At 68.2% G+C, this 56,702-nt stretch carries 49 protein-coding genes, 1 tRNA gene and 1 pseudogene (1 of these 51 running past the window's edge); 20 read left to right on the plus strand and 31 right to left on the minus strand.

What is annotated here, in order from left to right; translation table 11 throughout:
• The 3 genes from VNO22_06630 to VNO22_06640 form a co-directional block, all read right to left on the minus strand.
• Positions 1–286 (minus strand): hypothetical protein (locus VNO22_06630; GenBank protein ID HXG61028.1); only part of this gene is annotated, 286 nt, incomplete at its 3' end.
• A complete protein-coding gene (locus tag VNO22_06635; protein HXG61029.1) occupies positions 283–825 on the minus strand; it encodes a sigma-70 family RNA polymerase sigma factor in 543 nt (180 codons plus the stop codon). The genes VNO22_06635 and VNO22_06630, both read right to left, overlap by 4 nt.
• Positions 826–896: 71 nt before the next feature.
• Positions 897–1,727 carry a class I SAM-dependent methyltransferase gene (locus VNO22_06640; GenBank protein HXG61030.1) on the minus strand — a complete coding sequence of 277 codons (831 nt, stop codon included), beginning with the start codon at positions 1,725–1,727 and terminating at the stop codon, positions 897–899.
• A gap of 53 nt (positions 1,728–1,780) precedes the next feature.
• Between VNO22_06640 and VNO22_06645 the strand changes: the two genes are divergently transcribed.
• Positions 1,781–2,704: a LysR family transcriptional regulator gene (locus tag VNO22_06645; GenBank protein HXG61031.1), complete on the plus strand. Its 924-nt coding sequence runs from the start codon at positions 1,781–1,783 to the stop codon at positions 2,702–2,704.
• 18 nt (positions 2,705–2,722) lie between these two features.
• Here the strand turns inward: VNO22_06645 and VNO22_06650 are convergent, their stop codons facing one another.
• The 4 genes from VNO22_06650 to VNO22_06665 all read right to left on the minus strand — a co-directional run bounded on the left by VNO22_06650 (position 2,723) and on the right by VNO22_06665 (position 9,214).
• On the minus strand, positions 2,723–5,287 hold the full coding sequence (locus tag VNO22_06650) for a hypothetical protein (protein ID HXG61032.1): 2,565 nt from the start codon (positions 5,285–5,287) through the stop codon (positions 2,723–2,725).
• A gap of 52 nt (positions 5,288–5,339) precedes the next feature.
• Complete coding sequence (locus VNO22_06655; protein HXG61033.1) at positions 5,340–8,294, minus strand: PAS domain S-box protein; 2,955 nt, start codon at positions 8,292–8,294, stop codon at positions 5,340–5,342.
• 47 nt (positions 8,295–8,341) lie between these two features.
• Positions 8,342–8,418 (minus strand) — tRNA-Cys (locus VNO22_06660).
• 376 nt (positions 8,419–8,794) lie between these two features.
• Positions 8,795–9,214 (minus strand): hypothetical protein, encoded by a 420-nt coding sequence (locus VNO22_06665; GenBank protein ID HXG61034.1) that lies wholly within the window; start codon positions 9,212–9,214, stop codon positions 8,795–8,797.
• A gap of 345 nt (positions 9,215–9,559) precedes the next feature.
• Here VNO22_06665 and VNO22_06670 point away from each other — a divergent pair.
• The 5 genes and pseudogenes from VNO22_06670 (at position 9,560) to VNO22_06690 (ending at position 17,488) form a co-directional block, all read left to right on the plus strand.
• Positions 9,560–9,613, plus strand: a pseudogene (locus VNO22_06670) (heavy metal-binding domain-containing protein).
• Positions 9,614–9,667: 54 nt separating this feature from the next.
• On the plus strand, positions 9,668–10,858 hold the full coding sequence (locus VNO22_06675) for an efflux RND transporter periplasmic adaptor subunit (GenBank protein ID HXG61035.1): 1,191 nt from the start codon (positions 9,668–9,670) through the stop codon (positions 10,856–10,858).
• Between the two features lie 9 nt (positions 10,859–10,867).
• Positions 10,868–14,272, plus strand: a complete 3,405-nt coding sequence (locus VNO22_06680; GenBank protein HXG61036.1) for a CusA/CzcA family heavy metal efflux RND transporter — start codon at positions 10,868–10,870, stop codon at positions 14,270–14,272.
• Positions 14,269–14,841, plus strand: a complete 573-nt coding sequence (locus VNO22_06685) for a hypothetical protein (protein ID HXG61037.1) — start codon at positions 14,269–14,271, stop codon at positions 14,839–14,841. Before VNO22_06680 ends, VNO22_06685 begins: the two co-directional genes overlap by 4 nt.
• Before the next feature lie 7 nt (positions 14,842–14,848).
• Positions 14,849–17,488 (plus strand): cation-translocating P-type ATPase, encoded by a 2,640-nt coding sequence (locus VNO22_06690; protein HXG61038.1) that lies wholly within the window; start codon positions 14,849–14,851, stop codon positions 17,486–17,488.
• A 372-nt stretch (positions 17,489–17,860) separates the two neighbouring features.
• Here the strand turns inward: VNO22_06690 and VNO22_06695 are convergent, their stop codons facing one another.
• Positions 17,861–18,031, minus strand: a complete 171-nt coding sequence (locus tag VNO22_06695; protein ID HXG61039.1) for a hypothetical protein — start codon at positions 18,029–18,031, stop codon at positions 17,861–17,863.
• 579 nt (positions 18,032–18,610) lie between these two features.
• Between VNO22_06695 and VNO22_06700 the strand changes: the two genes are divergently transcribed.
• The 7 genes from VNO22_06700 to VNO22_06730 all read left to right on the plus strand — a co-directional run bounded on the left by VNO22_06700 (position 18,611) and on the right by VNO22_06730 (position 24,857).
• A complete protein-coding gene (locus VNO22_06700) occupies positions 18,611–19,942 on the plus strand; it encodes a porin (protein ID HXG61040.1) in 1,332 nt (443 codons plus the stop codon).
• A gap of 10 nt (positions 19,943–19,952) precedes the next feature.
• Complete coding sequence (locus tag VNO22_06705) at positions 19,953–20,465, plus strand: hypothetical protein (protein HXG61041.1); 513 nt, start codon at positions 19,953–19,955, stop codon at positions 20,463–20,465.
• A 6-nt stretch (positions 20,466–20,471) separates the two neighbouring features.
• Positions 20,472–20,843: a hypothetical protein gene (locus VNO22_06710; protein ID HXG61042.1), complete on the plus strand. Its 372-nt coding sequence runs from the start codon at positions 20,472–20,474 to the stop codon at positions 20,841–20,843.
• A gap of 427 nt (positions 20,844–21,270) precedes the next feature.
• Positions 21,271–22,197 (plus strand): ABC transporter ATP-binding protein, encoded by a 927-nt coding sequence (locus tag VNO22_06715; GenBank protein HXG61043.1) that lies wholly within the window; start codon positions 21,271–21,273, stop codon positions 22,195–22,197.
• Positions 22,184–23,170 (plus strand): hypothetical protein, encoded by a 987-nt coding sequence (locus tag VNO22_06720; GenBank protein ID HXG61044.1) that lies wholly within the window; start codon positions 22,184–22,186, stop codon positions 23,168–23,170. Before VNO22_06715 ends, VNO22_06720 begins: the two co-directional genes overlap by 14 nt.
• The gene (locus VNO22_06725; protein ID HXG61045.1) at positions 23,170–24,099 is read left to right on the plus strand and encodes an ABC transporter ATP-binding protein; all 930 of its coding nucleotides are present in this window, start codon (positions 23,170–23,172) and stop codon (positions 24,097–24,099) included. The genes VNO22_06720 and VNO22_06725 overlap by 1 nt, the downstream gene beginning before the upstream one ends.
• Positions 24,099–24,857 (plus strand): ABC transporter permease subunit, encoded by a 759-nt coding sequence (locus tag VNO22_06730; GenBank protein ID HXG61046.1) that lies wholly within the window; start codon positions 24,099–24,101, stop codon positions 24,855–24,857. The genes VNO22_06725 and VNO22_06730 overlap by 1 nt, the downstream gene beginning before the upstream one ends.
• Here VNO22_06730 and VNO22_06735 read toward each other — a convergent pair.
• Positions 24,841–25,971, minus strand: a complete 1,131-nt coding sequence (locus VNO22_06735; protein ID HXG61047.1) for an AAA family ATPase — start codon at positions 25,969–25,971, stop codon at positions 24,841–24,843. The genes VNO22_06730 and VNO22_06735 overlap by 17 nt on opposite strands.
• Positions 25,972–26,132: 161 nt before the next feature.
• On the opposite strand from VNO22_06735, the gene VNO22_06740 reads away from it, so the two are divergent.
• Positions 26,133–27,203 carry a glycosyltransferase family 4 protein gene (locus VNO22_06740; protein HXG61048.1) on the plus strand — a complete coding sequence of 357 codons (1,071 nt, stop codon included), beginning with the start codon at positions 26,133–26,135 and terminating at the stop codon, positions 27,201–27,203.
• Positions 27,204–27,228: 25 nt separating this feature from the next.
• Here VNO22_06740 and mqnC read toward each other — a convergent pair whose 3' ends face one another.
• From mqnC to VNO22_06775, 7 genes are all read right to left on the minus strand, one after another.
• Positions 27,229–28,314 carry a cyclic dehypoxanthinyl futalosine synthase gene (gene mqnC, locus VNO22_06745; protein ID HXG61049.1) on the minus strand — a complete coding sequence of 362 codons (1,086 nt, stop codon included), beginning with the start codon at positions 28,312–28,314 and terminating at the stop codon, positions 27,229–27,231.
• A complete protein-coding gene (locus tag VNO22_06750) occupies positions 28,295–29,035 on the minus strand; it encodes a menaquinone biosynthesis protein (GenBank protein ID HXG61050.1) in 741 nt (246 codons plus the stop codon). The genes mqnC and VNO22_06750 overlap by 20 nt, the downstream gene beginning before the upstream one ends.
• Positions 29,032–29,721 (minus strand): tetratricopeptide repeat protein, encoded by a 690-nt coding sequence (locus VNO22_06755; GenBank protein HXG61051.1) that lies wholly within the window; start codon positions 29,719–29,721, stop codon positions 29,032–29,034. Before VNO22_06755 ends, VNO22_06750 begins: the two co-directional genes overlap by 4 nt.
• Positions 29,721–30,623, minus strand: a complete 903-nt coding sequence (locus tag VNO22_06760) for a PTS sugar transporter subunit IIA (protein HXG61052.1) — start codon at positions 30,621–30,623, stop codon at positions 29,721–29,723. The genes VNO22_06755 and VNO22_06760 overlap by 1 nt, the downstream gene beginning before the upstream one ends.
• Positions 30,624–30,698: 75 nt before the next feature.
• A complete protein-coding gene (locus tag VNO22_06765) occupies positions 30,699–31,529 on the minus strand; it encodes an ABC transporter permease (protein ID HXG61053.1) in 831 nt (276 codons plus the stop codon).
• Positions 31,530–31,536: 7 nt separating this feature from the next.
• Positions 31,537–32,436 carry an ABC transporter ATP-binding protein gene (locus VNO22_06770; protein HXG61054.1) on the minus strand — a complete coding sequence of 300 codons (900 nt, stop codon included), beginning with the start codon at positions 32,434–32,436 and terminating at the stop codon, positions 31,537–31,539.
• Between the two features lie 64 nt (positions 32,437–32,500).
• Complete coding sequence (locus VNO22_06775) at positions 32,501–32,968, minus strand: hypothetical protein (protein HXG61055.1); 468 nt, start codon at positions 32,966–32,968, stop codon at positions 32,501–32,503.
• Positions 32,969–33,196: 228 nt separating this feature from the next.
• Between VNO22_06775 and VNO22_06780 the strand changes: the two genes are divergently transcribed.
• Positions 33,197–34,627, plus strand: coding sequence for a phytase (locus VNO22_06780; GenBank protein ID HXG61056.1), 1,431 nt, complete (start codon positions 33,197–33,199; stop codon positions 34,625–34,627).
• Here VNO22_06780 and VNO22_06785 read toward each other — a convergent pair.
• From VNO22_06785 to VNO22_06810, 6 genes are read right to left on the minus strand one after another with little or no spacing between them, the layout of a single operon-like run.
• Entirely contained in the window at positions 34,618–35,709 is a 1,092-nt protein-coding gene (locus VNO22_06785; GenBank protein ID HXG61057.1) for a prenyltransferase/squalene oxidase repeat-containing protein, read from the minus strand. The two genes, VNO22_06780 and VNO22_06785, sit on opposite strands and share 10 nt — an antisense overlap.
• Positions 35,706–39,887, minus strand: coding sequence for a PQQ-binding-like beta-propeller repeat protein (locus VNO22_06790; GenBank protein ID HXG61058.1), 4,182 nt, complete (start codon positions 39,885–39,887; stop codon positions 35,706–35,708). Before VNO22_06790 ends, VNO22_06785 begins: the two co-directional genes overlap by 4 nt.
• Entirely contained in the window at positions 39,887–42,418 is a 2,532-nt protein-coding gene (locus VNO22_06795) for a hypothetical protein (protein HXG61059.1), read from the minus strand. The genes VNO22_06790 and VNO22_06795 overlap by 1 nt, the downstream gene beginning before the upstream one ends.
• Positions 42,415–44,688, minus strand: coding sequence for a BatA domain-containing protein (locus VNO22_06800; GenBank protein ID HXG61060.1), 2,274 nt, complete (start codon positions 44,686–44,688; stop codon positions 42,415–42,417). Before VNO22_06800 ends, VNO22_06795 begins: the two co-directional genes overlap by 4 nt.
• 3 nt (positions 44,689–44,691) lie before the next feature.
• Positions 44,692–45,600 carry a DUF58 domain-containing protein gene (locus VNO22_06805; GenBank protein ID HXG61061.1) on the minus strand — a complete coding sequence of 303 codons (909 nt, stop codon included), beginning with the start codon at positions 45,598–45,600 and terminating at the stop codon, positions 44,692–44,694.
• Between the two features lie 29 nt (positions 45,601–45,629).
• Positions 45,630–46,706, minus strand: a complete 1,077-nt coding sequence (locus VNO22_06810) for a MoxR family ATPase (protein HXG61062.1) — start codon at positions 46,704–46,706, stop codon at positions 45,630–45,632.
• Positions 46,707–46,827: 121 nt separating this feature from the next.
• Between VNO22_06810 and VNO22_06815 the strand changes: the two genes are divergently transcribed.
• Genes VNO22_06815 through kdsA form a run of 3 tightly spaced genes read left to right on the plus strand, consistent with a single transcriptional unit; the run spans position 46,828 to position 49,229 of the window.
• On the plus strand, positions 46,828–47,121 hold the full coding sequence (locus VNO22_06815; protein HXG61063.1) for a hypothetical protein: 294 nt from the start codon (positions 46,828–46,830) through the stop codon (positions 47,119–47,121).
• A gap of 56 nt (positions 47,122–47,177) precedes the next feature.
• Positions 47,178–48,431 carry a bifunctional 3,4-dihydroxy-2-butanone-4-phosphate synthase/GTP cyclohydrolase II gene (locus tag VNO22_06820; GenBank protein HXG61064.1) on the plus strand — a complete coding sequence of 418 codons (1,254 nt, stop codon included), beginning with the start codon at positions 47,178–47,180 and terminating at the stop codon, positions 48,429–48,431.
• Positions 48,432–48,434: 3 nt separating this feature from the next.
• Entirely contained in the window at positions 48,435–49,229 is a 795-nt protein-coding gene (kdsA, locus tag VNO22_06825) for a 3-deoxy-8-phosphooctulonate synthase (GenBank protein HXG61065.1), read from the plus strand.
• Positions 49,230–49,238: 9 nt separating this feature from the next.
• Here kdsA and VNO22_06830 read toward each other — a convergent pair whose 3' ends face one another.
• Genes VNO22_06830 through VNO22_06850 form a run of 5 tightly spaced genes read right to left on the minus strand, consistent with a single transcriptional unit; the run spans position 49,239 to position 51,713 of the window.
• Positions 49,239–49,607, minus strand: a complete 369-nt coding sequence (locus VNO22_06830; protein HXG61066.1) for a hypothetical protein — start codon at positions 49,605–49,607, stop codon at positions 49,239–49,241.
• 5 nt (positions 49,608–49,612) lie between these two features.
• On the minus strand, positions 49,613–49,759 hold the full coding sequence (locus tag VNO22_06835; GenBank protein HXG61067.1) for a hypothetical protein: 147 nt from the start codon (positions 49,757–49,759) through the stop codon (positions 49,613–49,615).
• Entirely contained in the window at positions 49,743–50,891 is a 1,149-nt protein-coding gene (locus VNO22_06840) for a hypothetical protein (protein ID HXG61068.1), read from the minus strand. The genes VNO22_06835 and VNO22_06840 overlap by 17 nt, the downstream gene beginning before the upstream one ends.
• Positions 50,884–51,363: a hypothetical protein gene (locus tag VNO22_06845; protein HXG61069.1), complete on the minus strand. Its 480-nt coding sequence runs from the start codon at positions 51,361–51,363 to the stop codon at positions 50,884–50,886. The genes VNO22_06840 and VNO22_06845 overlap by 8 nt, the downstream gene beginning before the upstream one ends.
• A complete protein-coding gene (locus VNO22_06850; GenBank protein ID HXG61070.1) occupies positions 51,351–51,713 on the minus strand; it encodes a hypothetical protein in 363 nt (120 codons plus the stop codon). The genes VNO22_06845 and VNO22_06850 overlap by 13 nt, the downstream gene beginning before the upstream one ends.
• A 118-nt stretch (positions 51,714–51,831) precedes the next feature.
• Here VNO22_06850 and VNO22_06855 point away from each other — a divergent pair, with 118 nt between their 5' ends.
• Complete coding sequence (locus VNO22_06855; GenBank protein ID HXG61071.1) at positions 51,832–52,029, plus strand: hypothetical protein; 198 nt, start codon at positions 51,832–51,834, stop codon at positions 52,027–52,029.
• 290 nt (positions 52,030–52,319) lie between these two features.
• Entirely contained in the window at positions 52,320–53,723 is a 1,404-nt protein-coding gene (locus VNO22_06860; GenBank protein HXG61072.1) for a bifunctional serine/threonine-protein kinase/formylglycine-generating enzyme family protein, read from the plus strand.
• Positions 53,724–53,747: 24 nt separating this feature from the next.
• On the opposite strand, the gene VNO22_06865 is transcribed toward VNO22_06860, so the two are convergent.
• The 4 genes in view from VNO22_06865 to VNO22_06880 are tightly spaced (at most 2 nt apart) and all read right to left on the minus strand, a layout consistent with a single transcriptional unit that may run on beyond the window.
• Positions 53,748–54,017 (minus strand): acylphosphatase, encoded by a 270-nt coding sequence (locus VNO22_06865; GenBank protein HXG61073.1) that lies wholly within the window; start codon positions 54,015–54,017, stop codon positions 53,748–53,750.
• Positions 54,018–54,019: 2 nt separating this feature from the next.
• Positions 54,020–54,601, minus strand: a complete 582-nt coding sequence (gene lexA, locus VNO22_06870; protein HXG61074.1) for a transcriptional repressor LexA — start codon at positions 54,599–54,601, stop codon at positions 54,020–54,022.
• On the minus strand, positions 54,598–55,440 hold the full coding sequence (locus tag VNO22_06875; GenBank protein ID HXG61075.1) for a hypothetical protein: 843 nt from the start codon (positions 55,438–55,440) through the stop codon (positions 54,598–54,600). The genes lexA and VNO22_06875 overlap by 4 nt, the downstream gene beginning before the upstream one ends.
• Positions 55,437–56,702: the 3' portion of an ABC transporter permease gene (locus VNO22_06880; GenBank protein HXG61076.1), read on the minus strand. The gene runs 21 nt beyond the window's last position; 1,266 of the gene's 1,287 nt are visible here — the last part of the coding sequence; its start codon lies beyond the right edge, outside the window; the stop codon is at positions 55,437–55,439. Before VNO22_06880 ends, VNO22_06875 begins: the two co-directional genes overlap by 4 nt.

Genomic DNA, 56,702 nt, shown 5'->3' on the forward strand with positions numbered 1-56,702 from the left:
CGACGATCCCCGCCAGCAGGACCGCCGCCGCGGCCGCCGCCGCCCATGGGGCCCATGGGGTCCCTGCGGCTTTCCCCGCCGCCCGCCGGCGGCCCGACCGGCCCGTTCGACCCACCGCGTGGACCCCTTCCAGGCGGCGGGAAACCTCCGCCAGGGCCGTCCATTCCTGGAGAAACTCGACGAACCGCCGCGCCGCGGCGGGATCCTCCAGAAGTTCCTTGAGCCGCACGGTCTCTTCCGGCGAGAGTTCGCGGCGCAGGTATTTTTCGAACAGTTCTTCGCTCATGGTCCGCCTTCCAGAAGCGGGAGTTGCCGGGTCATGCATTCCTGAAGCTGCTTGCGCACGCGCGACAGGGAGAGCCGGATCGCGTTGACGCTGCGCTTCTGGCGCTCGGCGATCGCCTCGCAGGATTCCGAACGCCCGTAGAATCCCGCCAGGATCTCGACCGCCCGGGCGTTGAGAAACGACATGCACCGCTCCAGCGCGCGATGCATCAGCGACTGGCGCTCGGCGGCCTCCTCGTCGAAGTGTCCGTCGAGGGTCTCGGTCACCTGGATCAGGAGGGCTTCGTCGAGAGGCGACGCCTGGCGCATCCGGGCGCGACGCGCTTCCTGAGCCTTGTGGCGCACGATTTCCCGGACCCAGCAGAAGAGGCTGGTGCCGGGCCGAAAGTCGGACCAGCGGTTCATGACCACGATGAACGCGTCCTGGACCACGTCCTCCGCCTGGGACCAGTCGCGAAGCAGCGCGAAGGCGTACCCCATCAGGGCGTCCCGATAGCGGAAGGCGGCCTTGACGACCTCGTCACGACCCAGGGTCTCCATAGACCATCCCCACCGCCGGAAGTATATGACCGGAACGAAGCCGACATGTCGGGGGAATCGACGCCGCCCGGCTACGGTCGGACGAATCGGTAGAGCCGGATCTTCTCCTGAAAGGCGACCTCCCTCTCCCATTCCGGCGCGAACTCCGTGCGGAGGCGTTCGAGAAGCGCCGGGGACGCGCGGGTGCCGAAGTACGGGGCGTACGCGCGGGCGGCGATCCGGGTGTACATGTCCCCCACGGTCAGGCGCTGGGGCCAGACGACCTCGCGCGTCTCCGCGGGCCGGAGGAAGCGGGCCAGAAGTTCGCGGAACGGCCCGATCCAGGTGCTCTTGAGGGGCGGGTCGAAGGGTTCGGCCAGAAGCTCGAAATACCGGCGGATGAGGCGGGACACGGGATCCTGGCCCGTCCCGCCCCGCTCGTTGGAGAGATAAAGAATGCCGCCGGGGCCGGCGAACTCGGTGACGAAGAGCGATCCGCCCTCGGCCACGCATCCCGCCAGGGGCGCGGCCACCGCGCGCCACTCCGCGATCCGGTGGATGACGAAAAAGAGGGTCACCAGGTCGAAGGTCCCCTGTCCCTCGAGATCGCGGCGGACGTCGAGGACCCGGACCTCCACATTCCGCAGCCCTTCGCGGGCGGCGCGCTCCCGGAGGCGGTCGAGGCAGGCCGGGACGATGTCTCCCGCCACGATTCGGTCGGCCGGATCCGCGCGCCGGGCGAAGGGGAGAACGTCGTTGACGCCGGTGGCGGTCCCCAGGAAGAGGCACCGTCGCGGAGGCGGACGCCTCACCGCGGCATGCAGGCACGCCGCCGCCGCGGAGGCCGTCTCCTCGGGCCACGCCTGATAGGCCTCGTAGGCGCCAGCCGGATCCGCGGCCGGCGCCGTCGCCTCCCGCCTCATTTCGGGCTTGATCGTACGCCCGCGGGGGGTTATTCTGTATTCGAATTATACCTATGAGCACAATAAAGATCCTCGATAGAGATCTGCCGCTGCGCCTCGAATGGCTGCGGTCCTTCCTCGTCGTGGCCGAGACGGGGGGATTCAGCCGGGCGGCCCGGGAGCTGCATCTCTCCCAGCCGGCCGTCTGGACGCACGTGCGGGAGCTCGAGGAGAACCTCGGAACCAGGCTTCTGGAGCCCGTGGGGGGACGCGCCCGCCTCACGCGCGCCGGCGAGACCGCCGCCCGGGAGGCCCGGCGGCTCCTCGAAGGAGTGCGCGCCTTCCGGGAGGCGGTGGCCGAGGCCGAGACGACCGTGCAGGGCGTCCTGGCGCTCGGCGCCAGCACCACGCCGGGCAACTACCTGCTTCCCCCCGTCATGCAGGAGTTCGAACGCCGGTACCCCAAGGCGCGTGCGACCCTTTCGATCGGAAACAGCGCCAAGATCTTCGACCGCCTGCGCTCGAACGAGGTGGACCTGGGCGTCGTGGGCATCGAGCCCGAGGGGACCGAGTTCGCGGTCGTTCCCCTGTGCGAGGACGAACTCGTGCTTTTCGCCTCCCGGCGCCATCCGCTGGCCCGGCGGCGGGAGGTCTCCGCGGAGGATTGGACGCGCGAGCGCCTCGTGGTGCGGGAGCCGGATTCGGCCACCCGGAGGCTCACGGACCGGCTGCTCGCCCGCCGGGAGGCGAGGCCGCCGCTCATGGAGCTGGGATGTCCGGAAACGGTCAAGCGCGCCGTCGCGGCGGGGCTCGGAATCGGAGTCCTCTCGCGATTCGCCATCGCCGGCGAGGTGCGTCACGGGGAACTCGTGGAACTTCGGGCCCCGGGCTTCCCCATCCGGCGCAAGATCTACGCGGCCTACCCGCGCCGCAAGCACCTCACGCGCCTGATGACGAGTTTCCTCGAGCTTCTGGAGAAAGCGGCCTCGCGCCGATAAGCTCCGCGGCCGAAACCGTCAGCGCAACTCCACTTCATACCACAGGGTTTTCCAGCGCGGACCCAGCTCGATCCAGGCGCGCCCTTCCGGCGCCCCCGTCACGGGAAGCTCCGCCTTCCGCGCCCCCCGGCCGTCCAGCGCCCACGCCCGCGCCCGCTCCGGCGGACGGGGAATCCGAAGGCGCGCCGGAATGCCCTCCACCCGCGTGGGAGCCCCGCCCCAGTTCCGTCCCACGCTGGAGCGCGCCGCGTCCTTCCACGCCATGCCCGTGTTTTCGATCCACCCCGTCGCCGTCACGAGCCACCGCGACGTCGAAACTTCCGTGGCCGTGAGCGCGCACCAGCCGTCCTGCAGCGTCGCTCCCACCTCCACCGTCCAGTCGCCCAGTTCCCAGGCGCGACCTCCGGCGAAGCCGACGACCGCCCGGCTCCGCGGGGCGGCCACGGTCACCACCCCGCGATCCGGCCGGCGCGCGTCCCAGACCACCTCGCCCGTGTCGGAGACGAACCGCGCCTCGGCCGGCGGCGTCCAGGCGCGCGCCCCCGCCGGCGGATCCCCCGGCCTGAGCGCCAGCCCCACCCGGTGAACGAGCGCCGCCTCGGGCGCCAGCCCCGCGTGATGCCCCGCGGCCACGTCCCAGGCGTGCGACCGCTCCAGGACCTCAAGCTCCCGATCCGTCCCGAAGGGCACGGCCACGCATCCCTCGGCGGGACGGACGTCCCCGCGGCGGAACATCGCCGCCGCGGGAAGAAGCGTCGCCATTTTCCCCGCGTGCCCCGCGATGTCGAAAAACCCCGAGATCCGCCCCTCGTCCCACGCGTCGTTGCGGTGCGAATACGAGTAGACGTAAATCGCATCCCAGTCCTGAAGCGCCGCATACGCCGCCAGAAGGAGAAACCCTTCCGTGCCGTAGGTATTCGGCGCCGCGTGGTTGTACTCCGTCACACTGAAGGGCTTCCCCAGGACGCGGCGCGACGCCAGGCCCGGAAGCGTGCCGCCGCGCGCGTTCACCATGCTTTCGTTCTCCACGATCCACCGGTCGGGATCCCACGGCCGTCCCGGGAACTCCGGGTGCTTCCAGTAGGCGTGGGCGTCCACGACGTCGAGCTCCGCCATGAGTCCCGGCGTGCTGCATCCGACGATCGTGCCGATGAGAAGCGCCCGGACGCCCAGATCCTCGCGGAGGAACCGAGCCATCGCCCGCCAATAGCGCGCCTCCGTCTCCCGCAGAAACCGGATCCAGTCCCGCACCGCCTCCCTCGGACGCCCCGCCGGCGGATGCTCCAGGAAGGGCCGGACCGTTCCCTCCTCCGGACGTTCCCCGGGCTCCAGGCCGACACGCCCGCCGGGACGCAGCGACACGTCCGCCAGCTCCACCATCCCGACGCGGGTTCCCAGACCCGTCACGAGAAGCCGGCCCGTCGGGCTTCCCTCGGCGGGAATCCCGCAGAATCGGAACTCCCGGGTCTCCGGACCGAGCGGGACGTCGAACTCCCACCCCAGGCCGCGCCACGGCGCGTGCGCCTGCGCCAGGGACACGCGCACCGTCCCGGCCGGCTCGGCGCGGGCCCGGAACCGGAGCGTGTAGGGACGCCCCGCTTCGATCTTGAGCCCTCCGTGCACGAGCTGGACGTGCCACCCCTGGCTCCCCGGACGCGTCACCCGGACGCGCATCCCGCCCGCGCCGAGAGGCGACGCTTCCGCCTCGGCCTTCTCGTGGCGCTCCAGCGACCACGCGCCGCCGAGCATCTCGTCGCCGAACGGCTCCTCGCGGACCCCCCACGCGCGGGCCATCGTCTCGAACGACCCGTGCCGCTCCCGGAGCCACGCGTTCCACTGCCGCCGGAGGTCCTCCTGAAGGAACGCCGGAAGGCCCGCCAGCGTCCCTTCCTTCCAGGCGTGCAGAAGCCCGTTCTCGTTATGAATCTCGACGAAGGCCACCGCCGGATCCTCGGCGTAGGTGAAGCCCCGGTGGGGATTGCGCCGCGCCAGGAGATCGCGCGCGTAGGCCTTCTGGAGCTCCAGAAGCGGCGCGTGAAAAAATCCCGCCGCGTGGCGGGCCTTCGGGGGGACCGATTCGATCTCGCGAGGAAGCCCGTCGGAAGCTCCGAACGGGCGTCCCACGAGGAGATTGAGATTGGAGTAGATGCCGCGGCGCGCCAGGCAGGCCACGAAGAAATCCAGGCGTTCCAGAGCCTCCGGCGCCAGAGCGCGCGGGGCGCCCGGTCCCGGCGCCCAGAGGCCCTGCGGCCAGCGGGAGGTATCCAGGTGGTGGAAGCGCACGACGTTGACGCCGAACCGCGCCAGCCGCGCCGCGACGCGGTCGGCGTCCTCGCGCGCGGGGAAGTTTCCGGCGAACGAGAGATTGACTCCAAGGAACCGCGTCCTGCGGCCGCCGGCCTGGAGGTGTCCGTCCGGCCCCGCCTCGACGCGCGCCAGGGGCGCCCCCGTCGCGGTCAGATCCGTAACCTCCGAGGCCCCCTCTCCCTCCGAAAGAACGAAGGGGAAAAGCCGCTCCTCGCGCGACGGATTCTCCTGCGGAAGCGCCGCGGGAACCGAAACCAGGAGCAGGAGCAATCGCATCGGCCGCCATCATACCGGGCAGGGGCGGTCGGACGCACGTTTTCCGGCCGGGTCAGGCGGCCGGAAGCTCGATCCAGAAGCGGCTTCCTTTCCCCGGCTCGCTCTCCACCCCGACACGGCCGCCCATCCGGTCGGCCGCTTTCTGGACGATCGCCAGGCCGACCCCCGTGCCGGGGTATTCCTGCGCCGTGTGCAGGCGCTCGAAGAGGCGAAAGAGCCGATCCCAATACTCGCGCGCGATGCCGATCCCGTTGTCCTCGACCCACAAGCGCACCCGCCCGTCCCGGCGCTCGGCGCGGACGCGGACCCGGGGCGGCACGCCGGGAGCGACGAACTTGATGGCGTTGGAGAGATAATTCTGAAGCGCCTGGCCGAGCAGAAGCCGGTCGCCCCGAACCGGCGGGAAGGGCTCCTCGAGCGCGACCTGAGCGCCGCAGGCGGCGATTTCCTCCTGCATGCCCGCCAGGATCTCGCGCAAAAGGGACGTCGGATCGATCGTGCGGACCTCGAGGTGCGTGCGCCCGACCCGGGCCAGGACGAGGAGGTCTCGCGTCAGGGCGTCCATGTGGCGGGCGGCCGCCGCGATGCGCCGGAGGCTGGCGCGTCCGTCCTCGTCCAGGCGCTCGGCCTTTTCGGCCAGCAGGATGTCCGCATAGCTTCCGATGGCGCGGATGGGCGCGCGGAGGTCGTGGGAGACGCTGTACGTGAAGGCCTCCATCTGAAGGAGCGCCTCCTCGAGTTCGGCCGTGCGGCGGGCCACGCGCTCCTCCAGGGTCGAGGTCAGCTCGCGCACTTCCCGATAGAGGCGGGCGTTGTCGATCGCGTAGGCGGCCAGGCGCCCCAGCTCCTGCATGAGTTCGAGCTCGGCCTGGCCGAGGCGGCGGCCCGATTCCGCCGTGGCCACCGAAAGGGCCCCGATCGTGCGGCCCCGCGCCCGCAGCGGAACGCACAGGGAGGAAACCAGGGCCAGGGACTCGATCCGGCGCCGGTGCTCCTCGCTCCGGACGGCGTCGCGGACGATCTCCGGGGTAAGCTCCGGGATGAGTTCGGGCTCCCCTGTGCGCAGGACCTTCGGATAGCCGTGGGGCAGGTCGGGATCGAGGGGATAGAGCGCCAGCATCTCTTCGACGAGCCGAACGCGGGCCGGATCGCGGTGATAGAGCCCCATGTGACGGACCGTCCCGTTTTCCTGGAGCAGATGGACGGCGCACCAGTCTCCGAAACGGGGCACGACCAGGCGCGAAACGGTCGCCAGCGTGGTCTCGACCTCGAGCGAAGAGGCCAGGGTCGCGCTCGCCTCCGTCAGGAACGCCTGCCGATCCCGCGCGCGCCGCTGATCGTCGATGTCGGTGGCGACTCCCAGCCATCGGGAGACCCGGCCTTCGCCGTCGCGCAGCGGAACGCTTCGGGCCAGGAACCAGCGATAGGCGCCGTCCGCCCGGCGCAGGCGGAATTCCGCCTCGAACGGTTCGCCGGCGGCCACGGAGCGCCTCCAGCGCTCCCGCACGGCGTCGCGGTCGTCCGGATGAAGGATCCCGATCCATCCCTCGCCCGACGCGGCTTCCGGAGCCATGCCGGTGTGGGCGAGAAAGCGTCCGTTGACGTATTCCCAGAGGCCGTCCGGCCGCGCCATGAAGAGGATTTCGGGGACCTCCTCGGAGAGGACGCGGAAGCGCTCCTGGCTTTCGCGAAGGCGCTCCTCGGCATCGCGGCGCTCGAGGAAGCGTCCGATCGCGCGGCCCAGGTCCGCCGTCATCTCGAGCATTTCGGGATCCGGCGGTTCCGGCCGGCGGCTGAAGACTTCGATCACGCCCCGAAGGCGGCCGGGCTCCCCCACAGGGAATCCGAAGCCGCCGGCCAGGCCGGCGCGCGCGGCGAACGAGGCGCGACGAAAGGCCGGGTCTTCGCGGATGCGTTCGAACCAGTGCGGGGCTTCCTGCTCCCAGATGCGGCCGGGCAGGACTTCTCCGCGGCGAAACTCCCTCCGGCGGCTGTCCTCCAGGAATTCGGCGAACGCTCCGGCCGGTTCCGGCCAGGCGTCGCCCAGGCGCAGAACGCCCGCCTCGGGATCCACGCGCCAGTAGAGGGCCACCGGCCAGCCCAGTTCCCGGCAAAGCGCCTGGAGGATCGCGCGAACCGCTTCCTCCGGCCGCGGCGAGGCCGCCAGGATCCGGGACACGACGCGGTCGAGGTCGGCGCGCGTGGCGCGGCGCTTCCGGTCCGTGATGTCCCGGACAAAAGCGCTGAAGGACCACCGGCCGCCCACCTGAACCGGGATCACCGCGAGCTCCACCGTGAACTCCTCCCCGGAGCGCCGGAGCGCCTCGATCTCGATGCGGCGGCGGAGAATCGGCCCCTGGCCCGTCGCCAGAAAGCGCGCCAGCCCCGTTCGGTGGACCTCCCGATATCGCTCGGGAACGATCAGGTCGGCCATCGGCCGCCCCAGGGCTTCCTCCCGCGACCAGCCGAAGATCCGCTCGGCCTGCGGGTTCCAGCCCGTGACGCGGCCCTCTTCGTCCATGGTCACCACGGCGTCGAGGGCCGAGTCGAGGATGAGCCGGAGGGCCTCCGCGCGTTCACGGAGCTCCGCTTGGGCACGCTCGAAATCCCGCCGGAGGTCCGCCTCCCGGACGGCGCGGCGGACGGACGCCCCGAGGGCCGTGAGGTTATCCTTGAGGATGTAGTCCGTCGCGCCCGCCCTGAGGGCCTCGACGGCCCGTTGCTCGCCCACGTGTCCCGAGACGAAGATGAAGGGAATGCCGGGGCGGCGCTCCCGGGCCAGGGTCAGCGCTTCGAGGCCGGTCAGGGAGGGAACGGAATGATCCGAGAGAATGAGGTCCGGCGGCTCCTCCTCCGCGAGCGCCCGCAGGAATTCCTCGCGTCCCTCCACCCGGCGGAAGACGAAGCGGATTCCGGAGGCGCGAAGGGCGCGCTCGACGAGGAGGGCGTCTTCGAGATCGTCCTCGAGGCTGAGGATCCGCAGAGGGGCCCGCGCGTCCCGCATCATCCTGGATGCATTCTTGCACAGCGGACGGCGGGAAACAACGGGCGTTTTGGAGGTGGCGGCCGGATTTGAACCGGCGAATAGCAGTTTTGCAAACTGCCCCCTTAGGCCACTTGGGTACGCCACCCGGTCGGGACGCGCCGCGCAAAGGGGCCCCCGCGTCGGGGAGTCTAAAGAGTCGCCCCTGGACAATCAAGTCTTTCGCGCCCCCGGGAAGCCTCGGCGCGTTCTCCTGGGTCTTCCGGCCTCGTCCGTATGGCGAAGCCCCCCGCCGGCCGAACCCCGCGAAGCGCGCCGCTTCGGCCGTCCTGACCCTCGAGGCCGCCCGTCGGAAAGATGAGGAGGGGTTCCGCAAAATCCACGGGCCTTCCGGCTGCCGGGCTTCCCTGCCGGCGGGGGAGGTGTTCAAGACGCTGGAGGAAGCCCAGGGGGGGGATTGCGACCTTGGGACGGCAGCGCAATGCAAAGCGATTCGAAGGCCTGAAAATCGGGAGCGCCCCACTTTAACGCTGCGAGCCGGCGGATTGAAGACCGCACGCGCCGGAGGCGGCATTTCGTGAAGACGCAAACGGAGGCGCGTGTCCGATCTGAAAGCCGACGCGCCGTTCGGCAGCATCCCGCTTGGACAGAGTGACCCGAGTGATCATCTCGTAAGGCACAAAGACGAAATCCATATCTTCGCAGGATTTTGCATCCCTGAAGACGGCGACCGTCATCCATCGAGCCGTCAGGATCTCGATGTGGCAAAGATCGAGCTCTTGGCCGTCCCCCAGCTGGAGGAGCACCACCGCGACATCCCCCGACCGATTCCGGCAAAGGGAGGTTATACGCTCACGGAACACCGTGGCGAAGAATTCCCGGTTGAAGGGAGCGCGGTTGTCTCCGGCGTTGGCCGTTTCGACCTTCGACCGGGCTTTGGCCATAGACCTCCTCCGAATAAGCGGCGAACGTCTCCAGAGGGGAAGACTGCAAAGGGTGGGCCAAGCGGCAATGCGGCGTCGTTCGCCGGCGAGGAAGTTTCAACCCAGGAAATTCCGCGCCGTCGAGGAATCTTCCGCATCACGTGTCCCCTGATTCGTTGATCTTCGAGAAGAGAACGGAGGGTATGGGCCTTGCTTATTTCAGTCCGCATGAGAAAGACGGCTTCCCTTTTGTTGGCGCTTTTCGCATCCGCGTCGATGGGATTCGGCGTCGCCGTCCTGTGGTTGCGAGCCTCCGCGCCCCCCTCGTCCTCGGAGGGGCAGGTCAAGCCGCTGTGGACCTGTTCGATGCACCCTCAGGTCATCCAGGATAAGCCCGGGAATTGCCCCATTTGCGGGATGAAGCTTGTCCCGCTCAGGCCGGAGCCCTCCGCCCCGCCGGACCAAGAACGGAAGGTGAAGTATTACTGGGATCCCATGATGAAGCCTCCGTACATCTCGGACAAGCCGGGCAAGAGCCCCATGGGAATGGATCTCATTCCGGTCTACGAGGATGAAGTTCGCGCGGGTCCCACCGTGACCATTGATCCGATCATGACGCAGAACATCGGGATTCGGACCGCGCCGGTCGAGGAAGGGCCCCTCTTCGTGTCGGTTCGAACGGTGGGATACTTTCGGGAGGCGGAACCGCGGCAACGCGACATCACCCTCAAAGTCGGAGGCTGGATCGATAAACTGCATGCCGACACGGAGGGGATCTTCGTCAAAAAGGGAGCTCCGCTCTTCGACCTTTACAGCCCCGAACTCCTGGTCGCGCAGGAGGAACTTCTGACGGCGGTGCGTGCGCTCGATCGGCTCTCCAAGGAGGCCGACTCGGGCCTGCGCACTGACCGTCAGCGGCTCGTCGAAAGCGCTCGCCGCAAGCTCTCTCTTTGGGATGTACCCGCCGAAACGATCGATGCGATCCTCCGCGAAGGAGCCGCCCAACTCCGCATCACGTTCGTCAGTCCGTCCGATGGATACGTCGTCGAGAAGAGGGTCGTGCAGGGATCGGCCGTCGAGGCCGGGATGAAGCTTTTCCGGATCGTGGACCAGAGCATCCTCTGGCTGGATGCCCAAATCTACGAAGCCCAACTGCCCTCTCTGGCCCTGGGACAAAAGGCCAAAGCCATCGTGAGCAGCCTTCCAGGACGCGATTTTGAAGGCGAGGTCGTCTACATCTCCCCATCCGTCCATCCCGCGACGCGGACCGCAGTGGCGCGCCTCAGCTTTCCCAATCCGAACCTCGTCCTCAAGCCCGGCATGTATGCCACGATCGATCTCCGGGTGCGGGTTGCGGGCCGAACGCTCATCGTTCCGCGCGAGGCGGTCCTCGAAACGGGAGTCCGACAGATCGCCTTCGTCGCGCGTGACGGTGGGCATTTCGATCCCCGGATTGTTCGCGTGGGGGCCGAGACGGGGGACGGTCGAGTCCAAATTCTTGAGGGGCTCGCGCCGGGGGAGAAGGTTGTGACGAGCGGGCAGTTCCTCTTGGACGCCGAAAGCCGCATGCGCGAGGCGATCCAGAAGATGACGGGGGAAAACTTGCTCCACCCCCCACCGCCGGCGAAGCCCGAGGAAAAGTCGCGGCCTTCTCACCTCCATTAGGAGGACGTGATGATCCGAAACATCATCGAGTACTCCGTCCGGAATAAGGCGCTCGTCCTTTTCCTCACGGCGATCGTCACCGTGCTCGGTGTCTGGGCCGCCCGCACCATCCGCCTTGACGCGATCCCCGATCTTTCCGACGTGCAGGTCATCATCGTCACGGAGTACCCTGGCCAAGCCCCTCAGGTCGTCGACGACCAGGTCACCTACCCCCTCGCGACCGCGATGCTCTCCGTCCCCGGCTCGACTTTCGTTCGCGGCTACAGCATGTTCGAACTCTCCTTCGTCTACGTCCTCTTCGAGGATGGGACGGACATCTACTGGGCGCGGAGCCGCGTCCTTGAATACCTGAACTTCGCCCGCGACCGCCTGCCCAAGGGAATCGAACCCAAGCTCGGGCCCGACGCCACCGGCGTGGGATGGGTCTATCAGTACGTCCTTCATCCGGGCTACTATTGCCCCGAGCATCCCCGGGGAATCTGGCATGACGCGAAAGGCGCGTGGTTTTCAAAGCCTGGAGAGGGGCTTGCGAAAGTTCGTGCCTTCGACACTCCTGGGCAGTGTCCCCTCGATGGAAGGGACCTCGTCCCCGCAAACCAGGACCTCGCGCAACTGCGGAGTCTTCAGGACTGGTATCTGCGATATCCTCTGACGGCCGTCGAGGGGGTCTCCGAAGTCGCTTCGATCGGCGGTTTCGTCCGCCAGTACCAAGTGGTCCTCGACCCTAACCGCCTCCTGGCATACAAACTGCCGCTCAAGGATGTGGTCATGGCGATCGAGCGCTCGAACCGCGATGTGGGCGGAGCCGTGATCGAAATTTCCGAAAACGAGTACATGGTTCGGAGCCGCGGGTATCTCAATGGACTGAAAGACCTCGGAAAGACGCCCGTCGGCCTGGGCGATGACGGCACTCCCGTGCTCCTGGCGAACGTGGCCGCCCTTGAAGTCGGCGGCGAGATGCGGCGCGGGGTGGGCGAATGGAACGGCCACGGCGAGGCGGTGGGCGGAGTCGTCGTCGCTCGCTTCGGAGAGAACGCCTACAAAGTGATCCGGGACGCCAAGGCGAAGCTCGCGCAGCTCGAGGACGGCCTTCCGCCCGGGGTCTCCATCAAGACGACCTACGATCGCTCGGCCTTGATCGAGCGCGCCGTCGAGACACTCAACCGCGCCGTGATCGAAGAATTGGTCGTTGTGGGCATCATCGGCTTCGTCTTCCTGGCTCACGTCCGGAGCGCGGTGGTGGCGATGATCGTTCTCCCGATCGGCCTCCTCATCTCGATTCTCGTCATGCAGATCCTGGGGATCAACGCGAACATCATGAGCCTGGGCGGCCTGGCCCTCGCGATCGGGGTCATGGTGGATTCGGGCGTCGTGATGATCGAGAACGCCCACAAGCACTTGGCGATGGAGGAGGAGAAAAAGGGGCGGGGGGAAGCCGTGCGATCCCGGACGGAAGTGATTCTCGAGGCGGCCAAGGAAGTGGGCCCGAGCCTTTTCTTTTCGCTTCTCGTCATCACGGTATCTTTCCTTCCCATCTTTGTTCTGGGGGACCAGTCCGGACGTCTGTTCAAGCCTCTGGCTTACACGAAGACCTTCGCGATCGCGGCAGGCGCGATCCTGGGAATCACGATTGTTCCCGTCCTCATGATCACCTGTATTCGAGGGAAGCTTCCCAAGGAGGAAAGGAACCCCGTCAACCGGCTCTCCGAGGCGGCTTACGCTCCCTTATTTCGCCTGGTCATGAAGTTCCCCAAAGCGACCCTTCTTGCGGTCCTCCTCATCGGCCTTTCGACCCTCTATCCTCTCTCAAGAATCGGAACCGAGTTCATGCCGCCCCTCGACGAGGGAGACCTCCTTTACATGCCGACCACGGACCCGTCGATCAGCGTGACCAAATCGAAGGAGCTCCTTCAACAGACGGACAAACTCATCAAGACCTTCCCGGAAGTGGTGAGCGTCCACGGGAAGATCGGACGGGCCGAGAGCGCCACGGACCCGGCGCCGCTCTCCATGATCGAGACCGTCGTCCAGCTGGAGCCGGATACGACGAAATGGCCGAAGCGCAAAGTGGATTATTTTTTCAGCTCCTGGCCGGGCTGGCTCAAGTGGCCCTTAACGATCACCTTTTGGCCGGAGGAGCGGAAGATCACAACCGAGGAACTGGTTCATGGCTGGACCGACCCGGACGGGACGCGCCATCCGGGCTTGAACGAGGTCGTAAGCCTCCCCGGGATCGCCAATGCCTGGCCCTATCCGATCGAGAACCGGATCAACATGCTCACGACCGGGATCAAGACGCCCGTCGGGATCAAGGTCATGGGGGACGACCTCGGGAAGCTTTCCGAGATCGCCGAGCATATTGCGGTCTCGATCCGCAAGGTGCCCGGCACGCTTTCGGCCTATCCCGAGCGGACGATGGGAGGTTACTACCTCGACATCCAGGTGAGACGCGAGGAGGCGGCGAGATACGGTCTCACCGTGGGAGATGTCCAGGATGTGGTCATGTCGGCGATCGGCGGGATGAACGTGACGACCACCGTGGAAGGGCTCCAGCGTTATCCGGTCAATGTCCGCTACGCGCGGGAGCTCAAGGACGACCTTCCTTCCCTTCGGAGGACGCTCGTTGCGGCCCCGACCGGCCTTCAGGTCCCGCTGGAGCAGCTGGCCGAAATCAGCATCAAGCCCGGTCCACCCATGATCCGGAGCGAGAACGCCCAGCGGACCGCGTGGGTCTTCGTAGACATCGCGGGCCGAGACCTGGGCGGCTACGTCAAGGAAGCCAAACGGGTCATTGGGGAAGAGGTCCCGCTTCCGGCCGGCACCGCGCTCGTCTGGTCCGGCCGGTTCGAGTATCTGGAGCAGGCGAACAAACGCCTGAGCGTGGTGATTCCGGTCACGCTGGCCCTCATCGTCCTCCTTCTCTACATCTCGAACAAGAGCTGGTTCCGGGTCTTCGTGGTGCTGGCGGCAGTTCCCTTCAGCCTGATCGGCGCCTTCTGGTTTCTTCATGCCCTGGGGTACAACATGAGTCTTGCCGTTTGGGTCGGAATCATCGCTCTGCTGGGCGTCGACGCCGAGACCGGCCAGGTCATGCTTCTCTACCTCGACACGACCTTTGAACGCTTCAAGTCCGAGGGCCGAATGCGTACCCCCAAAGATCTCTTCGACGCGGTCTACGAGGGGGCCGTGAAACGGATCCGCCCGAAAACGATGACGGTTGCGACGGACATGATCGGCCTCCTCCCGCTCATGTGGGCGACCGGGACGGGGGCGGACGTGACCCGCCGCCTCGTGGCTCCTTTAATCGGCGGGATCGCGGTGAGTTTCTTGATGGAACTCCTCGTCTATCCCGTGATCTTCTATCTCTGGAAGCGGCGCCGTCTTCGGAAGGAAGGAGTGTGGGCGGCGGCATGAGAAAGAAAGTCCGGAACTTTTCGCCTTTTCTTCCCGGCGCGCGTGCCTTCCGCCCGGCGGGGGAAGAGGCGGAGCGCGATCGTGCGACGAAAGCCTGTCCCCGCGAGACGCTGCCCCCTTTGCCCCAGGACGCCTCCCTCGATGCGATCCCGCACTCTTCCTTTCTCGCCAACGGCGATCTTGAGGCACGCTGCCGGCCATGGATCGCCGCGACGGCGCAAATCCTCCGGGATTCGAGTTCGATGACGACGGTGAAGCTCACCTGCGCTCAGATGATCGACAATCCGGTGACCGCATGGCCCCAGATCCCCTTCGGCGTCGCAAACGACTCCATGACCATCATCCCCTGGCCGCGCACGGTCGGGACGGCGGCACGGCGCGCTCTTGAGATCGCTCCCGCCGCTGGCGCCCGGTTCGAGCCGGCGCGCCTTGAACTTCGAGCCCGGACCCTCGGCGCCTGTCTTGAATACGCCTTCCTTGCCGTTCTTCCCCGAGTCGTCCGTCATGTCGTAAACGCAGAAGGTCGTCCTGTTTCGCCTGCGGACCAAGACGCGGCCCCCCCGGGCTGATTTCACCGTGAAAATCGAAACCCTTGCGCCCTCCGGGCTGGCGCCGGCCTGGCATGCTCTCCCCGTGGACGGCGTCAGGGCGCTGCTTAAGACCGATGCCCAGGAGGGGCTCTCACAAGCAGAAGCCCTTCGGAGGTCTTCCGAGTTCGGCCCCAATCGCCTTCCCTCGCCCCCCAGGCGAACGAATCTCCGGATGTTTCTCAGTCAATTTTCCAGTGTGCTCACGGGGATTCTGATGGGGGCCGCGACGCTTGCGGCCTTCCTAGGGGAGATCGCCGATTCGCTGACCATTGTGGCGATCCTCTTTCTGAACGCCCTCGTCGGTTTCCTTCAAGAGCGGCGAGCCGCCGACGCCCTCGCGGCCCTTCGAAAGATGACGGCTCCCCACGCACGGGTAAAGCGCGAGGGACAGATCGTCGTCATCCCCGCGGCGAACCTTGTGCCGGGGGACCTCGTGCTCCTTGAGGCGGGCGACCCGGTGCCCGCGGATCTGCGACTGGTCCACACTTCTGCACTTCGGACGGAAGAGGCCGCGCTCACGGGTGAATCGGAGCCCGTAGACAAGAATTCCGCGACGGTCCTTGACGGTTCCACCCCCCTGGCGGGACGGGCGAATATGGCCTACCTGGGAACACTCGTCGCCGCCGGGATGGGAACAGGATGGGTCGTAGCGACCGGGACCCGAACCGAGTTTGGAAAAATCGCGGAGCTCGTACGCGCCACAGAAGAGGACGAGACGCCCCTCCAAACACGTCTCCGGAGTTTTGGGAAGACCCTCGTGGGGGCGACCGGCGTCATAATCGTCCTGGTGTTCCTTCTCGGGCTTCTCAGGAACGTTCCCCTTCTTGAGATGGCGCTGACCTCCGTGAGCCTTGCCGTAGCCGCGGTTCCAGAGGGATTGCCCGCGGTCGTGACCATCGCGCTTGCCCTCGGCGTTCATCGCATGGCCCGCAAAGGGACCCTGATCCGAAGACTCTCTTCGGTGGAAACACTGGGCTGCACGACCGTCATCTGCTCGGACAAAACCGGAACTCTCACGGTCGGACGAATGACCGTTCGACGTGTGGAAACCCTGGAAGGAGGAATCGAGATCGACGAGGTCGCGCGCATGGAAGTGCCGGATCCCGTCTACCGTGTCCTCTGGGCCTCCGCGGCCTGTTGTACGGCACGCCTCGTGGAGCGGGACGGTTCGGTGCAGCTCGCGGGGGATCCGACGGAAGGAGCGATTCTCCTTGCGAGTCGGAAAGCAGGGATCACCGCCGAAGTCATCGATGCCCGCGAGCCCCTCATCTCCATTCGTCCCTTCGATGCCGAGCGCAAGCGGATGTCCTGCGTTCGCAAAGCAGGGGACAAGGACCGCTCTTATGTCAAAGGCGCTCCCGAGGTGATCCTCCCTCGATGCGCGTCGCTCCAGGAGGAGGGTACCCGAAATCGGGCGTTACGCCGGATGGACGAGATGGCCGGGGAAGGACTCCGGGTCTTGGCGGTGGCTGTGCGAGATGTCTCGGCCGGAGAGGATCCGGAGGACCGGCTGGTCTTTCTCGGGCTGGTGGGACTCCAGGATCCGCCGAGGCCCGAAGCGAAAAACGCCGTCGCGACGTGCCGGCGGGCGGGAATCCGGCCGGTCATGATCACGGGCGACAACCCTCGAACAGCCCTGGCCGTCGCGCGCGCCTTGGGAATCGCCGAGAAAGAGGAAGAAGTTCTGACCGGGCCGGCTCTCGGCTCCATGGATGACGATACGCTGGCCCGTCGCGTGGAGCAGATTTCGGTGTACGCCAGGGTAGACCCCGAACACAAACTGAGAATCGTCCGCGCGTGGAAAGCCCGAGGCGCCGTCGTGGCCATGACGGGAGATGGCGTCAACGACGCCCCCGCCCTCAAAGGCGCCGACATCGGGATCGCCATGGGCAAAACGGGCACCGAGGTGGCGAAAGACGCCTCCGCCATGGTGATTACCGACGACAATTTCGCATCGATCGTCTCGGCTGTGGAAGAGGGGCGCGCCATCTTCGAGAACATTCGAAAAACGCTTCTTTATCTTCTGAGCGGAAACACGGCTGAACTTTTGATCATGGGGATCGCCGTGATCGCGGGCTGGCCGCTTCCCCTCATGCCCATCCAGCTCCTCTGGGTCAATCTCGTCACGGATGGACTTCCCGCTCTGGCGCTGGTAACCGATCCTTCCGACAGAGATCTCCTTCGCCAGCGACCGCGGCCTCCAGGCCAGGAGATCGTGGATCGGAATTTTATTTCCTGGATGCTCATCGGTGGCCTCTTGATCGCCCTCTCCACGTTGGCCGGGTTCCTCTATGGACTCGAAATCGAGCATTCTCTCGAAAAGGCCCGTGCCTACGCCTTTTCGACGCTGGTGATGGGCGAGGTGCTCCGTGCGTTCGCTTCCCGAAGTCGAACTCGCATTCTTTGGGAGATCGGCCTGGGGTCCAACATGCGTTTGGTCGTCATCGCCGTGCTGACCCTCGGATTGCAGATCTACAGCCACCATTCCGGAATCCTGGAAGGATTTTTGAAGACCGGAGCGTTGACGTTCGGAGAATGCATGGGATCTCTTGCCCTGGCGGTGGTGCCCGTAACGGTACTCGAGGTGTGGAAACTCGCCCGGCGGCTCTTTATCGAGACGACGTGACGGTCGGGCACGCCCATTGAACGAAGCATTCTCCTTCGCGCTGTGGAATTATCCACCTTCTTACAGATTTTCCGGCGGGCAACGATCGCCCAGAAGGGGCTCTCCCAAGGGAATGTCCTGGAACACGTCGGAGTTTAAACGAGACGTTTCCGCTCCGATCCCGTCGGACCTGAGAACGAAAGGAAGCGCGCCGGAGCCAGCGGGGCGATCCTTCTTTTCAGGGCTATCTCATCCTTCCAACCGGATCGACGTTTTCACGCCCCCCCTTCCCACGTCGCAGGGGACTCCTTTGGGGTCCCGAGGCCTCAGGCCCGAAGGAGGACGTTTCGCCGTGCCCTCGCTTCCTCGCCGTTTCCTTCCAATGCCGTGGCGTCAGACGTTGGATCCCGGGACCTCCTGGAGCGCATCGATCTCCAAGTCCCGCGGGACCCCAAGTCGCTGGAGTCGCAGGCTTTCCTTCTCCAGCTCCCGCAGCCTCCGTCCCGTCTCCGTCTCCTTCAGGATCCGGACGATCGGCTCCTTCCCGAATCGCTCCCTCTTCATCGATCCTCCTTCCCCGATCAGAGGATCTTGAACACCGAAATTTCTCGCAGGCCCTGATTTTGGAAAGCGGGCCCGGCGTGCCCGGCTTGGTCAGAATTCCGCTGCCAGCCCCCCTCGACCGGACGTTTCGCGGGATTTCCCGGGTCTTCCCGGAAAAATACCGACTATGAACCTCCTCCCCCCCCCTCAAAAAGCCGCCCTACGACGTTGGCAACGCGCTTGCGTAATGCGTCTCGAAATGAGGCGGACACAAGAAACAACCGATTGCAGATGGACAGAAGAGTTCGGCCTTCGGAGACCCATCCGTGTCGTCGGATTTCGCCGCCGAACGACGCCGCGCCATACGATGCTTGCTGACGTACCGGATCGCTTTTCCGATCCCTGCGGTGACCTTTCGGCGTTCCGGCTCGTCGGTCTTGACGAGAAACGTTCTCTGGGGCAAGGCCCTCCTCATAACGACATCTCTGGCCCACGCGTCTTGGCCTGTGGAAAGAAGCATTTCCGTCTTCGTCGACGAGTCGATGTCAACGACGTTACCGCCGCACCGGACGAAATCCTGCAAGCGATGGAGGAAGCCGAATGAACGCGCTCATGGGGATTCTTCTCTTCCTTCAGTCGCAGGATGAATTCGAAAAGCTGAAGCGCGAGGTCGAAGAGTCCAGAAGGAAGCAGGAAGAGCTGGAAAAGCGGGTCGATTCTCTCCAGAAGGAGCAAAAAGAGTCGAAGAGCTTGCTTGACGAGATCGTCTCCCAGCGGAGGGAAAAAGAGCAGGAGGCCGAGACGATCTTCGACGAAGGTTTCTGGTTCGTGGGCAAAGACGACCGGCTCCGCATCGGCGGCTCCGGCCAACTGGACGGCCGATTCTTTTTGGAAGAAGAGGACGGTGACTCGAACTTCCTCATCCGTCGCGCGCGCCTCTTCGGAACCGGCGTCCTGGAGGAGAAGTGGGGCTACATGGTGATGGGACGATGGGACCAGCAGACTCCGAACCTGCACTTCGCGTGGCTGGAGTCGCTGCACCTTCCCTGCGCGCGGTTCCGCGTCGGACTCTTCAAGGAACCCTTCAGCATGGAAGGGCTCCACTCGGATCAGTATTGGGACTTCGCGGAACGATCTCTCGGCGTGGCGAACTTCCTTCAGCTTGAAGACATCGGGGCCATGCTCTACGGAAAGCTCTGGGAAGACCGGATCGAATACGGCGCGGGCGTCTTCAACGGTCGGGGTCGCAGCACCGAGAACAATCCCGACAAGGAATACGCCGGACGCCTTGTCTTGGCCCCCTTTCACAAAGGGATAAACCTCCTCGACAACCTGTACTTGGGGGTCTCCGCGTCAACCTCCGGTCAGGAAGAGACCCTCGGCGGTACAGGGTTCCAGACAGGAGCAGGGACGCGCTTCTGGACGTGGTCGAGCGGGCCGGCCGCGGCGGTGAACGACGACCGTGTCCGCTGGGGCGCGGATCTCGAATGGCTCTACGGCCCCGCCGCGATCCGCGCGGAATACATCCACGTCGACTGGGGGCAGGTGACCCGAGGAACCGTGAAAGAAGAGTTCACCGGCAGCGGCTGGTTCGTCGAAGGGGCCTGCGTGCTTTCGGGAGAGAATAAGCGCCGGAACCGGCCCGTCTTCCCGGCGCAGAACTTCGATCCCGCCAAGGGTACGTGGGGCGCTTGGGAAGCCGTCGCACGATATGAAGAATTCACGCTCGAAAAAGACGTCCTTCAGGCAGGCTTGGCGACGGGGACGGACAAAGCCAAGGGCTATACGATCGGGGTTAACCATTACCCCAACAAACACATGGCGGTCAAGATCCAATTGCAGCACCTGAGATTCGACGACGACATCACGGTCGGATCTCATCGGACCAACGACGAGGTCGTCCTCTTCGTGCGGTTTCAGTTTGAGTTCTAGGGAGGAAGATATGTCCATGTCGTGGCGGGAGTTCTGGACCGTCTTCCACGGGATGGTCGTGGGGGCGATCTACCTTCTGGCCTTCGCCGGCGGCTTGGCGGGACTTTGGAACCTGAAGAGGTGGCTCGTAACCGAGGCCGGCTTGGCCGAGCGCATGCGCCATCTCAAGATAGGGATGTGGGTTATGGCGATCGTCTGCTGGGCTACGGTCATCAGTGGCACCTACATCGTTTACCCATGGTACCGTGCGAATGCCCCCACGAGCCCGCGCTCGATGCTCCTGGCCCATCCGCAAAAGGCAGCCTGGCACACCTTCGCGATGGAATGGAAGGAGCACGTGGCGTGGGCCTCTCCGATCCTGGCCACCGCGGCGGCGGCCTTGGTCATGATGTACGGCATCGAGTTGGCCAATCGCCATGAGCTCCGGCGGGCGACCATGACCTTCTTCATCCTGGCCTTCGGCTCGGCCGCGGTCGCGGGCGTCTTCGGCGCGTTCATCAATAAAGTGGCCCCGATCCTTTGAGGTGACATGATGATCGAAACAGCTAAAGACGCAAAGGAAACACCCGTTGAGCCAAAGCTGAAACCGAGCGGTCCCGCGATGGCGGTCCTCCTCTCGGCGGCGATCGGCGTCTTTGTGAGCGGGCTGGCCACCGTCCTTGCGTCGGCGAGCACGGCGGTCAATGACGCGCTCAACTGGTGGAACCCGGCCGGCCCGCTCACAGGCAAAACAGGAGTGGGCGTCATCGCCTGGTTGGTCACATGGACGGCGGCTCACGCCCTGTGGCATGACAAAGAAATCGCTTTCAAGCGGGTGTGGATCGTCTCGCTCATCCTCATCTTCCTGGGGATGGTGATGATGTTTCCGCCCGTTTTCCAGACCTTCGAGGCGCACAAGTGAAAGGGGGGAGCGGTAGGTTTCTCAGGTTTCGTCGCCTTTGGACGCCGACTTAAACTACACTCGCCCCGTCGTCGAAGGGACTCCCTCGACTTCATAAGAAACCCTGCGATTCCCCTCGGTCTGGAGTGATCCCCCCTTTTCAGGCCCCCCCTCAGGCGATCCACCCCGTCCTGCGTGCGGTGGCGATCCTGGGTACCTGGCCGACGTGCCGCGCCCAATTCGGCTCGCGCGGCGGCCGGAAACCGGCGGAGGGCCGTCGCCCGGGGTTCGAGAATGTCCGCCGCGGAGGTCCCGGGGCAGAATCCCCCATCGGCTTGCCGTTCCAGGGGAGCAGCGGGTACACTTTTCCCCGTACGCTGCCGGCTCATCGACGGCACGAGGCGACCGTGAAGCGGCGGCCGGCGCCGGCGGCATGGCTGACCCACGCATGATCATCGAACTCGACGCCGTCACCAAGCACTACGGCGGGGTGCGGGCCCTGGACGGCCTGAGCGCCACGCTGTCCGAGGGCGTGATCGGACTTCTCGGCCCGAACGGCGCCGGGAAAAGCACGCTCCTCAAGGTGCTCCTGGGGCTCGTCCGCCTGAGTTCGGGCCGCGCGAGGGTCCTCGGCCTGGACGCGCGCCGCCACTCGCGCTCGATCCGCCGGCAGGTCGGCTACATGCCCGAGGACGATTGCACCATCGCCGGCCTGAGCGGCGTCCAGTCGGTCGCGTTCGCGGGGGAGCTGGCCGGCCTCCCGCCCCGCACGGCGCTCCGGCGGGCGCACGAGATGCTGGACTATGTGGGCGTCACCGAAGAGCGCTACCGCGAGGTCCAGACCTATTCCACCGGCATGAAGCAGCGCGTCAAGCTCGCCCAGGCCATCATCCATGCGCCGAGTCTCGTTTTTCTGGACGAGCCGACGAGCGGCCTCGACCCGCAGGGGCGGGAGCGGATGCTCGCGCTCATCCGGAGCCTCTTCGCCCGGAGCCGGGTGAGCGTGGTGGTTTCCACCCACATCCTCCAGGACGTGGAGGCGTGCTGCGATTCGGTGCTCATCCTCGCCAAGGGCCGCGCGCTCGTGAACGGACGCCTGGCGGACCTCCGGCAATCCGTGGATTCGAGCCTGTTCGTCCGCTTCGCCGGCGACGGATCGGCCTTCGCCAAGGCCCTTCAAGGGCTCGGCTGCGCCGCCGAACCGGCGGGACCCGAGGAGCTGCGCGTGAGCGGAGACCCTCAAGGATTGCCCGAGCGGATCTTCCGGGCGGCGCGGGAGAGCCGGGCGGTCGTTCGGCAGCTCGCGGCCGGCCGGACGTCGCTCGAAGAAATTTTTCTCAAGGCCGTGACGGGGGACCGCGATGCCCATCTATGACCTGGGCTACCGGCCCTGGACGGGGCGGCTCACCCCCGCGTGGTCCCGCTGGTGGGCGATTTCCCGCTCCGGGATCGGCCTGGCCTTCCGGAGCAAGATCCTGCGCCGGTGCCTCTTCCTGGCGATCGCGCCCCTCCTGTACTTCGGGCCTCTCTTCTTCGCGATCGGCTCGCTCACGGATCCGGACTCCGGCTGGGGAAACATGGTGCGCCGCTTCCTGGGAGGGGGGCTGACGGAGCGGCTCGTCGAAGACCCGGCTTCGGTCCGGCCGCAGGTCTGGTCGGCGATCTTCGCCTATTACTTCATGTACTTCCAGAGCTCGCTGACGTTTCTCGTCCTGGCCATCGTGGGACCCCCGCTCATTTCGCAGGACGTCCGGAGCAAAGCCTTCCTTCTCTACTTTTCCAAGCCGATCACACGGATGGAATATCTGCTCGGGAAGGGAGGAACCGCGCTCTTTTACGTGCTCCTCGTCACGCTCGTTCCGGGCCTGGTGCTTTATGTCCTGAGCGTCGCTTTCTCGCCCTCCTTGAGCGTCGTCGCGGACACGGCGGCCACGATACCCCGAATCCTCGCCGCCTCCGCGGTCCTCGCCGTGCCCGCGACGCTCGTGGTCCTGGCTCTCTCGTCGCTCACGGACAATCCCCGCTTCGCGACGTTCGGCTGGATCGCCCTGTGCCTTCTGGGACCCGTCTTCGTCTTCACCCTCGAGCACGTTCCGGAGCTCCGGGGATCCTCCTGGCTCTTTTTCCTCTCGCTCCACGAAGCCGCTTTCGTCGTCGTGGGAGCCCTGTTCGACGTCGAGGGGATCGTGCGGCTGGCGAAGGAACTCCATGCGCCGGATCTTTACGAGGTCCTCGACCTGCTCCATTCGCCCTATTCGCCCGCGACGGCGGCCGTTTATCTGGCCGGAGTCTGCGGGCTCGCGGTCGCGGTCGTCTACCGGCGCATCTCCGCGCCCCTGAGGGTCTGATGCCGAACGTCGTCGAAGCCCGGTCCCTGACCAAGCTCTATGGCACCGTCCTGGGCGTCAACGACGTGACGCTGGAGCTTCCCTCCGGCGTGCACGGTCTCCTGGGCCCGAACGGGGCCGGAAAGTCCACGCTGCTCAAGCTCGTCACCGGCCAGCTCCGGCCCACGGAAGGGGAGATCCGGGTCTTCGGCGAACGGCCGTGGGGCCATCCGGCCCTCTTCCGGAGAGTGGGGTTCTGCCCCGAGCAGGACGCCTTTTACGATTTCCTCACGGGGCTGGAGTTCGTGACCTTGCTCGCCCGGGCCTCCGGGGTGGGCGGCCCGGCGGCGCGGCGCCGCGCGGAGGAGGCCTTGGAACGCGCCGGCGCGGCCGAGTACATGAACCGGAAGATCGCCACGTACTCCAAGGGGATGCGCCAGCGGACCAAGGTGGCCCAGGCCCTGGTTCACGATCCGGAGCTCATCATTCTCGATGAGCCGCTCACGGGCACGGATCCCATCGGGCGCCACGACCTCATGGAGCTCGTGCGCCGTCTCGGAGGCGAGGGGAAGAGCATTCTCATTTCGAGCCATGTGCTCCACGAAGTCCAGGCGATGACGGAAAACTTCGTCCTCATCTACGGGGGGCGGGTCCTGGCCTCCGGAAACGTTCACGACATCCGCGGCCTCATGAACGAGTACCCGCACCGGATCACGCTTCGGTGCGAGGACGCGCGGGCGGCGGGGCATGTGCTTCTGCGCGACCTGCCCGTTCTGGGCGTGGAACTGGATCCCGGGACCGGCACGGTCTCGATCCGGACCCACGATCCGAAAGCGTTCTATGAAGGCCTGGCGGCCGTGGTGCTGGAAGGCGGGATCAAGGTGAAGGAGGTCGTGTCGCAGGACGACAACCTCGACGCGGTCTTCCATTATCTGGTGACGAGGGACTGATGGGCGCGATGGCGTGGCTTCAGTTCCGGCAGATCCTGGCGGGCCGGAAGGTCTGGCTCGTGGTCTTTTTGCTCGCGCTTCCCGTGGGGCTGACCGGCTTGATCGTCTCGGTCGGAGGATGGAGCGACCTGCCCGAGGAGGAGATCCTCCAGGCCGTGTATCTCTTCGTTCTTTATCCGCAGTCGATCTGCCTCCTTTTGGCCCTCCTTTACGGGACCTCGGTGCTCAACGAGGAACTCGAGGGGAAGACCGTGACGTACCTGTTCACCCGGCCGCTGGAGCGGTGGAGGATTCTGGTGGGAAAATACGCCGCGGTCGTCGCGTGCCTGGCGGTCCCGGCGCTGGGAAGCCTGGGGATCTCCTGGTGGCTCATGGGCTCGCCGGGGGGAGCGTCTTATATCCTGGGCTTCGCGCTGGCGGTGCTGGGGGCGCTGGCGGCCTATACGGCGATCTTCACGGCGTTCGGGGTCCTCTTCCGGACGAGAACGCTCGTCATCGGACTTCTTTACGCCATCACGATCGAGTTCGTGCTCTCGTTCGTGCCCGCGGTGGTGAGCTCGCTCTCGGCGGCTTATTACCTGCGCTCGGTCGTCGTCCGCGTCGCACGCCTCGAGCTGCCGAAGGAGCTCCTGCCCTTCGTGGGGGAGTCCTCCCTCCTGGGGGCGGCTCTCCTCCTTGGGGCGATTACCGCGGGAGGGCTCGGCCTCGCGTCGTTCGTCTGCCGCCGGCGCGAGTACGTGGTCACGGAACAGCTCTAGCGGCGGCGAAACCGCGCACCGCCGGGGATCGCGGCGCCGTTCCGATCCCTCCCTCCCCCCGCAGGAGCGCGTACAATTCGGCCACCGTCGGCCGCCCGGAAACGGCCGCGTCCTTCACCCCCCGCGCCCGCAGCCACTCCGCCGCCGCCTCCGGCGTAAAGGCCTCGAACTCCACCCGCGCCAGACACCGCCCCGGCCGCAGAAACGCCGGATCGATCCGGTCCACCTCCTCGTTGAACGTCAGAACGAAGATGTCCTGCCGCCCCTGCCCGATCAGACCGTCCGTCATGTTGAGCAGCTTCCCCACCTTGTCGAAATGCGACGCGCGACTTTCCTGAAGCACCAGATCCGCCGAGTCCTCCAGAACGAACAGGCGGCGTTCCCCTTCGCTCTCCTCCGAGGGCTCCTCGTCCCCGTCGTCCGAGCCGTCCCCGGCCAGGTGGTGGTAGTAGTCCGGCTGCGCCGCCAGGTTCTCCGGATCGGTCACGACCGTGAATCGAAAGCGGTTCCGCCAGTGCATCATGAGCGCCCGCAGCGCGAACGTCTTACCCGTCCCCGGAGGTCCGTGCCAGATGAGAAGCTTCCCCCGCGCCCAGGGTTCCTCCAGGGCGAGAACCCGGTCGAGCGCGGCCTGCACCCCCGCGGGATAATTCCCGCGGATCTCCTCCCACACGGGGCACCGCAGAAAGACCGTCCTCCGGCAGACCACGCCCTGTTCCCGATGAGAAAACTCGGCCCACACGCCCCGCGGATCCCGATTCCGCTGGCGCCACGGCTCCAGTCTCCGCCGAAGATCCTCCAGAATCTCCGGCGCCTCCAGCGACGCCGCAAAGACATGGACCGAAAGGTCCTCGCCGCGGATCCGGAACCACGCCACCTGGTCCGGCTTGCGGAAAATCGCCGAGTACCCGTACCGGCCCTCCTCCCGCCAGCAGACCTCATAGTCCGAAAGGATTGACCGGATCGTGGACCAGCCGGCCTCCGGCATCACCTCCACCCTCATCCAGGTGGACGATCGCGGGCGAAAACCCTCCAGCGCCGCCAACCTCCCCCTCCATGCGAGCTGATCGGGCTCCGAACTGACATCCAGGACGATCCTCTCCTCGGCCGCCATGAATACCCTCCCTTCGTTCCCGTCCAGCCCCTCATACGCGACGGCGGTGTCGGAATAGGTCGCCGAGAGGGAAAACGTTTTTTCCCCGGTCCCGCCGAAGACTCCGGCGCCCACTCCGGCCTTTTCCGCGCCCGAGCGGCGGATATAATCCACTCCGCTCCATGCGCGTTCTTCACCTGTTCGGCGACTGGAAATGGACCGGCCCCTCGGAGCCCACGCTCGATCTGTGCCTCGAGCTGCGCGCGCTCGGGGTGCGTGCCGACCTGGCCTGCCAGGAAGCTCCTCCCGAAGCGCGCGGGAGCCTCCCGGAGCGCGCCCGGGAGCGGGGCCTCGAGCCCCTGCACGTGGCTCCTCTGCGCCGTTCGCTCTTCGGAGCGCTTCGGGACGTAGGCCCGGTGGCGGAGGCGCTGCGCGGCTACGATCTCCTTCACGTCCATTTCTCCCACGACCATTTCGTGGGCGGCCGGGCCGCCCGCCGCGAAGGCCGCGTCCGCGTCCTGCGCACCAACCACAAGGCCGTCCCGACGCCCGTGCACCTCGGGACGCGCTACCTCTACCGCCGCCTGACGGACGGATACCTGACCTTCTCGCAGGCGGCCCTCGAGGCGGACACCGCCGCCTTCGGCGTGCGCGGCTGGCGCGTGGACCCGGGAATGCGCCTGGAGCGCTTCCAGCCCCGCGAGGTCCCCCACGAGGGGTTCGTCGTCGGCGTCGTCGCCCGCATCCAGCGCCACCGGCGGTTCGACGCGCTCCTGGCCGGCGTGGCCCGGGCGCGCGTGCCCGACCTGCGCGTCGTCGTCGTGGGCCGCGGGACCCGGATGCGGGAACTGGCCGTCGAGCCCGCGCGCCGCATGGGCCTTTCGAACGTCCTCTTCACGGGCTATCTCGGCGACCGGTATCTCGAGACGCTGGCGGGGTTCGACGCCCTTCTTTTTCTCGTGCCCGGCTCGGACGGCACCTGCCGCGCGGTGCGCGAGGCGATGGCGATGGGCAAGGCGGTCATCGGCGCCCGCCGGGGGATGATCCCGGAGCTCGTGGACGACGGCGTGACGGGTCTCGTGATCGACGACACGCCGGACGGGATCGCCCGGGCGATCGAGCGCCTGGCGGCGGACCGGGAGCTTTGCCGGGCGATGGGGCGCGCGGGGCGGGAAAAGGCGCTGCGGCTCTACGACATCCGGCGTCAGGCCCAGGCCGTGCGGGAGATTTACCGGCAGATGCTGGCGCGGTGAGCGCCCGGGAAGAGACCGGATCCCCCTACGACTCGAGGATCCGGTAGTACATGTTGCGGCGGCGGGGGACGAATCCGAGGTCCTCGATGACGCGGCGGATGGCCGCTTCCGTCATCCGGAAGGTGGCCCCCGCCTGACTGACCACGTTCTCTTCGAGCATCGTGGAACCCATGTCGTTGGCTCCGAAAAGGAGCGCCATCTGGCCGACCTTCTCGCCCTGGGTCACCCACGAAGACTGGATGTTGGGGATGTTGTCGAGGTACATCCGCGAAACGGCCAGCGTCTTGAGGTACTCGTGTCCGCCGGTCCTGGGGGCGCCAGCCATCTCGGTGTTGTCCGGCTGGAGGCTCCAGCAGATGAAGGCCGTGTAGCCCCCTCCGTTCCCCCGGGCGATCGCCCGATCCTGCTGCTCGCGGAGCTTGCGCAGGTGCTCCACGCGGTCCGCATAGGTCTCCACGTGCCCGTACATCATCGTGCAGGTGGTCTTCATCCCGAGCGCGTGCGCCTCTTCCATGACCTCGAGCCAGGCGTCGGACCGGATCTTGAGAGGGCTGATCTGTTCCCGCACGCGGTCCACGAGAATTTCGGCGCCGCCCCCCGGAATCGAATCCAGGCCCGCCGCCCGCAGCCGCACAAGCACCTCCCGCACGGGCATTTTATTGAGCGTGGCGAAATGCTGGATCTCCGGGGGCGAGAAACCGTGGACATGGATGTCGAAGGACTTCATGAAGCGCAGAAGGTCCTCGTACCAGTCGAGCTTGAGATACGGATGGTGACCGCCCTGAAGGAGAATCTGGACGCCCCCCAGCGCCTTCGTCTCGCGGATCTTCTGCGCCAGAACCTCGCGGGACAGGGTGTACTCCTCGGGGTGGCCGGGCGGACGGTAGAAAGCGCAGAACTTGCAGTACGTGATGCACGTGTTCGTGTAGTTGATGTTGCGATCCACGATGTAGGTGCAGACGGGGTCCGGGTGGAGCCTCCGGCGCACGGCGTGGGCGCCTTCGCCCAGCTCGGGGAGCGTCGCCCGCTCGAAGAGAAGGAGCGCCTCCTCGTCGGCGAGCCTTTCGCCGGCGCGGGCCTTTTCGATGACGTCACGAACACTCGTGGACATAGCGCGCAAAGAGCCGCAGCCCCGCCCGCTCCTGGGGCCCCAGGTCGTACGTGAGGCACTCCGTCAGGTAGGCGCGGCAGAACCGGGCCGACAGTCCCAGGCGTCGCGCCTCGCGACGGGCGATCGCCTCGATCCGTTCCTGTCCCCGCTCCTTGGCCGCGCGCAGCCACCGGCCGTACTCGCGGGCCCGGGGATCTCCGGGGCGATGGGCCCAGAGGGCGTAGACGAACGGACGTCCCGTGAAGGCCTTCCACTCGGTCCCGAGATCCAGGAACGGAACGCGCCGCGGGCGGAACGAAGTATCGCCGATCGTTACCGCCGCGTCAACGTCCGCGAACGACAGCCGCCCCCGCGAAGGGTCGCGCGTCACGTAGCGCGGCCGCAACCCGTAGCGGCGCTCCAGGATGATGCGGGCCAGCATGTTGGAGGTGCGGGAATTGCGGTCGAGCGCCACGCGGCGGACGTCGTGAACCTCCACGGCGTGATAGAGCCGCACGCTGTCGGTCTTCCCGGGCGAGGCGACCGCGATGCCGGGGACGTACGCCCAGCCGCGCCGGATCACCTCGACGGCCGGCACGAGGGCCACATCGAGCTCGCCCCGCGCCAGAAGATCGGCCAGCTCGGCCGGAGGCCGGAGCATGACCCCTTCGAGCCCTTCGATCAGGGGGCGGGAGTTGAGGTAGACCACGCACCCCACGCGGAAGGGAGGCCGTCCGATCATGCCCCCTCCCGTGCGCCCGGGGGCGGCTCCATGAGGCGGGTCTTGGCGTTCTCGTCGTCGGCCGGCCGCGGGGGCGACGCTCCGGGGGAGGCCTCCTGGGACATCCGCCGCCGGAGCATGGCGATCCGGGCGCGCGTCTCGGCGGCCCGTTCGTGGCCCGGGTTGGCGGCCAGGAACTTCTCCAGTCCCTCCGCCGCCGCCTCGAACTTCTTCATCGTGAAGCGCGCCTGCGCCAGTTCGGTGGCGTACTCGAAGTCCTTGGGATCGAGCTCCGCCGCGCGGGCCAACGCCTCCTCCGCCTGGGGGTACATGCCGATCTCGAAATAGGTGATCCCGAGATTGTAGAAGTAGTGGGCCTGGGTGGGGTCGATTTCCCCGGCCATCTTGAAGACCATGGCGGCGTAATCGAGGAGCCCCTTGCGGCGGTAAAGCTCGCCGACGTTGTTGAACGCCTTGTGGTACGTGGGGGCCAGGTCGATGCACTTGCGGTAGGCCTCGATGGCCGGATCGAGCTGCCCCTGCTCCGCGTAGGCCATCCCGAGGTAGGCCCAGGCGCGGTAGAACTTGGGATCGGCCTCGGTGGCGCGCTTGAAGCACTCAACTGCCTGGGCCAGCTCGCCCTTGCGGAAGTGCTCCGCGCCGGCGTTATAGAACCGGACGGAGGGCGATTCCTTGGCCTCCCCCATCAGCGGCCCCCCGCGATCCGCTTGAGGATCTCGCCGGTGCTCACGTGGCCCACGAGCCGGCGGCCGCGCAGCACGTACGCCCCGCGGGCCCCGGCGTGGCAGAGTTTCACGGCCATCTCCACAAGCGGCTCGTCCTCCTGGACCGTCCGAAAGCCGTTGGAGGCGATCACCCCCAGGCTCTCGATCGGCTGATCGGCGTGGGAGCGCAGCACCGCGTCGATCGGCTCGGCGGGGCGCAGGGACGCCGTCTGCGACAGCCGCAGGAGGTGTTCCCGGACCCCGAGACCCAGGAGCGACGACGCCGTCAGCTCCCCCAGCAGGTTTCCCTCGGCGTCCACCACGGGAACCGCGTCCAGGCGGTTGGCCGCCAGGATTTCGAGCGCCTTGGCGAGCGACGTCTGCGGCGTCACCGCGGGGATCGGATGAGCGCCCGGGGGGGACGCCGGACGGCCCGAAAGCTGGTCCACCAGACCCACGAACTCCTCGCCCGTGCGCGCCTGAACGGCCTTCTGGAGGTTCTCCTCCACGCTGAAGAGGTTGAGGAACTGGGCCAGGGTGTGCAGGTACAGGTTCGAGTGCTTCCGCGGGATGGCGAAAAGGACGATCAGGCGAATAGGGTTGCCGTCGGGGGCCTTAAAGTCGATGCCCTGGGGAGCGGTTCCCACCGCGATGCGGAAATCGGTCACCTTTTCGGTCCGAGCGTGGGGAAAGGCGCTCCCCTTGGCCATCGAGAAGGGCCCCAGCTTCTCGCGGTCGGCCAGGGCCGTCCGAAGCTCCGCGGCGCTCACCCCGGGGGTGGCCTGGGCCATGACCTCGATGACTTCGTTGAGCGCTTCCTCCTTTGTCCGGGCGGCCAGGCCGCATTTGACCAGACGGGGATTCAGCAGCGATGCAAGCTTCATGTGCGTGGGAGTGGATTATAGGAGTTCCGGGGACCCCCTTCAAGGGCGCCCCCCGGCGCGCCGGCGGGAACCGGCTTAGGCATGAATATTCCTCGACCGGAAGATCCCGAACGCCAACGGGATGAACCCCGCCATGTAGGCGGCCGGCACGGTCACGTAGAGAAGGCCCCGATCCACGTCGGGATTCCAGCTTGTCCGGGACCCTTCCGCGTAGAGGCGCAATTTTTCGAGCGCGTAGGGGGCGTAGTAGAGGAAAACCTTCCGCTGGGTGCGCTCGCTCATCATGCCGGTCACCACGTCCCCGAAGAGATAAAGAACCAGCGCGATGGCCACCGCGTAGCCGGACGACTCCGTCCAGGTGGACACCCAAAGCCCCAGGAATCCCGCCGCCAGAAAGGGAAGGAAGCTCACGAGCACCGCTTTGCGCGCGTGGGCGAGAATCTCGGCCGCGTCCCGGTGCACGATGTACTGGCTGTCGTCCCAGACGGGACCGAGATTCCCGCGGATCAGGGCATAGAAGGCGCTCACGTAGAAAACGAAGAGGTAGAGCATCGCCCCGAGGAGGACCACGACCAGGCACTTGGCGGCGAAGAAATCGGTCCGCGTGACGGGGCGCGTGAGGAGGTTCTTGATGGTTCCCCGGTCGAACTCTCCGGCGAACATCATGCTCGAGAAGATCAGAAGCACGAAGGTTGCGATCTTGAGCCCGAACGTGAAGCCGTAGGCGAAAAGCTGCACCGCGTGAAAGGATCTCCAGAGGGTTTCCCGCTGGCCCAGGAAGACCGGCTGGAAGATCTCGGCCAGGACCGTGGCCGCTCCCAGGACTCCGAGCGAAAGATAGAGAAACGGCTGGGCGAAGAGCTTCATGAACTCCGCCGCCGCCAGTCGCCCGATCCGCTCCATCATGGCGGGCCTAGTGCGAAAGAAAAAACTCCTCGAGGGTCTGCCGCACGGGGCTGAGCTCCCGAACGGCCGCTCCCGCCCGCACGAGAAGGGCGTTGACCTCCGCGAAGCGGGACGGGTCGCACTTGATCCTCAGTCCGCCGGCCTCGTCCGGACGGATTTCCTCGATCCAGGGCTCGCGCCGGAGCGCCTCCAGGGCGCGGTCCGCCGGCTCCGCCTCCACCCGCACGCCGCTGACCGTGCGGGCCAGGATCCGCGACACCGTGTCCTCGAGGATGAGCCGGCCCTCCTTGAGGATGCCCACCCGGTTGCAGGTGATCTCGACTTCGTGGAGCAGGTGGCTGGAGATGAGGAAGGTCACCCCTTCCCGCCGGTTCATCTCCCGGATCACGTGGCGGATGTGGTTGATGCCGTGAGGGTCCAGGCCGTTGGTGGGCTCATCGAGGAGGACCAGGCGGGGCCGTCCCAGAAGCGCCATGGCGATGCCGAGGCGCTGCCGCATGCCCTGGGAGTAGGTGCGGACCTTGTCGTGCATCCGGTCCCGAAGGCCCACGATCTCGAGCACCTCCTCGATCCGGGAGCGGGGGATCCCGCCGGCCACTTTCCGGAGGATCTCGAGATTGGCGGCCGCCGAAAGATAGGGATAGGCGGCCGGAAGCTCGATGAGCGCGCCCACCTGGCGCATGATCTCGATGAAATGTTCGCGGACGTCCATCCCGAAGAAGCTCACCCGTCCGGCCGTCGGGCGGACGAGGCGGAGCATCATTCTCAGGGTCGTGGTCTTTCCGGCCCCGTTGAGGCCCAGGAATCCGTAGATGTCCCCCTCGTGGACCTCGAGGGTGAGGTCCTGGACGGCCCGGAAGCGGCCGAAATGCTTGGTCAGACCCTCGGTCTTGAGGATCGCCGCCATAGGCGCGAACGAGTGTATCAAGGAGAGCGCGGCGGAGGGGAGAGAAAAGGATGCCGCGGAGAGCCTACTCGCCCTCCCCGGCGATCAGGCGGACGTAGTGGTCGCGCTTCTTCTCCCAGACGAAGAGGAGCTGGTAGAGGCGCCATTCGCGCCACTGACCCGCGTAGCTCGTGGCCCACCGCCGGGCGATCTCCTCGCGGCGCTCGGGAGGAACCGGGCCCCGACAGCGCTCCCCCTCGTACCAGACTTCCTTTTCGATTTCGTGGCGCTGCTCTTCGATGTCCCGGCGGGGGTTGCAGGAGCCCCGGCGCCGGAGGGTGGAGCGGACGCAGAAATCGATGAGCTCGCGGTCGGTGAGCTCCCCCCTCATATAGCGCCGCCGCGCAACCTCCAGGCCTGCGGCGCGGCCCTCCCGGACGACCTTGCGGATCTCCGGAAGGTTGTCGCGGATGAAGCGGTCGAGATCCCCCTCCAGCTCCTTGAGCTTTCCCTTGTTCCAGAGCTCTTCCAGGGACTCGAGCACAGTACCCATAGAATATCGACTTCCTCTATTATATAAGACGCCCGAGACTCGTAAAGGTTCGGCCGTTCCGGCCTCACCGGGTATAGCGGAACCCCCTTCCGCTGTATCGGCCTTCCGAGCCGACCCCCTTGAGGGGGTGGACGATGCTTTCCTTTCCCCGTTTTCCCGACAGGATCGCTCCCCTCGGATTCATTATTTAACGGACTTCCGGGGGGAGCCGCCTTTTCGGAGGGCGCCATGCCGCGTTCGAACGCCGTCCTTCCCGCGGTCTGCCTCTTCGTTCTCCTGGCCGCGCCCGCGGCCGCCGCCCAGACGGTCAGCGTCCGGCCGACCCGGGAGACGAGCCCCGCGCGCCATGCGGGGGACACCGCCGACGACACCTGCATCTGGATCCACCCGACGCAGCCCGAACTCAGTCTCATCATCGGCGACGACAAGGACGGCGGCGTGCTCGTCTGGAATCTCGACGGCACCGAGCGCCAGTACCTCGACGGCACCCAGGCGATGAACAACATCGACCTGCGGTACCACGTCCCCCTGACCGGCCGGTTCAGCGACGGAACGCCGCACGACCGGGTCGCCCTGGTCGGGGTCGGCAACGAAACCGATTCCTCGATCGTCTTCTACAAGGTGAACCCCTCGACCCGCAAACTCGAGCCGGCGGGCGGGATTCGCGGCCTGGGGCTCGTTCCCTACGGATCCTGCATGTACCGCAGCCCCCTCAGCGGAAAGTACTACTACTTCGTCAACGCCAAAAGCGGCGTCACGCAGCAGTGGGAGCTGAAGGATGACGGTTCCGGAGGGATCACCGGCGCCAAGGTCCGCCAGTTCGACGTGGGCGGCCAGACGGAAGGCTGCGTGGCCGACGACGTCCTGGCGAAATTCTACATCGGGGAAGAGGCGGTCGGAGTCTGGAAATACGGGGCGGAACCGGGAGACGGATCCTCGCGCACCCAGGTCGACCGGACGGGCTCCGGAGGAAACCTCGTGGCGGACGTCGAGGGGATGTCCATCTACTATACCTCGTCGGAAGCCGGCTACCTCCTCGTCTCCAGTCAGGGCAACAGCACGATCGTCGTCTACACGCGGGAAGGCAACAACGCCTTCGTGGGCCGGTTCACCGTGGGCGCCAACGGCACCATCGACGCGGTGACCGGAACGGACGGGCTGGACGTGACGAATCTCCCGCTCGGACCGGACTTTCCCAAGGGCCTCTTCGTGGTCCACGACACTTCGAATTCCGGCGCCACCGCGTCCAACCACAAGCTCGTCCCCTGGGAGTCGATCGCGAACGCCTTCGATCCCCCGCTCCGGATCGACACCGCCTGGGACCCCCGGCGGGTCGGCGCACCGTCCTCCGGGGATTCGGACGGCGACGGCCTGCCGGACTCCTGGGAGGAACGCTATTTCGGGGATCTGGACGAGAACGGCGCGGGCGATCCGGACGGGGACGGCTTCACCAACCTCGAGGAGTACGCGGCCGGATCCGATCCGACCGACGCGGCCTCGAGGCCGGGGACGCCCGCGGCCGGCGGCGGAGACGACTCCTCTTCGGGCGGCTGCGGGCTGACGGGCGGGGAAGCCCTTCTGGCCGCCGCCGGAATGGTGTGGGCGGGACGCCGCCGCGCCCGGAGAACCCTCGAATATCCGCGGCGCGCCTACTTCTGAAAAATCGGAAGGTACTCGCAGGGCATCTGCAGGATGATGAGGGCCATGGCGGTGGCGTAGGTCCTTCCCACGTCGTCCTCCCAATGGCCGTCCTCGAGCTGACTCCGCAGGATTTCCGCCTTCACCGACGGGTAATACGCCGCCCACCGGTCGCCGCCCGCCATGTACATGGCCTGCGCCGCGTAATAGTGGCCGTAGTAATAGTGCAGCTTTCCCGGCAGCAGCCCGTGCCGCCACCGCGGAAGCATCGCCAGCGCGGTCCGCACCTCCTGCGTGTCGTACAGCCCCGCCGAGAAGAGCGACACGATCCCGCACGCCGTCAGCGCGAACGACACCCGCGTGTCGTTGAAGCCCTGATCGTTGATCGCCTGGTAGGTGAATCCCCGCGGCGTGGCGCACCGGACCACGTACCGGAGCGCCCGGTGAATCGTCGAAAGCGGCACCGCGATTCCCACGTTGCGCGCCGCCCGCAGCGCCTGGAGCGTCGACACCGTCACCGACAGGTCCGCGTCCACCGGGATCGGCTGGTACCGCCAGCCCCCTTCCCGGTTCTGCGAGTTCACGATGAGCGCCACCGCCCGCTTGAGCTTGGGCTTGATCTCGGGATGGCCCGTCATCCCGTAGATCTCCGCCAGGAAAAGCGTCGCGAAGGCGTGGCTGTACATCCGCGAACCGGCGTGCGTGATGTACCCGTCCTCCTCGCGCACTTTCGAAAGCAGCCAGTTCACCCCCCGCTCGACGTTGCGCCCGTAGCGCCCGCGGCCCGGCACGTGGCCCGCCGACACGAACGCCATGCACGCCAGCGCCGTCACGTCGACCGACTCGTTCTCCTCGCCGAAATAGTCGTCGTACAGCTTGTACCCCACCCGGTTCGTCCACGAACCGTTGGGATTCTGCCGCGACGCCAGCCAGGCCAGCCCCCGGTCCACCGCCGCCTGCGCGTCCGGCCCGAACTCGGCCGTGGAGGCCCGGCGGACCGTCTCCGCGGAGGGGCCGCTTTGAACCGCCGGCGCCGCGACGGGCCGGGCCGCCCAGCCGATCGCGCCGCACAGGACCGTTCCCAGCGCCGCCAGCCGCATCATCGGTAAAACTCGATCCGCGCGTCCGCCGTAAACACCAGCCCCCCCGCCGCCGCGCCGCAGGCCGGCGGACGGTCGAAGACGAACGCGCTCTGAATATTCTGCACCGCCCGCCCGCTCCGATCAAGGAGCGTCGCGGCGTAGCCGTACTTCCCGCCCGCATCCGACGAAAAGGTCGCCACGACCAGGTGGTCCCGCGTCCGCATCGGCGGAAGAAGCGTCGCCTCCCGCCCCCCCAGCCGGGCCGTCCAGGACGTCGAAAGATCCTCCCGCCGCAGCGCCCGCACCGAAATCTCCCGATCCTCCTCGCGCGACACCACCCACACTTCTTCCGGCCCCGGCACCAGGAGACGCACGTCCCCCGCCGCCAGCCCCTCCCGGAGCTTCAGGAGCTTTCCCGTCCGGGGATCGACCAGCGCCACGAACGAGCCGCCTTCCCGCGAAGGCCCCGCCAGGACCAGAATCCCCTCCCCCGCCTCCACCGCCTGCGCGGGCAGATCCGTCGCCAGATTCACCTTCCACCGGAGCCGCGCGGAGGGCACGTCGTACCCCTCGAGCGCCCGCCGCTCCGCGTGCAGGACGAACAGCCCCTCCGAGGCGTACAGGACATCGGCCGCCAGGCGCGGCACCACGGGCGCCCCGACCGCCCACCGGCGCCCGGTCTCCGCCTCGAACACGTGAATCCCCGCGGGCGACACGGCCGTAAAGGCCACCGCCTCTCCCGCCGGCCAGACGGCCGACGCCGGAAGCCCGTTGAAGCTCTGCGTCCAGGCCGGACTCCCCCGCTCCAGATCCAGCGCCCCCACCCGCGAAATCGAGCCGTCCTCGGGATCCGTCGTATGGAAGAAAAGCAGCGTCCCCCCTAGGCCGAACCCCCGCATCCGCGCCGGCGCCCGATAGGTCCATTCCACCGCTCCCGTCGCGGCCGCCACCCGCGTGACCGAGGTCTCCGTGGCCAGAATCAGCGACTCGTCCACGAAAGCCGCCATCCGGAGCCCTTCGTCGAGCGCCGCCTGCCAGACCGGACCGCCCCGGTCCGGATCGAACGCCTTGATCCCGAGGCCGTAGTTGGCGAAGACCAGACCCGCCGCCGTCGCCGGCGGAGACCCGAGCGCCCTCAGAGGCTCCGCTTCCCGCCCGCCTTCGTCCGCGTGCGCGAAGACCTTCCGAAGCGGCGGCGCCAGCGCGGGAAGGGCGCCCCGGCCTTCCGCCCGCGCGTACCCCGGCGCCCGGCGGCGTCGCTCCACGAACTCCGCGACCGTCAAGGTCGTTCCCCCGTCGGACACCCGCGCCTCCGGGAACTCCCGCGCCATGCGTCGCAGAATCCCCGCCGCCGCGGCGAACCGGCCGCGCCCCTCGAAGGCGCGCACCAGACGCGCGCACGCCTCCGGCGCAAGCGCCGAAGACGGATACTCCCGCAGGAACCGCCGCAGCGCCGCGATCTCCTCTTCCGGCCGCCCCAGCCGCGCCTGCGCCTCCGCGGCCGTCAGGAGCGCCTCCTCGGCCGCCCGGCTGTTGGGATAACGCCGGAAGACCCGGTCGAACGCCTCCGCCGTCCCCTCCTTCCGCGCCGCCTCCAGCAGTTTCCGCGCCGCCTCCTCGCACGGCGCGTAGATCTCCCGCCCCGCCGCGGCCAGCAGATTCTCCACCGCCCCGCGCACCGCCTCGAAAACCGGCGTGCCGTCCATCACGGTCTCCCCGTGGCGCGCCAGGAGATCCTGATACTCCTCCAGCGCCCGCTCGGGCCGCCCCGCCGCCTTCCACGCGCCCGCCAGGAGGATCCCCGCCTGGGCTTCCGAAGCCGGATCGGGCGCCGCGGCTCGCGCCCGCCGGAAATGCTCCGCCGCCCGCTCGGCCCGCCCCGGCGTCCCCAGATCCCCCAGCCCCGCCTGCAGCGACACGGCGAACAGCCTCCGCCGCGCGGCCCGCCCCAGACGCTCTTCCTCCGGCCCCGCCGGACGGGCCGTCCGCTCCACCGCGCGCTCCAGAAGCTCGATCGCCTCCGACGCCCGCCCCGCCTGGAGGAACCGGATCGCCCCCCGGTAAAGAACCGCGGGATCCTGCGCATCGCCCTCCGTCGCCTCCCGGAGAAGCCGCTCGTGATCCCGCGGATCGTGATACACCCGAAGGACATCCTGCCCCGCCAGGATCACCGTCCCGTCGGCCAGGATCAGGTTCCCGCCCGAGAAGTCCTCGCCGGCCCCGACCGGCCAGACGAAAGACCGCTCCTCGTCGCAGGAGCCGTCCCACCGGACCCGGCGGAGCTTGTCCTCCGCGGGAACCCAGATGGCGTTCTCCGCCAGAATCCCCCGGCCCGTGCCCCGGAGATCCTCGCCCGCCACGGGCGGCGCCACGGGCTCCCCCGTTCGCACGTCCAGAAGCTCCAGACCCCGGCCGCCCACGACGAGAACGCCTTCGCGGGCCCCCCAGATCGACCGGAGCTCCCGATCCCGCGGCCGCTCCCACCGCAGCTCCCCCGTGCGCGCGTCCAGCGCGTAGAGGTACGGCGAGTCCGTCGGCGCCGCCGCCACGATCCCGCGGTGAGCCACCGGCGGGCCGTTCACCCAGCCGAGTTCGTTCTTGCGCACATAGACGCTCCGCGTGGGCCGCACCGGAAGCTGCCGGTACCGGTAGGCCCAGCGGAGACTCCCGTCCGCCTTGTCGAGCGCCGCCAGGACGCCGTGGTTGGTGGAGTAGAAAACGGAATCCTCCGTGACGCACACGGGGGAGCCCAGCGACTCGCGCGTCGAATTGCCGAAAAGGTTGATCTCCGTCCCCCCCGAGGCGATGAACGTGGACCACACGATCCGGCCCGTGGCGGCGTCCAGACACAGAACGTAGTGCTCGAAGGGATCCGTCGAATGCACCTGCCGGATCGCCCCCACGTAGAGCCGGTCCCCGTCCGGCACGGGAGGGACGGAAAACGTGGCGATCTCCTCGAGCGCCTCGCCCCGGGGCTTGCCCCCGAGCCTCCAGACCGGACGGCCCGTCGCGGCGTCCAGCGCGAAGAGCGCCCGGCGCGGGAACGGGAACTTCACCGTCACGTAGCCGAGCTGCACCTCCGCCCCGCCCGCCCACGTCACGAGGTTGGCGAAAACCCGCCCGTCGTGGACCGTGGCGGCGTAGATCACGCGGTTGTCGAACATGACTTCGCCGCCGGGAGGCGGAACCCGATACTGCCAGAGAATTTCCGGCCGGCGCGCGAAGAGGTTGTACGCGACGACGGCGGATCCGTTGTGGAGGAAAAGCACGCCGTCGGAGACGGCCGGGAAGAACGGCCGGAAGTCGGGGGTGAGGGCGAGTCCGGCCCCGCGGTGGAACTCCTCCGCCTGAACGCGGGGCAGGGACAGGGGCTCGGCCCAGGCCGGGCGGGGCAGGTCGGTCAGAGGCTCCGCCAGGCGCGTCCCGGACGGAGCGCCGCCGAGCATTTCCCATCCCGCTGGCTCCCGGGCGGTTCCGCGGGGGCCGGGCCGTTCGGAAGCCTGCGCGGCCAGTCCCGCCAGGAACTCCGCCAGCCGCACGGGACGGCCGCCCACGCGAACTTCGGCCCCCGGAGCCTCGCGGGCGACGCGCCCGGCCAGCTCTTCGAGAGCCGCCCGGTTCCCCGCCTGCGCCCAGGCCAGCCCCAGGCGCGCCCACGCCGGGGCGGCGGCCGCCTCCCCGGACGGCAGCCGCGCCAGGAGCGCCGCGGCGCGCTCGGCCCGCCCGGCGTCGAAGTGCAGGTTCGCCGCCAGCACGAGCGCCGGGCCGGCGAAGGAGCTGAAGGGATACCGCGCGGCCAGACGCTCCAGCGCCTCGACGTCGCCGGACCGCTTGGCGACCTCGAAGAGATGCTCGGCCGCGGGGTCGGCCCGTTTGCGATAGGCGGCCCGGCCCTCCTCGGGCCATTCGGCGATGCGGGCGCGGACGTACTCTCGGACCCCCCAGGCGCGCGCGCGGTCGAGCGGGACGACGGCGCCGGCGCCCTTTTCGGCGGCGTCCTCGTAGATCGCCAGGGCCTCCGCGTAGCGGCCCGCGGCGGCCAGCGCCGAGGCGCGCGAGACGAGCTGTTCGAGTTCCGGGTACGCGCGCAGGTGGGCCGTATTCTCCTGAAGCTCCTCCTGAGCCGCGCCGAACGCCGCCAGCGCGGCGGCCACCGCCGCTCCCAGGAGCGGTTTCCGACCCGTGCGCGTACCGTTCATCAGAGCATTCGGAACATCTTCCGCAGGATCCACTCGGTCGTGATGAGCAGCGCGAACAGGAGATACGCCAGGGGCGAATCCCAGAGGTCGTCCTCCTTCGTCTCGCGCAGCTGCTGCTCGCTGCGGCGGATCGTCTCGTTGAGCTCCCCCACCTGATCGATCGGGAAGTACCGCCCTCCGTAGGATTCGGCCGCCAGCGCCCGGAGGGTCCCCACGTCGAGCGTCGGATCGTCGTCCTCCCGGTCCGGGATGTAGACCGTGAAGCGCGCCGAAGCGCGGGAGCGCTCGTCGTCGCCGCCGGCCCAGACCGTGTAGGCCCCGATGTCGCCCGCCGGGAACCGGCCCTCGTAGTAGCCGTCGCGGGTCTTGTCCTTGTGCAGGGTGACCGGGACGCGCTCGGTCCGCGTGGGGTGGTCCACGAAGACCTCGATCGTGGGATCCTGGCGCGGCTCGAACTTCTCGTCGTAGGCGTAGGCGTAGATCTGGACGGTTTCGCCGCGGACGTAGCGGTCCTTGTCCACGCTCACGCGGTAGCGGCGGGCGCCGAGGAGCTTCCCTTCGCGGACCCAGTACATGACCTGCTGCCAGAAGGGGTAAAACCAAGGATAGTCCCCCGCCAGGCGCCGCCAGAGCCAGGTCTCGTCCGTGGCGCTCCAGAAGACGCGCCCGAGCCCCGCCCGCTGGGTGACGAAGAGGGGCGGACGCGAGGTCTCGCCGGGAACTCCGGCCAGCTCGACGAGCGGAGCGGCGCCGACCTTGAGCTTGCGCACCCTCTGGTACCAGCGCACGCCGGGCAGGCCGTCGCCGCGGCCGTCCCGATCCTCCCAGTGCTCCTGGTTGCGGTCGAGGTCCCCCTTGAACTCCTTGAAGAGCGTGACCGGATGCCGCCGCCCCTCGGGCGTCAGGACGTACGAGAGGGGCTGATCGTAGACCTTCTCGTGCTCGTAAAGGTCGCGGGACTCCTCGGGAATCACGGGCAGGAGGTTGGCCAGCGGGGTCCCCAGGAGCGCGCGCGGGTTGGCGGTGGTGCCCGAGATGAAGATGATCCCGCCGCCGAACTCGGTGACGAACGCCTCCAGGTGCTTGGCCGCGTCCGGCCCCAGCCGCGACGGATCCACGTCCCCGAAAATCACGACGTCGAACTCGAGAAGCGTCTTGAGATCCTTGGGGAACTCCTGCAGCGGCTGGCGGAAGAGGGGGTCGTCGGAAATCGTATGATCCTGGGCGAACCCCGGGTCGGCCGACGTCTGGAACGTCTGCGCCAGGATCTTCGGATCGCGGATGAGCGCGTTGCGGAGGAACCGGAACTCGTAGCGGGGGAGGTGATCGACGAAAAGGACCTTGATCTTGTCGTCGGCCACCCGCAGGCGGTGCACGAGGTAGTTGTTGTGGGCGGTGTTCTCGTCCGGCCGGGGCGCCAGGCGAAGCAGGAGGAGGTACTCGCCGGGTTCGCGGGGGCTGTAGACGAGGGTGACGGGCTGCTTCTGTCCGTGCCCCGAGAGCGTCACCGGGTGATCCAGCTCCTTGCGCGCCTCTCCCAGGAGGCGCTCCAGCGCCTGAGGATCGGGCGCCGGCTCGGGCTCCTTGTCTTTGATCGGCAGGACCCAGAGGCCGATCTCCGCGGGCTCGTTTTCGTAGCCGAAGCTCGTCACCTTGAGGTTGATGCGCAGCTGGTCGTTGGCCAGGACGGCGTCGCGCGCTTCCAGTTCCACGAGCGCCGCGTCCCGCGAGGCGTGGGGAACGCCCGCCGCCACGGTGTACAGCGGCAGGTACCGCTGCCGGAGCTGGGCGGCGATCTCCTGGGTGGCCATCCCGGCGTTGTTGCGGCCGTCGGAGAAAAGGACGACGCCGGCGATGTACTGCCCCTTGAGGGAGTTGAGGGCCCCCTTGATCGCGTCGCCGATGGCGGTCTCGGTGCCGATGCAGGCCTCGCGGGTGTAGCCTTCGAGGAGCTTGGCCCGCGACTCCTTGGCCGCCGCGGCGCTCGAGAAGGTGAAGTAAGCCACGTTCAGCTTCTTCTCCAGCTCGTCCAGGATCCGCAGCTCCGGATTCTCGAGCACCTTGCGGACGATGTCCGCGCGGCTGAGGCGGGCGAGCTCCGGCGGCGAAGAGACGCCCGTGACGCGGCGGATCGCTTCGCGCTCGGCGTCGGTCCGGAGCGGATCCGCCTTCTGCATGGAGCGCGATTCGTCCAGGAGGACCACGAGGAACGCGCGGCGCTCCTTGATCGTCTCGACGGTGAGCACCGGCCCCATGAGCAGCGCGAGGATGAGAAGCAGGATCGCTCCGCGCAGCCCGGCCAGAACGAGCTTGGGCGCCGCGCCCACGTCCGGCCGCTCCCGCCGGTAGAAGGCCCACGCCAGAAGGAACACGCCCGGGACGATCACGAGGAAGAAGAGCCACGCGGGCGGGGCGTTCTGCAGAGCCACGCCCACCTCGCCCGAGGACAGATCCACCCGGTCGATCCCCAGGAGGCGCGACCAGAAGTCGCTCCCCGCGGAGGCGTCCTGCGGCGGCCGGAAGGGGATCATTGCTTGCCCCTCCCGAAAAGCCACGCCAGCGTCGATTCGAGCAGAAGGAAGCCCAGAACGAAGTAGAGCAGATGTTTCCAGAGCCCCGACGCGGGCGGCGGGGCCACGTCGATCTCCTGTTCCCCTTCCTTCTTTTCGCCGCGGAATTCCACCTTGAAGTCGGGGAACCGCCGCTGCAGCTCCTCGCGCGAAATGCGCTCGAGGTTGCCCTCGGCCGCGTGGATCTCCTCGGGGGTCGGATTCCGCGGCGGAACGTTCACGGCGAAGTAGGCCAGGAGCCGTTCCTCTTCCTTGGGGGCCTGCCGGGTGAGCCGGTATCGCCCGGCGTGACGCACCCCCTCGTTGCGCAGGACGCGCGGGTCCTCCGTCCGGGCCCGCACCGGATAAAAGAGCCGGACGAATTTCTGGTCGCGCTCCGGGGCGCCCGCCGGAAGCGTCATCAGTCCCTCGTGGGGCGTATCCAGAATGAACGGCGGCTGGTAGAGCTCCACGGGCAGGTCGAACTGGAGAAGGTCGCCCACGAAGAGATTCCGGCGCGAGCCGGGGCGGGACGCCAGATACTGGCACACGTCCCAGACGAGGGGGAGGTAGGGCGGGTGCCCGGGGATGCCGAAGTTCCACTCGTCGTCGATCGACGAGGTGAAAAGCAGGACCTTCCCCTCCCCGAAAGGCTTCTCCAGAAGAAGGGGAGAACCGAAATTGTCGTCGAACGCGGCCAGAACGCGGTCGGCGTCGAAGTCGCGCACCTTGTAGCAGCGGTAGAAGACCAGTTCGTAGAGCGCGGCCCGGGCGCGCTTCTGGAAGGTGCGGAAGGCCGGGTGGGCGTCGGCGAAGCGGGCGATGCGCCGCTCCGTGCCGCGTTCCAGGCCCGGGCCGGGCAGCTCCCCGATCACCTCGTCGAGCGCCGCCGGCGAGAGCCCCCGCCCGCCGTTCCAGAACGCCTCGTTGAAGGACACCTTGTCCACGCGGTCGCCCAGGGTGATCAGAAGCCCGCCGCCGCGCTCGACGTACTTCTCCAGCCGCTCGACCTTCTCGGACGTGAGGCTCTGGACGTTGGCCAGGACGACGAAATCGTACGCGTCCAGCCCCTCGGCGTTGAAAAGCTCCGCCGTCTTGACGTCCGCGGAGAAAAAGAGTCCCTGGCCGGTGGGGTCGAGCGCCAGGACAAGCGTATAGGTCTCGCTCTGGCGGGGCGAGTCGCCGGGCTCGCCGTCCACGACGAGGCCCCGAAGCGCGCTCTTGACGTCCACAGCGAGATAGCGGTGGTCGTCCACGTCCAGGAAGTCCGGGTCCAGCGAGACGCGCACGAGATGCGACCCGGGCTCGACGAAGCCGTCGTATTCGAAGGTCACCGGGACCGTGGCCTGGGCCGGCAGCGAGATCGACTGGGTCTTCACGAACCGGTCGTCCACGTAGAGGGTGGCCTTGACGTCGGGCTGGGGGGTGGAGGAGAAGTTGTGGATCTCCGCCGTGAAGCGCGCGCCGCGGCGCAGCGTCAGGACCCGCTCCGAGGCGCGCAGGTCGACGACCGCCCGGTTGAAGGCGTCCGGCGTCCCGGCGTCGTAGAGGAAGAACCGCGTGTACTCGCGGCGGGAGAGCTCCTTGAGAAGGCCGGCGAAGCGGCGGGCCTCCTCCTCCTCGCGGAACTCCCAGCCGTTGCGCTGAAGGTCGGTGAACAGATAGACGCGCCGGTCGCGGTTGCGGACCTCGGGGGAATCGAGGAGCTGTTTGAGCGCCTGGAGGGTGGCGTGGACGCCGCTGGCGTAGTCGGACGGACGAAGCTCGTTGAGCGCGGCCTGGAGGCGCTCCTTCCGGTTGGCGCCGACGAGGACCGGCTCCGGATAGGCGTTCATGGGCAGGAGCGTGAACCGGTCCTGCTCGCTCGGGCGGATGTCCTCGAGCACCTTGAGGGCGGCCCGGCGGGCCACGTCGAGGGACGTGTTCTGCGCGCGCTTGTAGGCCATGCTGTAGGACGTATCGACGACGAAGAAGTGGTGGATGTCGGTGTCGGCCAGGGCCTCGACGGGGGCTTCGCGGAAGAAGGGCCGGGCCACGGCGAGCGCGAGGAGCACCATCACGAGGATGCGGACCAGAAGCAGCAGGAGGTTTTCCAGGCGCAGCCGGCGCTGATTCTTGCGCAGGGCCGCCAGGAGGAACTCCATGGCCGCCCACCGCACGCGGCGGAACTTCTGGCGATGCAGGAGATGAATGAGGATCGGGATCGCGCCTCCCAGCGCGAACCAGAGCAGTCCCGGGTTGAAGAATCCCATGGCTTACGGCAGGCGCCTCCGGATCGAGAGGCGGCCGGCCAGGTACTTCGTCAGTTCCACGTCCAGCTCCTGGTCCGTGGAAATCCGCACGTAGTCGATCATGAGTTTGACGCATCCGCGGCGGATCGTCTCGCAGAAACGGTTCACCTCCTCGAGATAGGCCTTCCGGAGCGCCCGCGGGTCGACCAGAAGCTTCGGGTGCTCCTCGAGCCCCTCGAAGAGCGTCATGCGCTCGAACGGAAAGGTCAGTTCGTGCTCGTCGAGGACGTGAAAGACGATGACGTCGTGGCGCTTGTGGCTGAAGTGCTGCAGGCCCTTGAGGATGGAGTCGGGCTTGTCGAAGAGGTCGGAGATCAGGATCACCAGCCCGCGGTGGCGGAGGCGCTCGGCCATCGCGTGAAGGACCCCGCCCAGGTCGGTCCGGTCCCGCGGGGCGGCGTGGGCAAGCGTCCCGAGCAGCGAGCGCATATGGCCGAGGGAGCTCGAGGAGGGAACGAACTGGCGCACCTCCTTGTCGAAGCAGACCATGCCCACGGAGTCCTGCTGGCGCAGGATGAGGTAGGCCATGGAGGCCGCGATGTAGCAGGCCAGCTCCAGCTTGGAGTGCTTCCCCCCGCGGTACTCCATGGACTCCGAGGTATCCAGCAGGATGTGCGCCCGAAGGTTCGTTTCGAGCTCGTACTCCTTGACGTAGAGGCGGTCCGACCGGCCGAAGACCTTCCAGTCCAGATGCTTGAGGTCGTCCCCCGGCGCGTATTCGCGATGCTTGGCGAACTCCACGGAAAATCCGTGGTAGGGGCTCTTGTGCATGCCGGCCACGAAGCCCTCGACGATGTGCCGCGCCTTGAGGTCCAGACGCGTGATCTTGTTGAGGACCTCGGGATCGAGGAATTTCGGCGTCGGCTCCGCCATGATTCACCCCGGGGCGGGGAGGCCGCCCGTCAGGCGCCGGTCACCTTGGGCAGCGCCGCGTCCTTTTCGATCTCCGCCTCGCGCGCAGGGATTACCTCGAGCAGCTTGTCCACGATCTTGTCCGCGGTGACTCCCTCCGCCTCGGCGGTGAAGTTGGTGACGATGCGGTGCCGCAGGACGGGCCGGGCGATGGCGCGGACGTCCTCGATCGTGGCGTACGCCCGTCCCTGGAGGACGGCGCGCGCCTTGGCGCCGATGACGAGGTACTGGCTCGCGCGCGGACCCGCCCCCCAGTGAACCCATTCCTTGACGAAATCGGGCACCCCGCCCTCGCTCACCCGCGTGGCCCGCGCCAGGGCCATCGCGTACCGCACCACGTGGTCGGCCGCCGGGACGCGGCGCACGAGCTCCTGAAGCCGCAGAATTTCCTCGCCCGAAAGCACCGTCGTCAGCTTGTGCTCGAAGACGGAGGTGGTGAGTTTCACGATCTCCAGCTCCTCCTCCTCCGTCGGGTAGCCCACGTGGACCATGAACATGAAGCGGTCGAGCTGGGCCTCGGGGAGCGGATAGGTGCCTTCCTGCTCGATCGGATTCTGGGTGGCCAGGACGAAGAAGGGCTGCGGCAGCGGGTGGCGCTTGCCGCCGACCGTCACCTGAAGCTCCTGCATCGCCTCGAGAAGCGCCGCCTGCGTCTTGGGCGGCGTCCGGTTGATCTCGTCGGCCAGGATGATGTTGGCGAAAATCGGACCCGGGATGAACCGCAGGGTCCGCTCGCCCGTGGACCGGTCCACGTCGATGACCTCCGTGCCGGTGATGTCGCTCGGCATCAGGTCGGGCGTGAACTGGATGCGGCTGAAGGAAAGCGAGAGCGTCTGGGCCAGAGTACGGACGATGAGCGTCTTGGCCAGGCCGGGGACGCCCACCAGGAGCGCGTGGCCGCGCGAGAAGATGCACGTCAGAAGCTCATCCAGAACCCGCTCCTGCCCCACGATCACGCGGTGAAGTTCGTTCTTCAGCGAATCGTAGGCGGCCTTGAGCTTGCGGATCGTCTCGACGTCCGAGGAAGAGGAGGCGTTCTGGGAAAAGGCGGCGGCCAGCGGATCCATGCGTTCCTCCGGCAAATGCGGCAAAGTCAACCTACCAGAAGATTGTACGGCCCACAACCGAAAACCGTGAACGCCCGCGCCGGCTATAATTGTGGAAGGAGGGACGGGAACGGGGTGGGACATGACGGGTCGGATCGGCCTTCCGGCGCTGCTTCTGCTGGCGATGGCCGCCTGCTCCGCCCCGGCCACGGCCGGCGCCCGCGCGGGAGCGGACCAGGAGGTCGCCCGCTCCATCAACTGGGAGCTCCGCAAGGATCCCCGATTTGCCGAGGTCGTGGCCTACTGCGTGGACGGCGTCGTGCGGCTTCAGGGACGGGTCGCCGACACGGCCGCGGCCCAGGACGCGCTGCGGCTGGCCCGCGCGCGCGCCCGCGGCGGCCAGGTCCAGCTTCAGCTCGACGTCCGCCCCCGGTAGTCCGGCGGGGACCGCCGATTGACTCCCCCCGGGGGTTCGGTTAGGATCACGTTTCCATGGCCGATTTCGCCTCCATCCCCGAGGTCCTCGAGGACATCCGCGCCGGCCGCATGGTCATCCTCGTGGACGACGAATCCCGCGAAAACGAGGGCGACCTCGTCATGGCCGCCGAGAAGGTCACCCCGGAGGCCGTCAATTTCATGGCCCGCCATGGACGCGGCCTCATCTGCCTGACCCTGACCCCGGAAAAGTGCGCCGCCCTGGACCTTCCCCCCATGGCGCCGCAGAATTCCTCCAAGTTCGGCACCGCCTTCACCGTCACGATCGACGCCGCGCAGGGGATCACCACCGGAATCTCCGCCCACGACCGCGCCCGCACCATTCTCACCGCCGTCGACGACCGCTGCGCGCCCGCCGACCTCGTGCGGCCCGGCCATGTCTACCCCATCCGCGCCCGAGAAGGGGGCGTCCTCGTGCGCGCCGGCCACACCGAGGGGTCCGTGGATCTGGCGCGCCTGGCCGGGCTCAAGCCCGCCGGCGTCATCTGCGAAATCATGAACGACGACGGCACCATGGCCCGCCTCCCCGACCTCCTCGCGTTCGCCCGCCGTCACGGGCTCAAGGTCGCCACCATCGCGCAGCTCATCGAGTACCGCCGCCGCAAGGAACGCCTCATCGAGCGCATCGTCGCCGTCCGCATGCCCACCCGGTTCGGCGACTTCCGCCTGCACCTCTACAAGTCCCGCGTGGACGATTACCTCCACGTCGCCCTCTGCAAGGGGGACGTCGGGGAGGAAAAGGACGGCGAAACCGTCGTCCAGACGGAACCCGTCCTCGTCCGGGTTCACTCCGAGTGCCTCACTGGCGATGTGTTCCATTCGCTCCGCTGCGAATGCGGCGAACAGCTCGAAGCCGCCCTCGGCATGATCGAGCGCGCCGGACGGGGCGTCCTCCTCTACATCCGCCAGGAGGGGCGCGGCATCGGGCTCATCAACAAGCTGCGCGCCTACCACCTCCAGGACGAAGGCCACGACACCGTCGAGGCCAACGCCCGGCTCGGCCTGCCGGCGGATCTGCGCGAGTACGGCACCGGGGCCCAGATCCTCTACGACCTCGGCGTCCGCAAGATGCGCCTGCTCACCAACAATCCCAAGAAGGTCCACTCGATCGCCGGCTACGGGCTCGAGATCGTCGAACAGCTCCCCATCGAAATCCCCCCCAACGAACACAACCGCCGATACCTGCGGGCCAAACGCGACAAGCTCGGCCACACGTTCCGCCAGATCAACGACCTCATCGAGGGTACCTGACCCGTGACCCCTCCTCCGCGCGGCTTCCTCTTCGTGGGCGGCCCCTGCGTCATCGAGTCCGAAGAGCACGCCCTCCGGCATGCTTCCGCGATCGCCGACATCTGCCGCGACCTCGGCGTGGACTGCGTCTACAAGAGCTCCTACGACAAGGCCAACCGCACCTCGGGGAAAACCTACCGCGGCCCCGGCCTCCCGGAAGGTCTCCGGATCCTCGAACGCGTCAAGGAGAAGCTCGGGCTGCGCGTGCTCACCGACGTCCACTCCCCCGAGGAGGCCCGCGAGGCCGCCCGCGTCGTGGACATCCTCCAGATTCCCGCGTTCCTGTGCCGGCAGACGGATCTCGTCCTGGCCGCCGCCGGGACCGGCCGCGCCGTCAACATCAAAAAGGGCCAGTTCATGGATCCCTGGTCCATGCGCAACATCCTCGAGAAGGCCCTGTCCACCGGAAATTCCGACATCTATCTCACCGAGCGCGGCACCACGTTCGGCTACGGCCACCTGGTCGTAGACATGCGGGCCATCCCCATCATGAAATCCTTCGGCCGCCCCGTCCTCATGGACGCCGGCCACGCCGTTCAGCAGCCCGGCGGCCGCGGCAACGCCTCCGGAGGCATGCGGGAAATGATCCCCGTCCTCGCCCGCGCGGGAGTGGCCGCCGGCGCCGACGGGCTCTTCCTCGAAGTCCACGAGGACCCCGACCGCGCCCCAAGCGACGGCCCCAACATGCTGCGGCTGGCCGATCTGCCGGACCTGCTCCGCCAAGTCCTGGCCATCCACCGAACCCTGAACGGCGCCTGACGGAACCGGTTACTCCAGAAGCTGTACCGCGATCCCTCCGGGCCCCGCCTCGTCGGACGTGAAGCGGACGCGCACGGGCCGCTCCCCCTCCAGCACGAACCGGCTCGACCCCAGGAGACGCACCCCCGGCCGGCTGGGACGCACCTCGACGGTCCGCCGCCCCTCGAGCCCCACCGCCCGAATCTCGGCCTCCACCTCTTCCCCCACGGACGCCGCCGCGCGCAGAATCCGGATCTCGAGCAGGGGCCGCTCCGGCACGTCCGGCTCGAGAAACAGCCGCCGCCCCGACGGACCCTCCTCGTCCACCAGCCGCCACGCCGCCGGCGGCTCCGGAACGGCCGCACGAGGCGCGCACGAACCCGCGCCTCCGACGAGCACGACCGTCAATCCTCGAAGGGCTCGAACCGCGCGCCGGCACACCGCGGACAGGGACATCGCAGAAGCTCGTCGATCTCCTCGATCCGATAATCCTCCGGCGAAGCCTCCAGGTCCGGGCGATCGCCGGCCTCCTGCTCACCGGGCCCGCCCACCGGCCCCCTCGCGCTTGACGTCGCATCCCCAGGGGCGCGTCTCCCGCTCGGCGGCGCGGCGGATCTCCTCCGCCCGCCGCGCCGCCAGGCGCTCCGCCGCGCGGCCGGCCGTCTCCGCGTCCGCCGCCGCCAGCGCCTCCGCCACCGCCTGGTGGAACCGCCGTTCCGCTTCGAACGTCTCCAGCAGACGCCCGATCTCATGACGCAGCTGCGCCCGTCGGCGCTCCAGCTCCGCCCGCAGCTCCGGCGCCGCCAGAAGCTCCGCCCCCTCGAGCGCCCGCTCCGCCTCGTGCGCTTCCCGCACCAGATCCGCCAGCGCCGCCGCGGACGCCAGGCTCCGCAGCACCGCCTGCCGCACGCCCGGATCGAGCGCCGCCACGCGCTCCACCTCCGCGCGCGACACCGGCCCCAGACCATCCAGCGGAGCCCTCCCGGGATCCCGCACGGCCCGTTCCCAAAGCTCCAGCCGCTCCCGGCGGCGCGCTTCGAACGCCTCGACCACCGCCGTGGCCCGCGATTCCGCCCGCATCGTCCCCGCGCCGATCGAAAAGGGGGGCACCAGCCGGTCCGGAAGCCCCAGCTCCTTGAGAAGATCGATTTCCTCCACCGGCCGCCCGTCCAGCCCCCGCACCCGCGCCGGCCGCCGGCATTCCTCCCGCGCGCGGTCGAGCGGCACCCCCTGCGCCGCCTTCTCCTCGAGGCATTCCTTGATGGCGCGGGCCCGCGAGCGCCGCTCCACTTCCTCCAGCGACTGCTCCAGCGCCCGGCAGGCGTCCAGCTCCGACCCCAGCATCGTCTGCGCCGTCACCCGGTAGTGCTTGATCGCGTCGCACACCGTGGGCGAGGCGTAGCAGGCCAGCACCAGCGCCGAGCCCGCCAGCTCCGCCTGAAGCGCCTTCAGGGTCCCCCCCAGGAACTCCTCCCGGACGTTGCGGTCGAAGAGACTCCGAAAGCTCGCCTTCACGTCGAACCGGTCGCAGGCGAAGTCCGGACCCACGGAGACCTCGACCGCCGCGCGCCGGGGCTTCACGTCCGAGTACTCCACGTCCGGCCCCAGCCGGCGCCGCCACGTCTTTTCGCGCTCGAGGAGATCCTGCGGCCAGAGAACCCCGAGCGCCAGCAGACTAATCACGTTCCAGCTCCCGGACGAGCGCCTCCCGCGGCGTAAGCCCCCGGAAGATCCGCCCGCCGACCACCATCGTGGGCGTCACCGAAACGGCGTACTCCTCCCAGAGCGGCGACCCTTCAGGCACCCGCTCCACCAACAGCCCCGCAAGCTCCCGCTCCTGGAGCGCGCAGAACCGGCAGCCGGGCCGCGCGAAGTAGAGGATCGCCGCCCGCTCGCGCAGCGCTTCGACCGCGGCCACCGCCCGCCGCAGCCGCTCCAGGCGCCGGCGCTGCCAGTCCACGTAGGCACGGGCGTTCTCGGGGCTGGGATCCTCGAGGAGCCGCCGCACGGGGGCGGGCGCGGCGGAATCCGTCCAGAGATCCTCGACGGCGCCCGCGGCCGGCCGCGCCTTCGTTCCCCAGAAATCGACCTCCCGGCCCTCGAAAAAGCGCCCCGCCCCGGGCCCGAGCGCCAGGAACGCGATCACCGCCCGCACCGCAGAAGCTCCCCGACCGGCGCCGCGGTCCCGCAGGCCACGTGGATCCGCCCGCCGCGCCGCACCGCCACCGCCGGAAGCTCGCGCAGCCCCAGGCGCTCGGCCTGCCGGAGTCCTTCGGGATCCACCACGCGCACCTCGCCCGCCGCGGCCGCCGTGGAAAGAAACCCGGCCGAAGGTTCGCGCGCGCCGAAGTAGCGTTCCGCGAGCAGGACCGGCCGCGCGCGCCGGCCCCCGAGATCCCGGAAGAGCGCCGCCCCGTCCGGCGAATCGGGCGAAAAGAAAATCCAGACCTCGGGCTCCTCGGAGGGCCCGCCCAGGAGAAGCGCCGCCAGGAGCGTCCACCGCATGGAACCGAACCTCCTTTCCCATCCGAAGTGCGGCGCCCGGACGAAGACTCGACGCTTTCGTTTTCTCGGTCGAGTTCTCGCGGCATCCGGCCACGCCCAAGCGGAGGACGAGAGCGCGATGTGGAGCGTCAAATCCGGAAAGCTCTACTGCGGCCCCGAGCCGGTGCCGGTCCGCCGGGTGGTCGTGGAGATCGTCGCCGGCCGGACGGAAGGGCCGATCGACGAGGCCCGGGCCCGGCACATGCTGCGCCTGGAGCGGGCGCTTTCGATCCGGGATCTGGCGGGCGGCCTGACCCGGCCCCCGCGGGGGCGGTAGCCCTCCCGTTCTTTTCCGTTTTCGACGCCGGCGTTCCCTCGCGGAGCGCCGGCACCGCCGCCAGGGCGGCTCCGCTCCTCGGGGGGCGGTGCCGGGGCGGAAGCCCGGCATCGCTTCCTGGAAGGCGATGCCTTTCCGAGGAGGAGGACCTCCATGAAGAAGGCCGTCAAGCGCCTCTTCGAGGTCACGGTGGACTGCGTCATTTTCGCCCTCCCGAAGCTGGTGGGCTGGGCGATCGGACGCCTTCACCGCTAGGTTCCGGGGCCGCCCGGCGGCCCCTTTTCGGCGTCATGAAGCGCGAATTCGGTCGCTACGAACTTCTGGAGGAGATCGGCCGGGGCGGCGCCGGGGCGGTGTACCGGGCGCTCGACCGCGAACTGGGCCGCGTGGTGGCGCTCAAGACGCTGCGCGATCCCGAACCGGGCCCGGCGGCACGGGAGCGTTTTTTGCGCGAAGCCCGCCTGGCCGCGCGCCTGGAGCATCCCCACATCGTGCGGATCTTCGAGGCCGGCGAGCACGAGGGACGCCCCTACTACACGATGCCGCTTCTCGAAGGAGCGCCGCTCCGGAGCCCTCTGGCTCCCGAGCGCGCCGCCGCGCTTCTGGCCCCGGTGGCCCGCGCGGTGGCGCATGCCCACGCCGCCGGGGTGGTGCACCGCGACCTCAAGCCGGAGAACATTCTTCTCTGTGCCGGAGGCCCCGTCGTCACCGATTTCGGAACCGCGCGGGCGGAAGACGACGTGCGCCTGACCGAGACGGGCGAGCTTCTGGGCACGCCCGCGTACATGGCTCCGGAGCAGATCGCCGGCCGCGCGCACGAAGCGGGCCCGAAGGCGGACGTTTACGCCCTCGGGGCGATTCTCTTCGAGCTGGTGACGGGGCGGCTTCCCTACGAGGCGGAATCGTTCCTGGAGCTTTCCGCGCGGGTGCTCCACGATCCGGCTCCGGAGGCGCCGGGACTCGACCCGGGACTCGGGGAGCTGATCCGTCGCTGTCTGGAGAAGGATCCGGAGGCGCGCCCGTCGGCCCTGGAGGCGGCGGACGCTCTGGAGCGGCGGGCGGCTTTCTCCCGGGAGACGGCCGGACGGCGGCCCCGGGCGGCGGCGCTTCTGGCCGGCGCGGCGGCCCTGGCGGGCGCGGCCCTCTGGGCGGCCTCGCCGGCGCCGGAAGACGCGCCCGGCGACATGATCCGGATCCCCGCGGGGGTGTACATGATGGGAGATCCCAGGCTCGGCCGGCGCCCCGTGGCGCTGGAGGAGTTCTGGATCGATCGTTTCGAAGCGCCGGCCCGCGCGCAAGGGTATTCGTATCTCGACGCGGCGGCCTGGTGTCTCAAGCAGGGCAAGCGTCTTCCCACGGAGGAGGAATGGGAGGCGGCGGCGGGCGGGCGACTTTTCCCCTGGGGCGAGGCGGCGGACCCTTCGCGGGCTTCCTGCGGGGGCGCGCGCGGGCCCAATCCGCGCGACCGGAGCCCCTTCGGCTGCCAGGACATGGCGGGGCATCTGGCGGAATGGACGGCCACGCCCGGCGAGGTCGTTCCGGAGTCCCGCGTGGTTCGGGGCGGGGACTGGCAGTCCGGCCTGGAGGGATGCACCACGTGGACGCGGCGGGAGCTTCCGCTCGCGCGACGGCTCCCGACGCTCGGCGTGCGATGCGCGCGGTCCGCCTCTCCACCCGCGAAGGCGAGTCCCTGAGCGCCCGCCGCCGCCGGACGAACGCTAGACGATCCGGAACCCCTCGAGGCCGGGCTCCGGATCCTCCCAGGAAAGCTCGATCTTCGACACCTGCGCCCGCGGCGGGCCCTGGGCGCACCAGCGGATCATCCCGTCCACCGCCTCGCGCGGGCCCTGAAACACCGCCTCCACCCGACCGTCCGGGAGATTGCGCACCCAGCCCGACAGCCCCCGCGCCTGCGCCTCCTCGCGGCACGTGGCCCGGTAGAAAACGCCCTGCACCCGCCCCGAAACGAAAAGATGCGCGCGAACCATCCTCACATCCTGCGGAGCACCCCGACCACGACCCCTTGGATCTTCAGGCGTTCGGGACGATCGACGAAAAGCGGATCCACCGAAGGATTCGAAGGCTGAAGCCGCACGCCCCGCCCCTCCCGGTAGTAACGCTTGAGCGTGGCCTCCCGGCCGTCCAGAAGCGCCACCACCATTTCGCCGTCGCGCACGTCCGACCGGCGCTCGACGATCACGAAGTCGCCGTCGCAGATGTGATCCCCGATCATCGAGTCCCCGCGCACCTGGAGGGCGAAATACTCACGGCCCCGGCGCAGAAGACCCGCCAGGTCGAGCTCCTCCGGCTGGGCGATCGCCTCCACGGGGCGTCCGGCCGCGATCCGCCCGACGACCGGCAGCCGCCGCGAAGGAATGAGCACCTCGATCCCCCGGCGGCGGTAATACCCGCGGCGGATGTGCCGGGATTTCTCCAGACGCCGCAGATGTCCCAGCACCGTGACCTTGCTCAGCCGGAGATGGTCGGCCATCTCCTGAAGGGTGGGCGAACAGCCCTTCCGGGCCGCGTAGTCCTCGATGAACCGGAGCACCTCGAACTGCCGGGGGGTCACGGCGAATCCTTCTTCTCCGGCGGGCGCTCCGCCTCGTCTTCCTTGAAGCTGCGCTGAAAGCGGGCGGGCTTCGGCGGCCGGCGCTCGGCGGCCGGTTCGAACCCCCGCAGGGGCACCTTCTTCAATCCGGGGGGAACGTCGAACTCCTCAGGGGCGACCGGGCCGCTCCGCGCCGACGATACCTCGAACTGCTCGACGACCCGCTCGAGGAAAAGAACGTACCGCACCGTGGCCCGGGAGGGAAACCCTCCCAGCTCCCGAAGCCGCGGAAGCGCTTCCGGAGGAAACGCCCCCGCCGCGGCGAGCGCCTCCCAGTACCCCTGGGCGTCCCGGACGGCGGGTTCGCCTTCGACCGAAACGCGCACGCGGTCGCCGTTGAGGATCACTTCCCGCCGCCCGTCCCGCGCGCGCACCTCCACGCGCGGCGGCTCGGCGTAACGGTCGAACCCCTCCAAAAGCGCCGCCAGCTCGCGCTCCTCCGCCGTGCCCGGTACCCGGTCCCGGCACGCCTGGATCCCGTCGAGGGCGGCCTTCCGGACGGCTTCGACCTCGTCGAAGGTGTACTCCGAGTACTCGCCCGCGGCCAGGTCGATCTTCACGATCGTCCGCCGGTCGGGACGGATGATCAGACGCTGGGCGAACGTGCGATCCTCGATCGCAAGGTCGTTTCCCCGCAGGCGCACGGTCTCGACCCGCCGGTACTCCCGCCGCCGGCCCAGAAGATCGATGTGAACGGCGTGCACGGTCCGCTCGACGATGAGCCCCGGCGCGGAACCGTTGCCGGAAGCGGCTTCCTGCGCCGCCCCGGCCAGGAGCACGCAAAGACCCAGCGTTCTCATTCGTACCTCAGGGCGGCCACGGGTTCGAGGCGCGCCGCCCGCCGCGCCGGAACGAACCCCGCCGCCACGCTGACGAACACGGAAAACATCAGGGCCCCCGCGGCCAGACCGGGCGAAAGATAAAAGAGATCCGTCTCCGTCGGCAGGTCGAAGACGCGGCGGGCGATCGCGTTGAAAATCCGCCCCGCCAGCGCCCCCGCGGCGATCCCGAGAAGACCTCCGAGAAGACCGATTCCGCCCGCCTCCAGGAGGAAAAGCCGGCCGATGTCGCGGTCCCGGGCGCCCAACGCCTTCATGATACCAATCTCGCGGGTCCGCTCAAGGACGGCCATGGCCATGGTGTTGGCGATCCCGAAGAGCGAAACGATGAGCCCGACGGCGCCGACCGCCGCCATGAATCCTTCCACGACGAGAAAAACGACGCCGACCATGCGGATCATGTCGGCGGCGCTGAAGACCTCGTAGCCCGCGTGGCGCAGCCGGCGGGCCACCTCCTCGGCCTGGCGCGGATCCTTCGCGCGGACGACCGCGGCGGCGTGCGTTCCCTTCTTGTACGGGACCCAGGAGAGAAGCCCTCCCCGCGTGGCCTCCCGCAGCGCCGCGGCCGCCGCGGCCGGAAGCACGATCCGCCGGCCTCTCAGGCCGATCGCCGACGGATCGAAAACGCCGGCGCAGGAAAACTCCAGCGGAGCCTCCCCCTCGCCCTCGCCGCCGGGCCTGCGGAACGTGACGCGCGCCCCGACCGCGGCCGCCGGTTCCAGCCCCAGCTCTCCCTCCACCAGCGGCGCGGGCAAAAGACAGGCCCGCGCGGACGGCTCCGTCCAGAGCGCCCCCGCCACCAGCGCCTCGCGGTAGGCGGCTTCCTCCTCCGGAAAAACGCCTCCCACCGGCGCCAGAGGCAGCGACCGCGACCGCCCCTCCGCCTCGATCGCGCATCCGAGGAAGAAGTCGAGATCCGGCGCGGCCGAGGCCACTCCCGGCAGGGCCGCCATCTCCCGGATCTCCTCTTCCGTGATCGGCAGGAGCTGCGCCCCCATGGCGAAGGGCATGCGGACCCTCGGACGGCCCCCCCGTTCGGCCGACGCGCGCGTCACGTGAAGCGTCCGCAGCTGCTCCTCGCTCTCGAAAAGGCGCCGCACCTCGCGTTCCAGCCCGAGCCCGAGCGACACCATGAGGACGAGCGCCGCCACGCCCACGACCACTCCGGCGGACGTGAGCGCCGTCCGGCCCCGCCGGCGCCGCAGGTTCGTCCAGGACATCCC

This window comes from Planctomycetota bacterium, assembly GCA_035574235.1.
Classification (GTDB): Bacteria; Planctomycetota; MHYJ01; order MHYJ01; family JACPRB01; genus DATLZA01.

Excerpts from the sequence above, each read along its gene's own strand:
- VNO22_06635 (HXG61029.1), bottom strand. The coding sequence starts at position 825 with ATGGAGACCCTGGGTCGTGACGAGGTCGTCAAGGCCGCCTTCCGCTAT.
- VNO22_06640 (HXG61030.1), bottom strand. The coding sequence starts at position 1,727 with ATGAGGCGGGAGGCGACGGCGCCGGCCGCGGATCCGGCTGGCGCCTAC.
- VNO22_06645 (HXG61031.1), top strand. The coding sequence starts at position 1,781 with ATGAGCACAATAAAGATCCTCGATAGAGATCTGCCGCTGCGCCTCGAA.
- VNO22_06650 (HXG61032.1), bottom strand. The coding sequence starts at position 5,287 with ATGCGATTGCTCCTGCTCCTGGTTTCGGTTCCCGCGGCGCTTCCGCAG.
- VNO22_06655 (HXG61033.1), bottom strand. The coding sequence starts at position 8,294 with ATGATGCGGGACGCGCGGGCCCCTCTGCGGATCCTCAGCCTCGAGGAC.
- VNO22_06665 (HXG61034.1), bottom strand. The coding sequence starts at position 9,214 with ATGGCCAAAGCCCGGTCGAAGGTCGAAACGGCCAACGCCGGAGACAAC.
- VNO22_06680 (HXG61036.1), top strand. The coding sequence starts at position 10,868 with ATGATCCGAAACATCATCGAGTACTCCGTCCGGAATAAGGCGCTCGTC.
- VNO22_06685 (HXG61037.1), top strand. The coding sequence starts at position 14,269 with ATGAGAAAGAAAGTCCGGAACTTTTCGCCTTTTCTTCCCGGCGCGCGT.
- VNO22_06695 (HXG61039.1), bottom strand. The coding sequence starts at position 18,031 with ATGAAGAGGGAGCGATTCGGGAAGGAGCCGATCGTCCGGATCCTGAAG.
- VNO22_06700 (HXG61040.1), top strand. The coding sequence starts at position 18,611 with ATGAACGCGCTCATGGGGATTCTTCTCTTCCTTCAGTCGCAGGATGAA.
- VNO22_06705 (HXG61041.1), top strand. The coding sequence starts at position 19,953 with ATGTCCATGTCGTGGCGGGAGTTCTGGACCGTCTTCCACGGGATGGTC.
- VNO22_06710 (HXG61042.1), top strand. The coding sequence starts at position 20,472 with ATGATGATCGAAACAGCTAAAGACGCAAAGGAAACACCCGTTGAGCCA.
- VNO22_06715 (HXG61043.1), top strand. The coding sequence starts at position 21,271 with ATGATCATCGAACTCGACGCCGTCACCAAGCACTACGGCGGGGTGCGG.
- VNO22_06720 (HXG61044.1), top strand. The coding sequence starts at position 22,184 with ATGCCCATCTATGACCTGGGCTACCGGCCCTGGACGGGGCGGCTCACC.
- VNO22_06725 (HXG61045.1), top strand. The coding sequence starts at position 23,170 with ATGCCGAACGTCGTCGAAGCCCGGTCCCTGACCAAGCTCTATGGCACC.
- VNO22_06730 (HXG61046.1), top strand. The coding sequence starts at position 24,099 with ATGGGCGCGATGGCGTGGCTTCAGTTCCGGCAGATCCTGGCGGGCCGG.
- VNO22_06735 (HXG61047.1), bottom strand. The coding sequence starts at position 25,971 with ATGGCGGCCGAGGAGAGGATCGTCCTGGATGTCAGTTCGGAGCCCGAT.
- VNO22_06740 (HXG61048.1), top strand. The coding sequence starts at position 26,133 with ATGCGCGTTCTTCACCTGTTCGGCGACTGGAAATGGACCGGCCCCTCG.
- mqnC (HXG61049.1), bottom strand. The coding sequence starts at position 28,314 with ATGTCCACGAGTGTTCGTGACGTCATCGAAAAGGCCCGCGCCGGCGAA.
- VNO22_06750 (HXG61050.1), bottom strand. The coding sequence starts at position 29,035 with ATGATCGGACGGCCTCCCTTCCGCGTGGGGTGCGTGGTCTACCTCAAC.
- VNO22_06755 (HXG61051.1), bottom strand. The coding sequence starts at position 29,721 with ATGGGGGAGGCCAAGGAATCGCCCTCCGTCCGGTTCTATAACGCCGGC.
- VNO22_06760 (HXG61052.1), bottom strand. The coding sequence starts at position 30,623 with ATGAAGCTTGCATCGCTGCTGAATCCCCGTCTGGTCAAATGCGGCCTG.
- VNO22_06765 (HXG61053.1), bottom strand. The coding sequence starts at position 31,529 with ATGATGGAGCGGATCGGGCGACTGGCGGCGGCGGAGTTCATGAAGCTC.
- VNO22_06770 (HXG61054.1), bottom strand. The coding sequence starts at position 32,436 with ATGGCGGCGATCCTCAAGACCGAGGGTCTGACCAAGCATTTCGGCCGC.
- VNO22_06775 (HXG61055.1), bottom strand. The coding sequence starts at position 32,968 with ATGGGTACTGTGCTCGAGTCCCTGGAAGAGCTCTGGAACAAGGGAAAG.
- VNO22_06780 (HXG61056.1), top strand. The coding sequence starts at position 33,197 with ATGCCGCGTTCGAACGCCGTCCTTCCCGCGGTCTGCCTCTTCGTTCTC.
- VNO22_06785 (HXG61057.1), bottom strand. The coding sequence starts at position 35,709 with ATGATGCGGCTGGCGGCGCTGGGAACGGTCCTGTGCGGCGCGATCGGC.
- VNO22_06790 (HXG61058.1), bottom strand. The coding sequence starts at position 39,887 with ATGAACGGTACGCGCACGGGTCGGAAACCGCTCCTGGGAGCGGCGGTG.
- VNO22_06795 (HXG61059.1), bottom strand. The coding sequence starts at position 42,418 with ATGATCCCCTTCCGGCCGCCGCAGGACGCCTCCGCGGGGAGCGACTTC.
- VNO22_06800 (HXG61060.1), bottom strand. The coding sequence starts at position 44,688 with ATGGGATTCTTCAACCCGGGACTGCTCTGGTTCGCGCTGGGAGGCGCG.
- VNO22_06805 (HXG61061.1), bottom strand. The coding sequence starts at position 45,600 with ATGGCGGAGCCGACGCCGAAATTCCTCGATCCCGAGGTCCTCAACAAG.
- VNO22_06810 (HXG61062.1), bottom strand. The coding sequence starts at position 46,706 with ATGGATCCGCTGGCCGCCGCCTTTTCCCAGAACGCCTCCTCTTCCTCG.
- VNO22_06815 (HXG61063.1), top strand. The coding sequence starts at position 46,828 with ATGACGGGTCGGATCGGCCTTCCGGCGCTGCTTCTGCTGGCGATGGCC.
- VNO22_06820 (HXG61064.1), top strand. The coding sequence starts at position 47,178 with ATGGCCGATTTCGCCTCCATCCCCGAGGTCCTCGAGGACATCCGCGCC.
- VNO22_06850 (HXG61070.1), bottom strand. The coding sequence starts at position 51,713 with ATGCGGTGGACGCTCCTGGCGGCGCTTCTCCTGGGCGGGCCCTCCGAG.
- VNO22_06855 (HXG61071.1), top strand. The coding sequence starts at position 51,832 with ATGTGGAGCGTCAAATCCGGAAAGCTCTACTGCGGCCCCGAGCCGGTG.
- VNO22_06860 (HXG61072.1), top strand. The coding sequence starts at position 52,320 with ATGAAGCGCGAATTCGGTCGCTACGAACTTCTGGAGGAGATCGGCCGG.
- VNO22_06865 (HXG61073.1), bottom strand. The coding sequence starts at position 54,017 with ATGGTTCGCGCGCATCTTTTCGTTTCGGGGCGGGTGCAGGGCGTTTTC.
- VNO22_06875 (HXG61075.1), bottom strand. The coding sequence starts at position 55,440 with ATGAGAACGCTGGGTCTTTGCGTGCTCCTGGCCGGGGCGGCGCAGGAA.